At 59.3% G+C, this 43904-nt stretch carries 40 protein-coding genes (1 of these 40 only partly in view); 19 read left to right on the forward strand and 21 right to left on the reverse strand.

Going from position 1 to position 43904, the window contains the following annotated elements; translation table 11 throughout:
* The 3 genes from QEP12_RS12875 to QEP12_RS12885 form a co-directional block, all read right to left on the reverse strand.
* Positions 1–117, reverse strand: partial view of a septation protein A gene (locus QEP12_RS12875; RefSeq protein ID WP_284214507.1) — the 5' portion only. 450 nt of this gene lie to the left of the window's left edge; the window shows 117 of its 567 coding nt (coding positions 1–117); its start codon is at positions 115–117; the stop codon falls past the left edge of the window.
* Positions 118–276: 159 nt separating this feature from the next.
* On the reverse strand, positions 277–765 hold the full coding sequence (gene msrB / locus QEP12_RS12880) for a peptide-methionine (R)-S-oxide reductase MsrB (protein WP_174862728.1): 489 nt from the start codon (positions 763–765) through the stop codon (positions 277–279).
* Positions 762–2276, reverse strand: a complete 1515-nt coding sequence (locus QEP12_RS12885; protein WP_174862727.1) for a protein adenylyltransferase SelO — start codon at positions 2274–2276, stop codon at positions 762–764. Before QEP12_RS12885 ends, msrB begins: the two co-directional genes overlap by 4 nt.
* Before the next feature lie 202 nt (positions 2277–2478).
* Between QEP12_RS12885 and QEP12_RS12890 the strand changes: the two genes are divergently transcribed.
* The 6 genes from QEP12_RS12890 to QEP12_RS12915 all read left to right on the forward strand — a co-directional run bounded on the left by QEP12_RS12890 (position 2479) and on the right by QEP12_RS12915 (position 9868).
* Positions 2479–4128, forward strand: coding sequence for a 3-(methylthio)propionyl-CoA ligase (locus QEP12_RS12890; protein WP_174862726.1), 1650 nt, complete (start codon positions 2479–2481; stop codon positions 4126–4128).
* Positions 4129–4580: 452 nt separating this feature from the next.
* Entirely contained in the window at positions 4581–5816 is a 1236-nt protein-coding gene (locus QEP12_RS12895; protein ID WP_174862725.1) for a branched-chain amino acid ABC transporter substrate-binding protein, read from the forward strand.
* A 239-nt stretch (positions 5817–6055) separates the two neighbouring features.
* Positions 6056–7009: a branched-chain amino acid ABC transporter permease gene (locus QEP12_RS12900; RefSeq protein ID WP_284214508.1), complete on the forward strand. Its 954-nt coding sequence runs from the start codon at positions 6056–6058 to the stop codon at positions 7007–7009.
* Between the two features lie 27 nt (positions 7010–7036).
* Positions 7037–8374: a branched-chain amino acid ABC transporter permease gene (locus QEP12_RS12905; RefSeq protein WP_284214530.1), complete on the forward strand. Its 1338-nt coding sequence runs from the start codon at positions 7037–7039 to the stop codon at positions 8372–8374.
* A complete protein-coding gene (locus QEP12_RS12910; protein ID WP_174862724.1) occupies positions 8374–9162 on the forward strand; it encodes an ABC transporter ATP-binding protein in 789 nt (262 codons plus the stop codon). The genes QEP12_RS12905 and QEP12_RS12910 overlap by 1 nt, the downstream gene beginning before the upstream one ends.
* Before the next feature lie 10 nt (positions 9163–9172).
* Positions 9173–9868 (forward strand): ABC transporter ATP-binding protein, encoded by a 696-nt coding sequence (locus tag QEP12_RS12915; RefSeq protein ID WP_219162199.1) that lies wholly within the window; start codon positions 9173–9175, stop codon positions 9866–9868.
* A gap of 164 nt (positions 9869–10032) precedes the next feature.
* Here the strand turns inward: QEP12_RS12915 and QEP12_RS12920 are convergent, their stop codons facing one another.
* Positions 10033–11160: a high-affinity branched-chain amino acid ABC transporter substrate-binding protein gene (locus QEP12_RS12920; RefSeq protein WP_219162198.1), complete on the reverse strand. Its 1128-nt coding sequence runs from the start codon at positions 11158–11160 to the stop codon at positions 10033–10035.
* Between the two features lie 387 nt (positions 11161–11547).
* Here QEP12_RS12920 and QEP12_RS12925 point away from each other — a divergent pair, with 387 nt between their 5' ends.
* The 5 genes from QEP12_RS12925 (at position 11548) to QEP12_RS12945 (ending at position 19222) form a co-directional block, all read left to right on the forward strand.
* Complete coding sequence (locus QEP12_RS12925; RefSeq protein ID WP_284214509.1) at positions 11548–13662, forward strand: 3-hydroxyacyl-CoA dehydrogenase NAD-binding domain-containing protein; 2115 nt, start codon at positions 11548–11550, stop codon at positions 13660–13662.
* A gap of 39 nt (positions 13663–13701) precedes the next feature.
* Positions 13702–14877, forward strand: coding sequence for an acetyl-CoA C-acyltransferase (locus tag QEP12_RS12930; protein ID WP_284214510.1), 1176 nt, complete (start codon positions 13702–13704; stop codon positions 14875–14877).
* Between the two features lie 140 nt (positions 14878–15017).
* Positions 15018–16853, forward strand: coding sequence for an acyl-CoA dehydrogenase (locus QEP12_RS12935; RefSeq protein ID WP_284214511.1), 1836 nt, complete (start codon positions 15018–15020; stop codon positions 16851–16853).
* Between the two features lie 583 nt (positions 16854–17436).
* Entirely contained in the window at positions 17437–17982 is a 546-nt protein-coding gene (locus tag QEP12_RS12940; protein WP_174862721.1) for a MarR family winged helix-turn-helix transcriptional regulator, read from the forward strand.
* Positions 17983–18016: 34 nt separating this feature from the next.
* Complete coding sequence (locus QEP12_RS12945; protein ID WP_174862720.1) at positions 18017–19222, forward strand: MFS transporter; 1206 nt, start codon at positions 18017–18019, stop codon at positions 19220–19222.
* 119 nt (positions 19223–19341) lie between these two features.
* Here the strand turns inward: QEP12_RS12945 and QEP12_RS12950 are convergent, their stop codons facing one another.
* The 5 genes from QEP12_RS12950 to QEP12_RS12970 form a co-directional block, all read right to left on the reverse strand.
* The gene (locus tag QEP12_RS12950; RefSeq protein ID WP_284214513.1) at positions 19342–20592 is read right to left on the reverse strand and encodes an MFS transporter; all 1251 of its coding nucleotides are present in this window, start codon (positions 20590–20592) and stop codon (positions 19342–19344) included.
* Between the two features lie 224 nt (positions 20593–20816).
* Complete coding sequence (locus QEP12_RS12955; protein WP_284214514.1) at positions 20817–21233, reverse strand: hypothetical protein; 417 nt, start codon at positions 21231–21233, stop codon at positions 20817–20819.
* Between the two features lie 149 nt (positions 21234–21382).
* The gene (locus QEP12_RS12960) at positions 21383–21985 is read right to left on the reverse strand and encodes a biotin transporter BioY (RefSeq protein ID WP_284214515.1); all 603 of its coding nucleotides are present in this window, start codon (positions 21983–21985) and stop codon (positions 21383–21385) included.
* Between the two features lie 309 nt (positions 21986–22294).
* A complete protein-coding gene (locus QEP12_RS12965; protein WP_246254315.1) occupies positions 22295–23251 on the reverse strand; it encodes an alpha/beta hydrolase in 957 nt (318 codons plus the stop codon).
* A gap of 54 nt (positions 23252–23305) precedes the next feature.
* The gene (locus tag QEP12_RS12970; RefSeq protein WP_284214516.1) at positions 23306–24256 is read right to left on the reverse strand and encodes a class I SAM-dependent methyltransferase; all 951 of its coding nucleotides are present in this window, start codon (positions 24254–24256) and stop codon (positions 23306–23308) included.
* A 341-nt stretch (positions 24257–24597) separates the two neighbouring features.
* Between QEP12_RS12970 and olsF the strand changes: the two genes are divergently transcribed.
* On the forward strand, positions 24598–26316 hold the full coding sequence (olsF, locus tag QEP12_RS12975) for a bifunctional ornithine lipid synthase OlsF (protein WP_284214517.1): 1719 nt from the start codon (positions 24598–24600) through the stop codon (positions 26314–26316).
* A 56-nt stretch (positions 26317–26372) separates the two neighbouring features.
* Here olsF and QEP12_RS12980 read toward each other — a convergent pair whose 3' ends face one another.
* From QEP12_RS12980 to QEP12_RS12990, 3 genes are read right to left on the reverse strand one after another with little or no spacing between them, the layout of a single operon-like run.
* Complete coding sequence (locus QEP12_RS12980) at positions 26373–27419, reverse strand: HD-GYP domain-containing protein (protein WP_246254316.1); 1047 nt, start codon at positions 27417–27419, stop codon at positions 26373–26375.
* A gap of 3 nt (positions 27420–27422) precedes the next feature.
* Entirely contained in the window at positions 27423–28070 is a 648-nt protein-coding gene (locus QEP12_RS12985) for a retropepsin-like aspartic protease family protein (RefSeq protein ID WP_174863372.1), read from the reverse strand.
* Positions 28071–28116: 46 nt separating this feature from the next.
* Positions 28117–28602 (reverse strand): YajQ family cyclic di-GMP-binding protein, encoded by a 486-nt coding sequence (locus tag QEP12_RS12990; RefSeq protein WP_174863373.1) that lies wholly within the window; start codon positions 28600–28602, stop codon positions 28117–28119.
* Positions 28603–28689: 87 nt separating this feature from the next.
* On the opposite strand from QEP12_RS12990, the gene murB reads away from it, so the two are divergent.
* The gene (murB, locus tag QEP12_RS12995) at positions 28690–29769 is read left to right on the forward strand and encodes a UDP-N-acetylmuramate dehydrogenase (RefSeq protein WP_284214519.1); all 1080 of its coding nucleotides are present in this window, start codon (positions 28690–28692) and stop codon (positions 29767–29769) included.
* 100 nt (positions 29770–29869) lie between these two features.
* On the opposite strand, the gene QEP12_RS13000 is transcribed toward murB, so the two are convergent.
* The 9 genes from QEP12_RS13000 to QEP12_RS13040 all read right to left on the reverse strand — a co-directional run bounded on the left by QEP12_RS13000 (position 29870) and on the right by QEP12_RS13040 (position 36661).
* Positions 29870–30112 (reverse strand): hypothetical protein, encoded by a 243-nt coding sequence (locus QEP12_RS13000; RefSeq protein WP_174863374.1) that lies wholly within the window; start codon positions 30110–30112, stop codon positions 29870–29872.
* A gap of 134 nt (positions 30113–30246) precedes the next feature.
* Positions 30247–31023, reverse strand: coding sequence for an ABC transporter ATP-binding protein (locus tag QEP12_RS13005; protein WP_284214520.1), 777 nt, complete (start codon positions 31021–31023; stop codon positions 30247–30249).
* A 21-nt stretch (positions 31024–31044) separates the two neighbouring features.
* Entirely contained in the window at positions 31045–31758 is a 714-nt protein-coding gene (locus tag QEP12_RS13010) for an ABC transporter permease (protein WP_174863375.1), read from the reverse strand.
* Complete coding sequence (locus QEP12_RS13015; protein ID WP_284214521.1) at positions 31755–32441, reverse strand: ABC transporter permease; 687 nt, start codon at positions 32439–32441, stop codon at positions 31755–31757. The genes QEP12_RS13010 and QEP12_RS13015 overlap by 4 nt, the downstream gene beginning before the upstream one ends.
* Positions 32442–32517: 76 nt before the next feature.
* Positions 32518–33282: a lysine/arginine/ornithine ABC transporter substrate-binding protein gene (locus QEP12_RS13020; protein WP_174863377.1), complete on the reverse strand. Its 765-nt coding sequence runs from the start codon at positions 33280–33282 to the stop codon at positions 32518–32520.
* A gap of 415 nt (positions 33283–33697) precedes the next feature.
* Entirely contained in the window at positions 33698–35029 is a 1332-nt protein-coding gene (argG, locus tag QEP12_RS13025) for an argininosuccinate synthase (protein ID WP_174863378.1), read from the reverse strand.
* 94 nt (positions 35030–35123) lie between these two features.
* Positions 35124–35441, reverse strand: a complete 318-nt coding sequence (gene ppnP, locus QEP12_RS13030) for a pyrimidine/purine nucleoside phosphorylase (protein ID WP_174863379.1) — start codon at positions 35439–35441, stop codon at positions 35124–35126.
* Between the two features lie 270 nt (positions 35442–35711).
* Positions 35712–36209, reverse strand: a complete 498-nt coding sequence (locus QEP12_RS13035) for a glycine zipper 2TM domain-containing protein (protein WP_174863380.1) — start codon at positions 36207–36209, stop codon at positions 35712–35714.
* Between the two features lie 86 nt (positions 36210–36295).
* On the reverse strand, positions 36296–36661 hold the full coding sequence (locus tag QEP12_RS13040; protein ID WP_174863381.1) for an ArsC family reductase: 366 nt from the start codon (positions 36659–36661) through the stop codon (positions 36296–36298).
* 47 nt (positions 36662–36708) lie between these two features.
* Here QEP12_RS13040 and folC point away from each other — a divergent pair, with 47 nt between their 5' ends.
* The 6 genes from folC to gltX all read left to right on the forward strand — a co-directional run bounded on the left by folC (position 36709) and on the right by gltX (position 43839).
* Positions 36709–38034 carry a bifunctional tetrahydrofolate synthase/dihydrofolate synthase gene (gene folC / locus QEP12_RS13045; protein WP_284214523.1) on the forward strand — a complete coding sequence of 442 codons (1326 nt, stop codon included), beginning with the start codon at positions 36709–36711 and terminating at the stop codon, positions 38032–38034.
* A 23-nt stretch (positions 38035–38057) separates the two neighbouring features.
* Positions 38058–38918, forward strand: coding sequence for an SPOR domain-containing protein (locus QEP12_RS13050; protein ID WP_284214524.1), 861 nt, complete (start codon positions 38058–38060; stop codon positions 38916–38918).
* Between the two features lie 40 nt (positions 38919–38958).
* Positions 38959–39450, forward strand: a complete 492-nt coding sequence (locus tag QEP12_RS13055; RefSeq protein WP_284214525.1) for a CvpA family protein — start codon at positions 38959–38961, stop codon at positions 39448–39450.
* 84 nt (positions 39451–39534) lie between these two features.
* Positions 39535–41043 (forward strand): amidophosphoribosyltransferase, encoded by a 1509-nt coding sequence (purF, locus tag QEP12_RS13060; protein WP_284214526.1) that lies wholly within the window; start codon positions 39535–39537, stop codon positions 41041–41043.
* Between the two features lie 178 nt (positions 41044–41221).
* A complete protein-coding gene (locus QEP12_RS13065) occupies positions 41222–42436 on the forward strand; it encodes an O-succinylhomoserine sulfhydrylase (RefSeq protein ID WP_284214527.1) in 1215 nt (404 codons plus the stop codon).
* The gene (gene gltX / locus QEP12_RS13070; RefSeq protein ID WP_284214528.1) at positions 42433–43839 is read left to right on the forward strand and encodes a glutamate--tRNA ligase; all 1407 of its coding nucleotides are present in this window, start codon (positions 42433–42435) and stop codon (positions 43837–43839) included. The genes QEP12_RS13065 and gltX overlap by 4 nt, the downstream gene beginning before the upstream one ends.
* Positions 43840–43904 lie beyond the last annotated feature (65 nt).

The raw sequence follows: 43904 nt of genomic DNA on the forward strand, positions 1-43904 counted from the left end.
ATAGGCGATTTGCACAATGGTGGCCACGATGGCCACGGCCGTGGCTGCATAAATGCCCCAAGCCTTAAAGGCGGCAAAGAACAAAATGATGGGGAAAAAATCGATCAGCAGTTTCATGAAAAACATGCGGGCCCCTGCGTCCCGCGGTCATGCGAAAGATTGCAAGCATGCCATAGCTGGGGGTGCCAGCACGCGCCCAATGGCCGCGAAGTTCAAGGGTTACGGCGTCAGGCGGCAGCTGCCCGGTTGCTGGCTCCGTCCAGGTAATGGCTGGTTTTAGTTGCCGCTGGCGCCGCCATCGGTGGCATTGCTGGCGCCCGTGCTGTCTTCGAACGTGGCAGGGGCTGCGGTGCTGGAGCCAGGGTCGTGAAAATCCAGAGACGCCGAATTCATGCAATAGCGCAGCCCGGTGGGCAGGGGGCCATCTTCAAACACATGGCCCAAGTGCGCCCCGCATTGGCTGCACACGGTTTCGGTGCGCACCATGTGGTGGCTGCGGTCCACGATTTCGGTGATGGCGCCGGGATCCGCCTGGTAGAAGCTGGGCCAGCCGCAGCCTGCGTCGAACTTGGTGTCGGAATCAAACAGCTTGGCGCCACAGCAGATGCAGTGGTAGCTGCCGTCGGCCCAGTGCTGTTCGTAGCGGCCGGTGAAGGGGCGCTCCGTGGCGGCGTGGCGGGTGACTTGATAGGCCACGGGCTCAGCCCCTTTGGCTTGCAGGGTGTCCAGCCACTGGGCGTCGGTTTTTTGGATGGGAAAAGTCATGAGGAACAACTGATGGCAATGGAAGAGGCCCATGCGGGCGGGAAGTCAGCCCAAGCACCGTGCGCTGGGTGTTCATCAAAGGGGTGTTGCAACACCCGCAGCAGATCTTGCACCACCTGGAAGTTGCCCTGCTCTGCGGCGTGAATGGCCTCCTGCGCCACATGGTTGCGCAGCACAAAGCCAGGATTGGTGTTGAGCATTAAATTGGCATCTGGTGCTTTTCCAGACTGCGCTGATAGCTCTTGATAGGAGAGCAGCCAGCGGTCAAAATCTTCGCTGTCCAAGAACAGTTCACGCGTGCGCTGGAAGTCACCGTCTTGGGCGGAGCGCGACAAGCGGCGCCAGAAGATGGTGTGGTCGATGCGCTGGGTGGCCAGTAGTTCCAGCAAGTGCCCAATTACCGGAGTGGCCGCCGCAGTGTGCTGCTGGGCAGCGCGGGGCAGCCCCAGCTTGGCGCACATGCGTTGGCGGAAGGCCTGGCTGAAGGCCGGGCGGTAGGCTTCCAGCGCGGCCACGGTCACGTCCTGGTCTTCAATCAGCGGCAGCAGGGCCTGGCCCAGACAAAACAGGTTCCAGTAGGCGATTTGCGGCTGCTGGTTGAAAGCGTAGCGGCCCTGGTGATCGCTGTGGTTGCAGATGTGGCTGGGGTCGAACGCATCCAGAAACTGGAAGGGGCCGTAGTCAATGGTCAGGCCCAGCACGCTCATGTTGTCGGTGTTCATCACGCCGTGGCAAAAGCCCACGGCCTGCCAGTGCGCAATCATGTGGGCGGTGCGCTGGCCCACCTCATACAACAGCGCGGCATAGGCATTGCCTGGCACAGGGGCGCCTTCGCTGTCCACACCTTGCCAGCCGCTGCGGCAGGCGGGGTAGTAGCGGTCAATCACGTAATCGGCCAACTGGCGCAACTCGGATTGCATATCGCGGGCGGCAAAGTGCTCAAAGTGGCCAAAACGGATAAAGCTGGGCGCGGCACGGGTCACGACCGCAGCGGTTTCGGCCGTCTCACGGTACACCGGGGCGTGCGAAGCCGTCAGGCACAGCGCGCGCGTGGTCGGAATGCCCAAGGCGTGCATGGCCTCGCTGCACAGAAATTCGCGGATGCTGGAGCGCAGCACGGCCCGCCCATCGCCGCCGCGCGAATAAGGAGTGGGGCCTGCGCCTTTGAGTTGCAACTCCCAGCCTGCAGCGGTTTCACCTACGGTGATGGCGCGCCCGTCGCCCAGCTGGCCTGCCCACACCCCAAACTGGTGGCCGCTGTAGACACCGGCATAGGGCTGGCTGCCGGGCAACACGGCGTTGCCGGTGAAGGCCTGCAAGGCCTGCTCGGTCTGCATGAAACCATCGGGCAGCCCTGCGAGCTGGGCGACTTGCGGGCTTTGCGCCACCCATTGCGCATCGGGCAGGGGGGTGGGCTGAAGGTGCGTGAGGAAGGCTGGGCCAAGGCCTGAGAAACCGGTGCGCCAGGTGCCTTGCCAAGGCAGTGGGTGAGAGCCATCAAATGCATGCATGCAGCGATTGTGGCCAAGTCACGAAACCTTTTTGATCTAAGGAAATGTGTGCGGCAAAAGCCGCCCAAAGGACGCTTTGGCGACACATGCATGCTGGTAAGCCCGTAAACCGTTGGGTGGGCTGGCCCTTTACGATGGCTGCCAATGCGTGACAGCGCAGGCGGTACACGCCCCCCATTACATTCCCAAGGAGACATAGCCCATGCAAGGCCTGATGCAGAACCAGCAGTTGCTGATTTCGAGTTTGATTGAATTTGCCGCCCGCCACCACCGCGATGCGGAAATCGTGTCGCGCCGTGTGGAAGGTGATATTCACCGCTACACCTACGAAGACTTGGCAGGGCGCGCCAAGCAACTGGCCAACGCGCTGGATGAGCTGAAGCTGGCCCATGGCGACCGGGTGGCATCGATTGCCTGGAACGGTTACCGCCACATGGAGATGTACTTTGGCGTCAGCGGCTCGGGCCGCGTGCTGCACACCATCAATCCGCGCCTGCACCCGGAGCAGGTGGCTTGGATCATCAACCACGCTGAAGACCAGGTGCTGTGCTTTGACATGACGTTTTTGCCCCTGGTGCAGGCCGTGCACGCCAAGTGCCCCACGGTGCGCCAGTGGGTGGCGCTGTGCGATGCCGACAAGCTGCCTGCCGACAGCGGCATTCCTGGCCTGGTCAGCTACGAAGCATGGATTGGCGGTCAAAGCAAGCACTACCGCTGGCCCCAGCTGGATGAAAACACCGCTTCCAGCATGTGCTACACCAGCGGCACGACCGGCAATCCCAAGGCCGCGCTGTACAGCCACCGCTCCACTGTGCTGCACGCGTATGCTGCGGCGCTGCCCGATGTGATGTGTATGTCGGCCCGCGACGCCGTGCTGCCCGTTGTGCCCATGTTCCACGTCAATGCGTGGGGCATTCCGTACTCGGCTGCATTGACGGGTGCCAAAGTGGTGTTCCCCGGCCCTGCGCTGGATGGCAAATCACTGTATGAGCTGATTGAGGCCGAAGGCGTGACCTATGCCGCCGGCGTGCCCACGGTGTGGCAGATGCTGCTGGGCCATATGCAGCCCAATGGGCTGAAGTTCAGCACCCTGCGCCGCACGGTGATTGGCGGCGCAGCCTGCCCACCAGCCATGATTACTGCTTTTGAGGACGGCCTGGGTGTGAAGGTGCTGCATGCCTGGGGCATGACCGAGATGAGCCCGCTGGGCACGCTGTGCACCTTGAAGAACAAGCACTTGCAGCTGTCCAAGGAAGAGCAATTCAAGCTCAACCAGAAGCAAGGCCGCGCCATTTACGGCGTGGAGATGAAGATTGTGGACAGCGAGGGCAAGGAGCAGCCGTGGGATGGCAAGACCTACGGTGACTTGATGGTGCGCGGGCCGTGGATTTTGGAGTCGTACTACAAAGGCAGCAGCCCGCTGGTCAAAGATGAGCAGGGGCTGGGCTGGTTCCCCACCGGGGATGTGGCCACCATCGATGAAGACGGTTTCATGCAAATCACCGACCGCACCAAGGACGTGATCAAGTCGGGGGGGGAGTGGATCAGCTCCATCGACATCGAAAACATTGCCATGGGTCACCCCGCTGTAGCCATGGCAGCGTGCATCGGCATGCCCCATCCCAAGTGGGACGAGCGCCCGATTGTGGCGGTGACGCTCAAACCCGGTGCGCAGGTCACACGCGAGGCATTGCTGGCGTTTTACGAGGGCAAGACGGCCAAATGGCAGATTCCAGACGACGTGGTGTTCATGGATGCCATTCCGCTGGGTGCGACAGGCAAGATGCTCAAGACCAAGCTGCGTGAGCAGCTCAAGGACTACCGCCTGCCTTCACTGGCTGTGAATGCCTAGGCACTGAACAGGAGCAGCGAACAGGAGCTGGGAGCACGCTGATCCCAGCCAAGGCGGGCAAGCAACCGCGCTACTGACGGGTGTGCGCTCACAGAAGGTGTCAGTCAATGACTTTCTTTATGGTGTTAATACATGACGTAAGTGCTGGTCTGTGCCCATGGTGCCAAGACGCTTACAAAATAAGAGCTGTTTGCGCTTGTATGGATTAGGTTTTCCATACAAAACTAGCTGAAACATAGAAAGCACCTGCACAAGGTGCTTTCTTTTTTATGAATTGACGGGGTGGCTGAACGCCCTAAAAGTCACCCACGTGACCCCTATCCATGCGTGTTCTTACCGAGGGGGATAGTCCCGAGAGTGAAACCACCATGCGGTTTTTGCGAATGACTGACTACGCTTGTCGGGTGATTTGGTGAGAGTGAACCAACCCTTTATCTACGCAGGAGACAAGCATGCAATTTGTGTTGAAGACCGTGGCCGCATCCGTATTGCTCAGCGCTGCTGGTGCATCGATGGCCCAGCAAGGTGAAACCGTCAAAATTGCATGGCTGGATCCGTTGTCGGGCCTGATGGCTGCGTTGGGCACCAACCAGATGAAGAGCTGGCAATACCTGGCCGAAGAATTCAGCAAGAACAACGCCGCCGGTGTGAAGTTCGAGATCATCCCGATCGACAACAAGCTCAGCCCGCAAGAAACCACCAGCGCGCTGCGCTCGGCCATGGACCAGGGCGTGCGCTACGTGGTGCAGGGCAACGGTTCAGGCCCGGCGCTGGCCATCATGGATGCGCTGGAAAAGCACAACGCCCGCAACAAGGGTAAAGAGGTGCTGTACCTGAACTACGCGGCCGTGGACCCGGATCTGACCAACAGCAAGTGCAGCTATTGGCACTTCCGTCTGGATGCAGACACCTCCATGAAGATGGAAGCGCTGACCACCTACATGAAAGACCTGCCCGATGTGAAGAAGGTCTATCTGATCAACCAGAACTACGCGCACGGCCACCAAGTCAGCAAATACGCCAAAGAAATGCTGCAGCGCAAGCGCCCCGATGTGCAAATCGTGGGTGACGACATGGCGCCATTGGCCCAAGTGCGTGACTTCTCCCCCTACATCGCCAAGATCAAGCAGTCGGGCGCAGACAGCGTGATCACCGGCAACTGGGGCTCTGACTTGTCGCTGCTGATCAAGGCTGCCAACGATGCCGGCCTGAACAACGTCAAGTTCTACACCTACTACGGCTCCACCACCGGTGTGCCAACGGCCATGGGTGCAGGCGCTGCGGGCAAGGTTTACCAAGTCGCTTATGCCTACACCAACTTGCCAGGCGCGTTCACCGAAGTGGGCAAGGGCTTTAAGGCCAAGATGAATGACGACATGTACACCGGCGCGGTCTACCACGGCTTTGCCATGCTGACCGAGGCCTTCAAACGCGCTAAGAGCACCGACCCTGTGAAGGTGGCCGCAGTGATGGAGGGCATGAAGTTCAAGAGCTTCAACGGCGAGGTGGAAATGCGCAAGCAAGACCATCAGTTGCAGCAAGGTCTGTACATCAGCCGTTGGGACAAGACCGATGCCCAAAACCCGATGGACATGGAAAACACCGGCTACACCTTCAAGCAGGTGAAGTACTTCGAGCCCTATGTGGCCAGCACGCCCACGTCGTGCCAAATGAAGCGCCCCAGCTAAGCGGAGCCACCCCGGCGGGTGGAGCAAGGCCCGCTCACGCAACCTTGGGGCTGGGTGGCCTGCCCAGCAGTGCAGCGCTAGCGCTGTAGTCACAAGGGCTTCGCACCTCATCCCCAGTGCAAATCTGCGATTTGCTGGGGTCGCGTGAGCCACTGTGGCACAGACAACCCGCTTTTTACGCCGTGGCGCCGAGTCTGGTGGTGCGCCACACCGTGTTTTCTTTGCGTTGACAGGGTTCCATGAATCTTGAATTTTTTGTGATCTCCATGCTCAACGGCATCAGCTACGGGCTGCTGCTGTTCATGCTGAGTTCGGGCCTGACGCTCATCTTCAGCATGATGGGCGTGCTCAATTTCGCGCACACCAGCTTTTACATGCTGGGTGCTTATTTCGGCTACATGCTCTCGGGCGTCATCGGCTTTTGGCCGGCACTGGTCGTTGCACCACTGATGGTGGGCGCACTGGGTGCCGCGTTTGAGCGCTACAGCCTGCGCAAGGTACACAAATATGGCCATGTGCCCGAGTTGCTGGTCACCTTTGGTCTGTCCTACTTGATTTTGGAAGTGGTGCAGCTGGTCTGGGGGCGCAGTGCCGTGCCCTACGGCCTGCCCACCGCTCTGCAAGGCCCGCTGTTTACGCTGTACGGAACGCAGTTCCCCAAGTCACGCTCTTTCATCATGCTGATGGCGCTGCTCATGCTGCTGGCGGTGTGGCTGCTGCTGACACGCACACGCATTGGGCTGGTGATTCAAGCGGCGCTGAAAAAACCCGAAATGGTGGAGGCGCTGGGCCACAACGTGCCGCGCGTGTTCATGCTGGTGTTTGGCGGCGGCTGCGCGCTGGCCGGGCTGGCCGGTGTGATTGGCGGCAACACCTACATGACCGAGCCTTCGATGGCCATGTCGGTGGGCTCCATCATCTTTGTGGTGGTGGTAGTCGGGGGGCTGGGGTCGCTGGCCGGGGCGTTTTTGGCATCGCTGCTCATCGGCATCGTGCAGACCTTTGCGGTGGCACTGGATTACTCCTGGGCCACGCTGTTTAACAGCCTGGGCATGCACATCACGCCGGAGAGCTTTGGCTGGCCCGTGCTCAGCCTGACGATTTCGCAGATGGCGCCCATCCTGCCGTATTTGTTCTTGGTGCTCATGCTCATCTTCCGCCCAAAGGGGTTGATGGGCACGCGGGAGGACTAAGCCATGTCAGCCATTTTGCTTTCGCCGATGAACCACGAAACCATGCCGCATGTCGCGCCCGCTTCCTCCGCCCCTGTGCGCTATTACCGCTTCAAACCGTGGAATATAGGGCGCGTAGTGGTGTGGAGCGTATTTGCCCTGTTGCTCATCATCGCGCCGCTGGTCTTCACCAGCTCCTTGGCGCTGACCATGCTCAGCCAGATGGGCTATGCCATCATCATTTGCCTGTCCTACAACATCTTGCTGGGGCAGGGTGGCATGCTCAGTTTTGGGCATGCGGTGTACACGGGGCTGGGCTCGTTCATTGCCATCCATGCGATGAATCGCGCCGCCGATGGCGGCGTGCCCATTCCGGTATGGCTCATTCCGCTGGTGGGTGGCCTGGCCGGCATGTTCTTTGCCGCGCTGCTGGGGTGGGTGACCACCAAAAAATCAGGCACCACGTTTGCCATGATTACCCTGGGGGTGGGAGAGCTGGTTGCCGCCATGGCGCTGATGTTTCCCGGTTTTTTTGGCGGAGAAGGCGGTATCACCACTGACCGTGTGTATGGCACCACGTTCTTGGGCTTTGATTTTGGCCCCAGCATTCAGGTGTACTACCTGATTGCGGTGTACTGCTTCATCTGTACCGCGCTGATGTTTGCGTTCACGGCCACGCCGCTGGGCCGCATGCTCAACGCCGTGCGCGACAACCCCGAGCGCGTGGCCTTTGTGGGCTACAACACCCAGCGCGTGCGCTATATGGGCTTCATTATTGCGGGCTTTTTTGCCGGTATTGGGGGCGGGCTGGCGGCTATCAACTTCGAGATCGTCACGGCCATGGACAGCGTGAGCATCATCCGCTCGGGGACCTATTTGCTGTTCACCTTTCTGGGCGGTGCCACCTTTTTCTTTGGCCCCATCATCGGTGGCGTGCTGATGGTGGTTGCCACGGTGTTTCTGTCAGAGATTACCAAGGCATGGATGCTGTATCTGGGCCTGATCTTTTTGTTCATGGTGATGTATGCCCCCGGCGGTATTGCCAGCCTGATCATGATGAATCTGCGCCTGGCCAAGTACGGCAAGTTGGGGCGCATTGTGGGCGCCTACCTGGCGCTGGCGGGCACGGCTGTGGTCATGGTGGTGGGGCTGGCCGCCATGGTGGAGATGCTCTATCACCTGCAGCTGAATATCGGCTTGGGCAGTGAACTGCGCTTTATGGGCAGCACGCTGAATGTGCACAGTGTGGAGAGCTGGCTGGGCGCGGGCCTGATCTTTCTGACGGGCTTGGGGCTGTTTGAGCTGGTGCGCCGTGAATACGTGCGCCAGTGGGGGCAGATTCAGGAAGAAATTGAGCACGACATCCAGCGTGCGGAGGGCATCTGATGGGCCATCACACACCTTATGCCTTGGAGCTGCGTGACCTGCGCAAAAGCTTTGGCAAGACTGAAATCATTCGCGGCGCCAATCTGGCCGTGCATGCGGGCGAGCGCGTGGCCATCATCGGCCCCAATGGCGCGGGCAAAAGCACCTTGTTCAACCTGATCAGTGGGCGGTTTGCACCCACCAGCGGTGAAGTGCTGCTGCACGGCCAGCGCATTGATGGCAAAGAGCCGTTTGAAATCAATCGCATGGGCCTGTCGCGCAGCTTTCAGATCACCAACATCTTCCCCAAGCTCAGCGTGTTTGAAAACCTGCGCTGTGGCGTGCTGTGGAGCATGGGCTACCGCTACACCTTTTTGCGCTTTCTGTCGCGCATGGATGCGGTGAACGAGCGCGCCAAGCAGCTGATGGAGCAGATCGGCTTGCACAAGAAACGCGACGAGCTGGCTGTGAACCTGACCTATGCCGAGCAGCGCGCGCTGGAGATTGGCATCACCATCGCCGGTGGGGCCGATGTGATTTTGCTGGACGAGCCCACGGCCGGCATGAGCAACAGCGAGACCGCGCGCTTCATCAACCTGATCCGCGAGGTGACCGTGGGCAAGACCTTGCTGACCGTGGAGCACGACATGGGCGTGGTCTTCGGTCTGGCCGACAAGATTGCTGTGGTCGTCTACGGCGAGGTGATTGCCTTTGACACGCCCGAAAACGTGCGTGCCAATGCGCGGGTGCAAGAGGCGTACCTGGGCTCGGTCATTGCCGATGAACAGGCGCAAGCTGCGTTGCATTGAGGAGGCCCACATGTTGCACATCAATAATTTGCATGCCTACTACGGCAAAAGCCATGTGTTGCACGGCGTGGATTTCTCGGTGAACGCCGGAGAAATTGTGGCCCTGCTGGGGCGCAACGGCTCGGGGCGCTCCACCACGGCCAAGGCCATCATGGGGCTGGTCGATTGGGAGGGCGATATCCGCTGGAAAGCGCAAGCGCTGCACGGTCAAAAAACCTATGAGGTGGCGCACCTGGGGATTGGCTATGTGCCGGAGAGCCGCGATGTGTTCCCCAATCTCACCGTGCACCAGAACCTGCTGCTGGGTCAAAAAGGCAGTGGCAAGGGCAGCCGCTGGAGCTTTGACGACATGTACGCCATGTTCCCGCGCCTCAAAGAGCGCCAGCACACCGAAGCGGGTGTCATGTCGGGTGGTGAGCAGCAAATGCTGACGCTGTGCCGCACGCTGATGGGTGATCCGGATCTCATCATCATTGACGAACCCACCGAAGGCTTGGCACCAAAAATTGTCGAACTGGTGGGCGAGTACCTGAAAAAAATCAAGGAACGCGGGGTGTCGGTGCTGCTGATTGAGCAAAAGCTCACCATTGCCATGCGCATCTCTGATCGCGCCTTGGTGATGGGGCACGGTGCGATTGTGTTTGACGGCACGCCTCAGAGCCTGAATGCCAATACCAATGTTCGCAAGGAATGGCTGGAGGTTTAAAAAATCAATAAAGTGAGCTGCTGGCGCTTGCTGTACAAGCGCTTAAGGCATATTTGATGCAAATATGCTGTGTGGAAATTTTCCATCTACATGGTCGTAAAAAAGGGCTCCAGCTGGAGCCCTTTGTCTTGGCGGCGTGCGTTGTGTACGCCGCGAGCGTGGTGTCACTTCACTTGCGAGCGGCTGCCGTCCTTGGCCAGCTCAAACACCACAAATTCAAAGTCTTTCAAGTCACCCTTGGCATCGAACGCCACCTTGCCGATCACGGTGTCAAACGTGTGGGCGTGCATATAGTTCGCCACCTTTTTGGGGTCGGCACCCACGGCCTTCATGGACTTGTCCAGCACTTGCAAGGCCGCGTAGGCGGGCATTTGGTAGGCGCCGTTGGCGGAGCGGTTGGCTTTCTTGAAGGCATCGACCACGCCCTTGTTCTCGGGGCGCTGGCTGAAATCAGCCGGGAAGGTGAACATCATGCCCTCTACGGCAGGGCCGGCAATTTCAATCAGGCCTTGGTTGAACGCACCTTCTGCACCCACAAAGCGGGTCTTCAAGCCTTGCTCTTTGGCCTGGCGCAGCAGCAAGCCCATTTCTGGGTGATAGCCACCGAAGAACACCACATCCACCTTGGCGGTTTTGAGTTTGGTGATGACCGCGGAGTAATCGCTGTCGCCTGCGTTGATGCCGTCATACATCACCACCGGTGCTTTGAGGCTGTCCAGCGTGTTTTTGACGTGCTGGGCCACGCCCGCGCCGTAGGTTTGCTTGTCGTGCAGCACGGCCACCGCCTTGGGCTTGAGCTTGTCGACGATGAACTTGGCCGCAAATGGGCCTTGCTGGTCGTCACGGCCAATCGTGCGGAAGAAGTGGTGGCCCTTCAGCCCATCGGTCACCTGCGGGGCCGTGGCACCGGGGGTGATGGCCACAATGCCTTCTTCTTCATAAATCTTGGAGGCAGGCACGGTCACACCCGAGCACACGTGGGCGATCGCAAACTTGGCGCCGGAGTTGAGCACGCGGTTGGCTGCGGGCACGGCTTGCTTGGGCTCACATGCATCGTCAATGAACACCGGCTTGTATTCGCGGCCATTCATGCCGCCAGCGGCATTCATGGTCTCCACCGCCGTGAGCAGGCCCGCCTTGACTTCATCGCCATACTGGGTGTTGGGGCCTGTCATGGGAATGGGAACGCCGATGAGGATGGGTTCTGCTGCATGGGCGCTGATGGCTGCCGAGCCCATCAGTGCGGCGGCGGCCCAGGCGGTGCTCAAGCGAATGAATGTTTTGCGTTGCATATAGGAGTGAGCCTTCCAAAAAAGGGAAAAGTGCGTGCACGTGCTGAACACGCTGCACACATTGTTGGGTGGGCGCTCACATGCTCGGTTATGACTTTCCCCAGCGTTTTATTGCAGCCACACTTGTCACGTGCCATGGTTCAGACGGTGCACACAAGCTTCGCAAGAAATGCGCCATCAGCGAGTTGCCCTGTGACCGTTGATCGGTTTTTCTTCGATGGCTCCGATGCGCGTGCCAGCAAGATTCCGCATCTCGGAACCCGCCTCTTGCTGATGTCCCAATCGAGACAATCCGAGGGCAAAACTCCATAGCGTTTGCCGAAGTCGCTTCCTAGAATGAATTGCAGAACGCCCGTTCTTTTTTCATAGAACCGAAGGAGACAAGCCATGACGGCTGAATACAAGGTCCACGCATCCGTGGCCGTGATCACGCTCAATAACCCGCCGGTCAACGGACTGGGTTTGTCCACCCGCCGCGCCATCCTGGAAGGTCTCAACCAGGCCAATGCCGATGCCGCCGTGCAAGCCATCGTGATTACAGGTGCCGGCAAGGCCTTCTCGGGCGGTGCAGACATCAAAGAGTTTGGCAAGGAAGCCGCACTGCAAGAGCCCAATTTGCACACGGTGATTGCGCAGGTGGAGCAGTCGGCCAAGCCCGTGGTGGCGGCCATCCACTCGGTGTGCATGGGCGGCGGGCTGGAGTTGGCGCTGGGCTGTCACTACCGCATTGCGGCGCCAGGCACGACCGTGGCGCTGCCCGAGGTCAAGCTGGGTCTGCTGCCTGGGGCTGGCGGCACGCAGCGCCTGCCACGCGCCATTGGGGTGGAACCCGCGCTGAACATGATCGTCAGCGGTGAGGCCGTCAAGAGCGAGTTGCTGGCGCAAATTCCTGGCCAAAAACTGTTTGACAAGCTGTCGGCCAGCGCCGAGAGCCTGGCACAAGAAGCCCTGACTTTGGCCCAGACCGTGGGCGAGCGCCATGCCGACGGTAACGAGGCGCTGCCCCTGGTGCGTGACCTGAAGTGCAAGCACCCCAAAGGCGATGCGTACTTTGGTTTTGTGCGCAACATGGTCAAGGGCATGTCCAAGAACTACCCCGCGCCCCTGAAGTGCGTGGACGCGGTGGAAGCGGCCACCAAGCGGAAGTTCCAAGACGGCCTGAACGTGGAGCGCGAGTTGTTCATCAACCTGATGTGGACGCCCGAGTCGCGCGCGCTGCGCCATTTGTTCATGGCCGAGCGCGCCACGACCAAGATTGCCGACATTCCCTCGGATACCCCCACCCGCGCCATCCACAAGGTGGGCGTGATTGGTGCGGGCACCATGGGCGGGGGCATCAGCATGAACTTCCTGAATGCCGGCATCCCCGTGACCATTCTGGAGACCAAGCAAGAGGCGCTGGATCGCGGCGTGGCCACCATCCGCAAGAACTACGAAGCCCAGGTCAAAAAGGGCAAGCTCAAGGAAGACAAGTACGCACAGCGCATGGCCCTGCTGTCCACCACGCTGAGCTACGACGATCTGAAAGACTGCGACCTGATCATCGAGGCCGTGTTTGAAGAGCTGGGCGTGAAGGAAGCCGTGTTCAAGCAGCTCGACGCCGTGGCCAAGCCCGGCGCCATCCTGGCCTCCAACACCTCCACGCTGGACGTGGACAAGATTGCTGCCTTCACCCAGCGTCCGCAGGACGTGGTGGGCATGCACTTCTTCAGCCCTGCCAACGTGATGAAGCTGCTGGAGGTGGTGCGCGGCAAGGCCACGGCCAAGGACGTGATGGCCACGGTGATGCAAATCGCCAAGAAGATCAAGAAGACCGCCGTGGTGTCTGGCGTGTGCGATGGCTTCATCGGCAACCGCATGATTGAGCAGTACAGCCGCCAGGCGGGCTTCCTGCTGGACGAGGGTGCCAGCCCCGAGCAGGTGGACAAGGCTGTGGAGAGGTTTGGCTTTGCCATGGGCCCCTTCCGCATGGGTGACCTGGCGGGCAATGACATTGGCTGGGCCATCCGCAAACGTCGCGCGGTCGAGAAACCGGGCATGAAGTACAGCGCCAGTGCCGACCGTCTGTGCGAGCTGGGCCGCTTTGGTCAAAAGACCGGCAAAGGTTGGTACGACTACGCCCCCGGCAAGCGCGATGCGATTCCGAGCCAGGAAGTGCTGGACATGATTGATGCACACCGCAAGGCGATGGGCATCACGCCGCGCCAGATTTCGGACGAAGAAATCGTGCAGCGCCTGGTGTTCTCGCTGGTCAACGAAGGCGCACAGATTCTGGAAGACGGCATTGCCAGCAAGTCGGGCGACATCGACATGGTGTACCTGACCGGCTATGGCTTCCCCATCTACCGTGGTGGCCCCATGCACTACGCCAGTGAGCTGGGCCTGATCAATGTGGTGCAAGCCATGAACCGCTTTGCGCAAAACCCCCACGACGACGCCCAGTTCTGGAAACCCGCTCCTCTGTTGGCGCGCTTGGCCGCCGAAGGCAAGTCGTTCGCTTAAAGCGCCGTTGGCAAACCCAGAATTTGAAGGATTGAAGTTATGACATCCGCAGTGATTGTTTCTACCGCGCGCACCCCGCTGGCCAAGAGCTGGAAGGGTTCGTTCAATATGACCTACGGCCCCACGCTGGGTGCCCACGCGGTTGCACACGCCGTGCAGCGCGCCGGCATCGAAGGTGCCGAGGTGGAAGACGTGATCATGGGCCTGTCGCTGCCCGAAGGCACCACCGGCGGCAACGTGGCGCGGCTGATTGCCACCCGCGCAGGGCTGCCTGTGACAACGTCTGGCATGACCATCAACCGCTTTTGCTCCTCGGGCCTGCAATCGATTGCACTGGCAGCGCAGCGCATCATTGCGGGCGAAAACGAGGTGCTGGTGGCTGGGGGCCTGGAATCCATCTCTTGCGTGCAGCAAGAGGTGAACCAGCACATGGCCGTTGACCCCGAGCTGATGAAGATGAAGCCCGAGATCTACTGGAGCATGCTGCAAACGGCCGAACAAGTGGCCAAGCGCTACCAGATTGGGCGCGCGGCCATGGACGAATACGGTGCTGCCAGCCAGCAAAAAGCGTTTGCCGCCCAAAGCGCAGGCTTGTTTGATGCAGAGATCGCCCCCATCACGGTCACCATGGGCGTGGCTGACAAGGTCATGGGCCTGACGACCAAGCAAGTCACCGTCTCCAAGGATGAGGGCATCCGGGAAGGCACGACCGTGGAAGGCATCTCCGGCCTGCGCAGCGCGCTGCCAGGTGGCTTGATTTCGGCGGGCAACGCCAGCCAGTTCTCCGACGGTGCTGGCGCTTGCGTGCTGGTGCATGAAGACTACGCCAGCAAAAAGGGGCTGCAGCCGCTGGGCCGCTTTCTGGGTTTTGCCGTGGCCGGTTGTGAGCCGGATGAGATGGGCATTGGCCCGGTGTTTGCCATCCCCAAGGTGCTCAAAAAGCTGGGCCTGAAGGTGGACGATATCGACCTGTGGGAGCTGAACGAAGCCTTTGCCGTGCAGGTGATCTACTGCCGCGACAAGCTGGGCATCCCGAACGAGCGCCTGAATGTCAACGGCGGTGCGATTGCCTTGGGCCACCCCTATGGCGTATCAGGCCAGCGCCTGACGGGCCATGCGCTGATCGAAGGCAAGCGCCGTGGCGCCAAGCGGGTGTGCGTGACCATGTGCATTGGTGGTGGCATGGGCGCAGCTGGCATTTTTGAAGTGCTCTGAGCGTTTGACAGCGCCGTAAATCCCGCAGCCGCCTTCCTTCATACCGAGGGTAGGCGGCTTTTTTACCGCTTTGAATTTTTTAAAACCATAGCTGCTAGCGCTTGCTGCATAAGCGCTAGAGCCATATTTGACTCTTCATCATGTCCCAACTGCGCTCCACCCTGGAATTTCTGTTGTACGACTGGCTGCACGCCGAAAGTCTGACCGCCCGCACCCGCTACGCCGACCATAGCCGCGAAACCTTTGATGCGGTGCTGGACACCTGCGAGCGCATCGCCCGCGAGAAGTACGCACCCTTCAACCGCACGGTGGACACGCAAGAGCCCACCTTCGACGGCGAAAAGGTGATTCAGCCGGCCTGCACCGGCGAGGCACGCAAAGCCTATGCGGACAGCGGCATGCTCAGCGCTGCCCAGCCTTACGAGCAAGGTGGCATGCAGCTGCCCTATATGGTGGAGGCCGCGGCCAACAGCTTTTTTGCCTGCGCCAGCATCAGCATCGGCTCCAACCTGCTGACCGTGGGCAACGCCAACCTGCTGCGCGTGCACGGCACACCCATGCAGCAGCAGGTGTTTGCCGATAACGCATTCAACGGCCGCTGGGCGGGCACCATGGCGCTGTCGGAGCCACAAGCCGGTTCCAGCCTGAGCGACATCGCCACGCGGGCTGAGCCCGATGGCGCTGACTTTGCGGCCGACCCGCTGGGCGCGCGCTACCGCCTCAAGGGCAACAAGATGTGGATCAGCTCGGGCGACCACGAGCTGACCGAAAACATCGTGCACCTGGTGCTGGCCAAGATTCCCGGGCCGGACGGCAAGCTGATTCCGGGCGTGAAGGGCATTTCGCTGTTCATCGTGCCCAAGAAGCTGGTGGATACCGCAGGCAACTTGACCGGCGAGCGCAACGACGTGGCGCTGGCCGGTCTGAACCACAAGCTGGGCTGGCGCGGCACCACCAATACGCTGCTGAACTTTGGCGAGGGCAAATACCCGGTGCGCGGCGGCGCGGGCGCCATCGGCTACTTGGTGGGCAAACCGCACGAAGGCCTCAAGTGCATGTTCCACATGATGAACGAGGCGCGCATCGGCATTGGTATGGCCGCCACCATGCTGGGCCTGGCGGGCTACTACGCCAGCCTGGATTACGCCAAAAACCGCCCGCAGGGCCGCCCCATGACCGAAGGCGGCAAGGACGCCAGCAGCCCGCAAGTTGCCATCATTGAGCACGCCGACGTCAAGCGCATGCTGCTGGCGCAAAAAGCGTACTGCGAAGGCGCGCTGGCGCTGAACATGTACTGCGCCAAGCTGGTGGACGAAGGCCGCACGGGCAATGCCGAAGAAGCCGCGCGGGCCAAGCTGCTGCTGGAAGTGCTGACGCCGATTGCCAAGAGCTGGCCCAGCGAGAACTGCCTGGAGGCGAACTCGCTGGCCATCCAGATCCACGGCGGCTATGGCTATACGCGCGACTTCCCGGTGGAGCAGTACTGGCGCGACAACCGCCTGAACATGATCCACGAGGGCACACACGGCATTCAGGCGGCCGACCTGCTGGGCCGCAAGGTGGTCATGCAAGGCGGTGCAGGCCTGCAGCTGCTGGCGGCCACCATCCAAGCCAGCATCGAGAAAGCCGCAGCTGTGCCCGCATTAGCTGCTTACGCGCAGGATTTGGGCAAGGCGTTGCACGCGGTGCAGGCGGCCACCCAAGCGGCTTGGGCAACGGGCCATCCGCAAGAGGCGCTGGCCAACGCCGTGCCTTACATGCAGGCGTTTGGCCATACCGTGTTGGCATGGGTGTGGCTGGAGCAGGCCTTGACAGTGCAAGCGCAGGATGCTGCGCTATCTGTAGCTGCTAACGCAGGCAGGATGGGCGCTTTAGCCTATTTTTATCACTATGAACTGCCCAAGACTGCCGCATGGCTGCGCGTGGTGAGCGCCCGCGATATGACATGTGCCCACATGCCGCTGGATGCGTTCTAAGCCATAGCCATTTGCATGCAGCAACAAAAAAGCCTGCCACGCAATGGCAGGCTTTTTTTATGAATATTATTGAATCCAAGGGGTGAATGAGTAATTCGTGCACCACAAAGAAAGCCGCCTCTGGCTGGCAGAGGCGGAAAATAGATTACAAGCGTCAGTCCCGTGATTCACTACAGTGCAGACCGTGCGAATTCTATGGGAGAACGCCATGATTTCGCAGCGAATTTGCGGATTTGATTTTGCAATATGGAATTTTTATATTTCAGTGAATACTGAAAATTCTTAATGCGCAAGTTTATTGCAATATATTTTAAATCTAAGAGATTCTTATATTCATAAATGCCCGAATGCGCGCAAGATGCGCAAAAAATCTGCCCCAGGTAAAAACGTTTTTTAAAGATTATTTTTTGTAACTCTTTTATAAGAGTTGATGATTTTGATCTGGTTTTGTAGTGCGCTTAATGGGCGCTTAACGTTGGGCAGGAAGGTGGGGCCAGGCAGTGCCAGGGGCTAACCCAGCTTGGCGGTATGGCTTCCTGGCAGCCGATTGCAGTCGATATGCTTTGCATGCAAACTAATTGACATGCAAACTATCTCTGAGGATTTGCCTGAAAACGCGCCTGACCTGCTTCAGGCGCGTTGCCGTTTTGGGCTCTTGATTGGCAGCGTGTTTCGCCAGTGGCGCAAAAAAGTGGATGAAAGCTTCAAGGAGCAGGGCCTCACGGATGCAAGCCGCATGCCTTTGCTGATGCTGTACACGCACGGTGAAGCCATGTTGCAAAAGGACTTGGCACAGGCGTTGTCGCTGGACACTTCTTCGTTGGTGCGGGTGCTGGATCAATTGCGCGAGGCTAACTGGGTGCAGTGGGCCTGCGCACCTGCAGACCGGCGCACCAAATGTATTGCCCTGACCCCTGAGGGGGAGCAGATGGCAGCAAAAATTTTGCGCACCACCTTGGAGATTGAGCAAAGCATCTTGGCCGGGCTGAGCGAAGAGGAGCTGGCGACGACGCGCGCTTCACTGCGCAAGATTGCCCTCAATTTTGAGCGCATGGATGGGGCTGCTCACTGCCCAGCGCTTGTCGCCCCGCTCGGTGCAGGCACGGCCCCAGTACTGAAAAACAGATAACAACAGATAACAGCAGATAACAACGGTTTTAAAAATGAAGTTCAAAGTTTCACCCTTTATGTGGGTGAGTTTCTCCATGATCGTGGGGGTGATGGGCACGGCGCTTATCAGCCCTTTGTACGCTTTGTACAAAGAGACGTGGCAGCTGCAAGCCAGTGATGTCTCGCTGATCTATGTGATCTACATGGGCGGCGCCCTGTGCAGCCTGCTGTTTTTAGGGCGTTTGCCAGACCGCGCAGGTTTTCGCCATGTCATGCAGGTGGGGCTGGCGCTGGCATTGCTGGGCACGGTCATCAGCATGCTGGCGTGGAACATGGTTAGCTTGGGTGTGGGGCGTGTGATTGTGGGGGTGGCCTCCAGCATGCTCACCACCAGCGCTACTTTGGGGTTGGCGCAGCTGTCTCGCCCAGGGCATATGCAGCGCGTTGCCATGATGACGGGATTTTTGCTGGCTTTTGGCTTTGGTTTGGGCCCGTTGGTGGGCGGCATCATGGGGCAGTGGGCGCCTTACCCCTTGGTGACCACCTATATCCCCACCCTGGTTTTGGGCTGCATTGGCCTGTACGCTTTGGCCCGCCTGGAGCTGCCTGCTGCGGTACAAGCGGCCACCCGGCCCGCATTGCAGTTGCGTGATGTGCTGCCCAAGCTCACCTGGCCCGCCTCATCGGACTCGTTCGCGTTTGTGCTTACCAGTGCGCTGCCATTTCTGGCGTTTGGTGTGTTTGGTCTGTATGCCTCGATGTCGCCGCTGTTTCTGGACAAGCTGGTGCCGTGGCATGGCCCCGTGGTCAGTGGAACGGCGATTGCAGTGATTTTGCTGACCTCGGCCTGCGTGCAAATTTTGGCGGGCAACATGGCCACGCACTGGTGCGGTTTCACGGGCTTGCTGAGTTTGGCCGTGAGCAATGGCCTGCTGATGCTCAATCTGTGGGTGGGCTCGGCATTGTTGTTTGCGCTGGGCGTGGCGCTGACCGCGATCGGGCACGGCATGAGCATGCTCTCGGGCATGGGCATGATCAACCGCATTGCCACTCCAACCAACCGTTCGGGCTTGCTGTCGACCTATCTGGTGATTGGCTACATCGGCAGCATGCTGCCCATGATGGCGATTGGCTGGATTGCTGACCACTGGGGCATGAATGCGGCAGTTTCCAGCTTCTGCAGCTTTGTCGTGATTTTGGCGACCACGGTGGCGGTGCTGTTTTTCAAGCATCCCCGCATGCGCACTGCTGCGCACTAAGCCTCAACCGCGCAGAGGCGGCCGTGCGCACCCTATTGGCCGAGACACCCCCGCACCGCGTCGGCGGGTGTGCAGCCAGCACCGCCCTAGGCGGGGCGCGCCCAGATGGCTGGGTCTTGCTAAGCCGCCGTGGCCGCAGGGCTGGCAGCGGGTCGCAGCGACCACGCCACGCCTGCGGCGAGCACCAGCAGCAGTGCTGCGGCGCCAAAGGCCACCCAGTGGGTGTGGTGGGTTTCATAGCCCCAGCCACCCAGCCAGGCGCTGAGCATGGCACCCACTTGGTGGCCCAGATAGGCCCAGCCGTATAGCACGCCTACTTTTTTGACGCCGTACACATCCGCCAAGATGGCGGAAGACAGCGCAATGCTGCCCGCCCACACCACGCCGCCCACTGCAGCTACGCCATAGAGCTGCCAGACACTGCCCGCCACCAGCAGGCCGATAAAGCCCAAGCCCCGCACACCGTAGATCGCGCTCAGCAGTTTGCGCCGTTCCACCTTGTCGGCGATGCGGCCCAGCACCATGGTGCTGGGAATGGCGACCAGACCAATCAGGCCAATACCCAAGGCACTGGTGGTGGCGTCAAAACCATGGTCTTGCAGCATGGGCATGCAGTGTGTGCCCATCAGGTTCATGCTGAAGCCGCAGGCAAACAGGCCGAAGGTGATTTTCCAGAAGGTGGTACTGCGCATGGATTGCCAGACGCTCAAATCTGCCAGGGGTGCAACCCGTAGCACTGCGGGTGCACCGTTGGCTGCGGGCAGGGGGGCGTCGGCATTGGCCGGGGCGTTGTCGTGTACAACCAGCAAGGCGGTGGGAACAGTGAGCAGCGCAAAAATGGCCGCAAACCCCAGCAAGGTGTGCTGCCAGCTGAAATACTGCAGCGCCCAACCCAAAGCGGGTGTCATCACGGCAATGCCTGCCATTGAACCCGTAGACAAGAAAAACAGCGCCATGCCGCGGCGGCGGTTGAACCAGCGGCTGATGACACCAGTCAGTGCCACCGGGCTGGTGAATGCCGCGCCTACCGACATCCACACGCCAAAGCTCCAGAAGATGCCCGCGGCTGAACGGGTGTTGACGGCCCACAGCGTGGAAGCCACCAAGATGGCGGTGCCCAGCAGCAGCACATGGCGCGTGCCGATACGCCCCACCAGCCAGCCCGCCAGGGGCATGGCCAAACCGTAGCACAGCATGCCAATCGCAATGATGCTGGCCAGCAAACTGCGGCTAAAGCCCAAGTCTTCGGCCATCGGTAAAAACAGCGGCCCTATGCCCAGGCGCATGCCCACGGTCAAAAGCGTCAGCAGTGTGGCTGCTGCCACGATGTTCCAGCCAAAGTACCAGCTGGAGGTGGATGAATGTGTCATGGTTATCAAGCTCCCTGGGTGCCCACGGGTGGTGTGTCTGTGTGCACCTTGGCCGTGTGCGGGCTGCATCCTAGGCGATGCAGCAGGGCGTGCCTGTCACAGGCAGGCGATGTGCTTGATTTTTGATAGCTTGCAGCGCTTGCAGGTATTTACTTTGAGGCTTATTTGGTGCTTGAAATAAATATCAAGCAAGGTGCGCTGTTGCCGCGTGCCAGCAGCAGTGTTTATGCCGTCTCTTGCTGCCAGGGGGCAATCCAGCGCTGCACCATGGTGGCATCAAGCTGCAGGTGTAGGTGTTGTGCGCCAGCTGCCACCGCCGCTTGGCGCAAACCGGCAGGTACCACGGGGTGTGCCAGCACATGGGCGCTGCTAGTGGTGGCGTAGTGCTGGGCAAGTGTGTGGCCGATGGCCTGGAAGACCGGGTGAAACGGCAGGGGGCGCTTGGCCGCAACTGCCGTAGCAGGGGCCGTGGTCTGTAATTGCTGCAGCCACTGGCTGGCGCTGGCCCGGTCTTTGTCGGGCAGGGCCAAGGCTGCATTGCGGGCGCGTTGCAGCAGCTCGCGGTCTATGGTTTCAGACCAGGCGGGCTGGCTCAATGCCAGCACACAAGCGGCGGTAAGAACGGACAGGGTGTAGCGCATATCCAGCCAAGCGTTGTAGCAATCACTGGCCCAGAGGTTTGCAATGCAAGCGCAGAGGGCAGAACCAGCGCAGCACCTTACGCCTGCGCAGGGCCTGTTACAAGATTTATTACAAGTGCTTTCAGGCGATAGCGCTGATGCAGCCTGCGCTAGTTGCTATAGAACTTTTTTTGCGCAACGCCACCCAGCCGCCAGTCGGGCATGGCGCGGGCAATGCTGTGCACCACCAAGGCCGTCAGCGCGCATTTGAGCAGGTCACCGGGGATGAAGGCCACGTTGGCCCACATTGCCTGGGTCAGTGGCAGCTTGGCAATCCACACCAGTCCCGCAATGCCGCAGACATACAGCACTGCAATGCCGCCCACGGCAGATGCCATAAACGCGCTGCACGCTGCGCGCAGCGGGGTGGATTTGGGCAGCCAGGCCATCAACCAGCCTGTGACCAGGGCCGCCAGCGGCCAGCCCACCAGATAGCCCGCCGTGGGGGCGACAAACACGCCCAAACCACCCCGCCCGCCCGACAGCAGCGGCAACCCGACGGCCACTGCCACCAGGAACACCAGCATGGCCTGCAAACCCCGCCACGGGCCGAGCAAGCAGCCCGCCAGCATGACGCCCAGGGTTTGGATGGAAATGTGCACCCCCAGCGGCAGATCAATTTTGGGGATCAAGCCCATGACGCCCAAGAGGGCGGCAAACAAAGCCACCATGGCAATGGATTCAGAACTGCGGCGTGTCAAAGGGGTGTGCATGGTGTGTGAAACCTCGGTTGTTCACCACGGTGGTGTGGCGCGAGCTGGCATTGTATGCACGCTATTTGTATCTAAAGCAGCTGCAATTTGAATTCATCTGCATTCAATAGATTAGTTTGAGTAGCTGGTAAAAGTGGCGATTGCGTCGTCATTGGGTGGCCGGAAACGCACAGTTTGCGTGCAAATGGCAGCAAATGAGCGGCGCTGTGGCCAACCTTCGGTTATCGCGCGGTGAAAAGCAAGCAACAGCGGTCATCGTCTGTGGTAGATGTCGCCAGCCAGCGCCCGCTGCACCTCTGCAGGGTCGCATCAGCTGGTGCGCAATTGCTCCAGCATGCGGCACGCGCCCTCTACGTGCTGGCGGGCAGCGGGGCTGGCTACTAGCATGCGCGCAAAGCCGTGCACCATGCCATCGGCACGCTGCAGCACACACTGGGGGCCTTGGGGCAGTGCTTGCAGTTGGTGGGCAAAGTTTTCGGCTTCGTCGCGCAAGATGTCATGGCTGGCCGTCATGATCGCAGTGGGCGGCAGACAAGGCAGTGCGGCCGTGCACAAGCTGGGCGCGCGCAGGGCATCATCTGCGCCGCCCAAGGCTTGCCAGTACCGGTGCATGGCGGCATCAGTCAGCCCATAGCCTTGGGCAAATGCTTGCACACTGGGTGTGGCCAGATCTGGCAGCAGGCAAGGGTAGAGCAGCAACAGCGCTTGAATTTGTGCATGTGCAGTGTGCTGCTGCAGCACGGCGCGCACGGCGGTGGCCAAAGCCAGGTGGCCGCCCGCACTGTCACCGCCCAGCAGCACCTTGCTGGAGGCAAACGGCAGCACGCCTTGCATCTGGTGCAGCCAGTGCAGCACAGCCTGGGCATCGTCCACTGCCGCAGGGAAAGGATTCTCCGGCGTGCGGCGGTAGTGCACGCTCAGCACCGTATGGCCACTGTAGTGGGCCAGGTGTTCACACAGGTCATCGTGTGTATCCAGGCTGCCCACCATCCAGCCGCCGCCATGCAGCCACACCAAGGTCTGCCCGCTGGCATGGTGGCTGGGCATGTAGCTGCGCACGGTGATTTCGCGCCCTGGGGCAGACACAAAGTGGTTCTGCACAGCAATCCCAGCCAGCCCTTGCCTGCGCAGCAAGCGCGCCTGCAACTCACTGAGCAGGCGGCGGCGTTGCACGCAGTCCAGCTGTGGGGTGGGCGTTTGTGCATCCAGCTGCGCAAAACGCTGCAGGCAGATGGCCAAGGCCGGGTCGATGTCAGAGGGTTTCATGGTTTTGATAGCTGCCAGCGCTTGCTGCATAAGTGCTAGAGGGATATTTAATGCTTACTCTGCGGCTGCAGTGCTTGGGGGCGCGCGGTATACCAGCACCTTCAGGCTGCGCTCTTCGTCCACATCGGCAAACACGGCGGGGTTGGCCACGCGCTCGACAAATTGCAGCTCGGGCGCAATCTCGGCCATCTGGTCCTGCAGAAAGGCGGTATTGAGCTCGGGTGCATTCAGGCACAGCAGCACATGGCCGCCGGGGCGAAGCAGATCGGGCAGGCGGCGCATGAGCTTGGCGTAGTCTTTGGTGGCCACAAAGCTGCCCTTTTGGTAGCTGGGCGGGTCAATGATGATGAGGTGGTAGGGCCCACCGCGTGTGATCTTGCCCCAGCTGCTGAAGATGTCATGCGCCAAAAAGCTGGCGCCCGTCAGGCCGTTGAGCTGGTGGTTTTGCTGCCCGGTGGCCAAGGCTCCTTGGGCCATGTCCATATTCAGCACCTGGCGTGCACCCGCATCCAGCGCCACCACGGAAAACGCGCAGGTGTAGGCAAACAGGTTGAGCACCTTGAGGCCGTGGCGATGTTCCGGGTGGTTTTCTATGTGCGCGCGCACCCACTGGCGGCCCTGGGCCATGTCCAGAAAAATGCCGTGGTTTTGCCCGCGCAGCACGTGGGCTCGGTACTGCAGACCGGCTTCGGTCACGGTGTGCGGCTCGGGCACGCTGCCACTCATCAAGCGCGTTTCAGCCTTGGCGCCGGGCTGGCGCATTTGGAAGACCCAGTTCAAAGTCTGGGTGTTGCCTAGCTGTGCCCAGCGGTTTTCCAGCGCTTGGCCAATGGTTCCCAGCTGCGCTTCGTCCAGCGGCTGAAAGCTGGTGAGTACCAGCACTGGCGGAAACGCATCCAGCACCAGATGCTCACAACCCGGATAGCGCCCGCCCCGGCCATGGAAGATGCGGCAGGCATCGGTGGGCATCTGAAATTGGGCAATCGTATCGAGCAGGGCTTGCATGGCAGTCACAGAAAAAATCACAAGGGCAAGAGTATGCGGGAGGCAGCGCGCGGCGGTGAGGGAGGGCGGGTAAAAACCAATCGGCGATGAAACTGCAATGGCTGACAGCTGGGTGGCAAGGCTGTTGGATGGGGGCTGAAGCGGGGCTGGCCCGTGTTTTGAGGAGCGAATTCCCAATGCCTGGGGGTGCACAGATCTGCTGTCACAGGCTTGGCACCAACTGCGAAGCGCGGATTTGCACGGATGCAGAGGTGGTCATCAAACCGTCATTGTGGTGTAGTGACGCTGTCACGCTGGGTGCGCAGCATGGCGGCTGTGTTCAGCTTTTGCCATTCAGCACCATGATTTCAGTCGATCACATCGTTGACATGCATTTGCCGCAATTGCAGCGGCACCCACGGCTGAGCGTTGGAGTGCGCGGCGTGCTGCGCCGCTTGCTCAGGGAGCAGAACTTTCGCAGCTTTGCCCAGCAATACCCGCATCTGGAAGGCTTTCAGTTTGTGGAGCAGGTGCTGGCGCACTTCGCCTTCAGCTATGCCGTGCGCGACAACGAGCGCGAACGTATTCCCACACACGGGCGCGTGGTCATCATTGCCAACCACCCGATTGGCTCGCTCGATGGGCTGGCCTTGCTGAACATGGTGGGCGGTATCCGCCGCGATGTGAAGATTGTGGCCAATGGCTTGCTGGCGGAGTTGGAGCCGCTCAAGCGCTTGCTGCTGCCGGTGACCATGCTCGGGGCGCGCAGCGGTGCGCGCCAGCTCAAAGCCATTTTGGAGCACCTGCAAGGCGAAGGCGCGGTCATCATCTTCCCTGCAGGCGAGGTGTCTCGCCTGCACCCGGAAGGGGTGCGCGACGGGCGCTGGAACACGGGTTTCTTGCGCCTGGCGGGGCAGACGCAAGCGCCTATCGTGCCGATTCACATTGATGGCCGTAACTCGGCGCTGTTTTATGGCGCGTCGATGCTCTACAAGCCTTTGGCCACGCTGCTGCTGGTCAAGGAGATGTTTGGGCAGCACCAAAAAAGTATTGATTTGCGCATTGGTCACCCCATTCCCTACAACAGCTACAGCAGCTTGCCCCTGGAGTTGGGCGCTGCAGCCAAGTTGTTGCGCAAGCACCTGTACCGGGTGGCGCAGGACAAGCCCACTTTGCTGCGGGTGGAAACGGCGATTGCGCACCCGGTCAATCGCAGCGCTTTGGCGCAGGCGGTCAACGCGTGTGAACTGCTGGGGGAGACGCCGGACGGCAAGCGCATTCACTTGTTTCGCGGAGGGCTGGATTCCCCCATCCTGCGCGAAGTAGGGCGGCTGCGCGAGCTGTCGTTTCGCGCTGTGGGTGAGGGCAGCGGCACGCGCTGCGATCTGGATCGCTTTGATGCGCACTATGACCACTTGATTTTGTGGGACCCTGAAGACTTGGAAATAGCGGGTGCCTACCGCATGGCGCGCACTGTCAAGGTGCTGGCCGAGCAAGGTGTGCAGGGCTTGTATACCCACAGCTTGTTTGAATTTACCCCCGGTATGCAGCCGTTTTTGCAGCAGGGGCTGGAGTTGGGGCGCTCTTTTGTGCAACCGCGTTACTGGGGCAAACGGTCGCTGGACTATTTGTGGTTTGGCATTGGTGCCTATGTGCGGCGCTACCCCGAATGCCGTTACCTGTTTGGCCCGGTCTCTATCAGCCGTGACATGCCCTCTGCGGCACGCGATTTATTGATCTACCACTACCGCAGCCACTACGGTGCAGCCTGCCTGGCGCATGCCCGCCGCCCTTATGTGCCCGTAGAAGGCTGGGACGTGCGCGCGCAGTTTACGGGGGAAGATGCGGCAGCCGACTTTGTGCGCCTCAAGCATCTGCTGGCGCACATGGGCTCGGCAGTGCCCACGCTGTTCAAACAGTATGCGGAGGTGGCAGAGCCCGAGGGCGTACGCTTTTTGGACTTTGGCGTGGACCCCTACTTTGCGCACTGTGTGGATGGTTTGGTGCTGGTAGATGTGAGCAAGCTCAAAGCACACAAGCGGGCGCGCTACATGGGCGAAGTCGCGCAGTGTGAAGCTTGAATCTGGTGTTTTTGGCTACCAGCGCTTATCCAGTAATCGCTGGTAGCTATGGTTTTTTAACGCGTGCCTGGCACAGACACCAGCTGGTGCAAGCCATCGCTAAAGCGCGCGGCATACATGCCAAGCTGAACCAAAGTCCGGTGATTGACCTGCAAGTTCACTTCGTGCGGTGGCAAGGCATGGGTGATGCGCACGGCACGGCTGGCGGTGCTGATCAGCTCTGGCTGGCGCAGCGGGGCTTTGCGCGCATCGAGCAAAGTGGCCACTAAGGGGTGGCCAATATCGGTGGTGCGGCGCACCACCACCGCGGTCTCTGCGGTTGACAAGGCCACGTAGACGCCAGGCGGAAACAGGCCGACGCAACGGATCAACGCATCTCCAGCCTGTTCATACAGCTTGGACTGCGGGCCTGTCACGGCTTGTACCGAGTCCGCTACGCTTCGCCCGGGACGGTTGCGGCGCGGGCTGATCATGGCGGCATAGCGGTCACAAGTGGCCAAAATGCGCGCCAAACGTTCAGCAGGGGGCTGTTGCATCAACGGGGCTTGGGCCGCAGTGTTGATATGGTGCAAGCCCACCGTGTCCAGCCATAGCGTGTCCTGGATGCCCAATTCTTCCAGCTTGCGGCGGCCTTCCTGGGGGTGCAGGCGGATAGCCTCTTGCTGGGCAATGCTGGGCCGGTCGCGCTGCAGCGCCAGCTGGTCTTGCAGTGTGGTCATCCCAATGTTCATGGTGAAGGCGGCGCGCACCAATGCATCACGTTCATGGGGAGGGAGCTCAAAGTCGACGGCCAGAATGTGGCACAGCGTGGCACATACCAAGGCATGCGAAGCGCTGTAACCCACGGTGGAGGTGCCCGCCAGCTGGAACATGGCGTACAGCGCGCTGTCACTGTCATGCGCCACCAGTTCTTGGAGCCAGGTGTGCAGCTGCATCACTTTGGTGGGCAACTGCTGTACCAGTGCTGGGCGCGCCAGCAGCAAGCCCAGCGCAGCTTCCAGGTCAGACCACATGCCCAGCAAATCTTGGTACGGGGCATCATCTTCGGCACTGGCGCTCAAGGACAAAGGCGTGCAGGAGGGGGAAGGGGTGAAGCTTTGCATGGCCTAGCGCATCTCCAGCACCATTTCGTTGCCTTGCCGTGTCATGTGCAACTGGGACAAAAAGCTGTTGCCCAGCAGCACGTAGGGCATGGGCTGCGGGCTCACTATGGCATCCACCCCGTAGACGGTGATGTCACCCACACGCACGGTGTCTAACCGGATGCGCCAGCCCTGCGTATTACCGTTGGCGGTGCGTACGGTGACGGTGCTGCCTTTTTGGTAGTCCAGCCCCATGCGCTGCGCATCGGTTTGACCGATGCCGATCACACTGGCCCCGGTATCCACCATGTATTGCATGGGTTTGTTATTGATGAAGCCGCTGTCCCGAAAATGCCCCCGGCTGTCAGAGCGCAGCACCACCTTGCGTCCACTGGCTAGGCCCTGGCCCACACTGACGGGAGAGTCTCCCATGCGCAGGGATTGGCGCTGGCCCTGCAGCTCAATGAGGGCGCTGTCGCCTTGTACCTGGATGAGGCGCACACCTTGGTGGCTTTCGTTGGCGCTCAGCGCTTTGGGGCTGCCGTTGATCACCAACAGCGCTTTGCTGCCCATCACCCCGGTCATGGCAACAGACTGCGCATAACCCACTGTGGCGGTCAGTGCGGAGCAGGCAAGCGTTGCAAGCGTATTGCGCAGTGCGGGGTAAAGCATGGTGTGCGGTCAGACTGTGGGGTTACCACAGTCTACCGGAGCACTCTTAGTCGCGGAAGTTGTTAAAAGACAGCGGATGGTCGGCCAAATCCTTGCGAATCAGCGCCATCGCCGCTTGCAAATCATCACGCTTGGCACCCGTGATACGTACCGCATCGCCTTGGATGGCAGCTTGCACCTTCAGCTTGCTGTCTTTGATGAGCTTTTGCAGCTTTTTGGCCAGCTCAGACTCAATACCGTTTTTGATCTTGACGGTTTGCTTGACTTTGTCGCCCCCAATTTTTTGGCTGGCCTGCACGTCCATAAACCGCACGTCAACGCTGCGCTTGGTCAGCTTGTTGCGCAGAATATCTTCCACTTGCTGCAACTGGAAGTCGGCATCGCCAAACAACGTAATTTCTTTGTCTTTGAGCTCGATACCGGCAGAAGTGCCTTTGAAATCAAAGCGGGTGCCAATTTCTTTGGCAGTGTTTTCAACAGCGTTCTTAACTTCAACGAAATCGGCTTCAAGCACGGTGTCAAAAGATGGCATGGCGTTTCTTTCTTAAATAGGGTGGTAGACAAGGCACTTGGAGCGCTGGGCAGACGCAGGCCAAGGCACAGTGCGACAATCTCAAGGATGTTAGTCGAGAAAAATACCCCCCTGCAGGACTGCAACACCTTCGGCATTGTGGCAAGCGCGGACACCCTGGTGCGTATCCGCAGCGCGGCAGACGTGCAGAAATTCGCCGCCAGCCCGCACTACCAAGGCCGCCAAGTGCTGGTGCTGGGCGGCGGCAGCAATATTGTGCTGACCGGAGATGTGATCCATGCGGTGGTGCTCAAGATGGAGATTCCTGGTATTGCTGCGGTGGACGAAACCGATAGCCATTGGATCATCGAAGCAGGGGCCGGCGTGCGTTGGCACGACCTGGTGGCATGGACCGTAGAGCACGGCTACCCTGGTTTGGAGAACCTGGCACTGGTGCCGGGAACTGTAGGTGCGGCGCCGGTGCAAAACATTGGGGCCTATGGCGTGGAACTGCAAGACCGCTTTCACGCGCTGGATGCGGTGGACTTGGTGACGCACGAGGTGTTCAGCTTGAATGCGGCGCAGTGTGCATTTGGGTACAGAGATTCCATCTTCAAACATGCACCAGCAGCGCCAGCGGGCACGCCAGTGGCCAAAGCGCAGGGCATGGGTTTGGCAGGGCGTGCGGTGATTACCAAGGTGCGTTTTGCACTGTCCAAACACTGGAAGCCCGAGCTGGGATATTTGGACTTGCAGCGCAAGCAAGAGCAAGAAGGTGTGGCTCACCCCACCGCACAGCAAATCTTTGATTGGGTGGTTGCCATTCGCCAAGCGAAGTTGCCGGATCCTGCCGTGGTGGGGAACGCAGGGAGCTTTTTTAAGAACCCGACGGTGACCGAGGATCAGTGCCGCGACATCATTGCGCGCGAGCCCAAGATCGTGCACTACCCGATGCCGGATGGCTCCATCAAGCTGGCCGCTGGGTGGATGATTGATGCCTGTGGCTGGAAGGGGAAAACCTTGGGGAATGCAGGCGTTTATGACAAGCAAGCGCTGGTGCTGGTCAATCGCGGTACAGCCGCCAACAGTGTGACGGGTGGAGAGGTGATGACATTGGCCAAAGCGATTCAAACCAGTGTCTATGAGCGATTTGGTATTCGCTTGGAGCCAGAACCTGTTGTGGTGTAAGAGGGCTTGCTTCACCTCCTGTAGCGAACAAAAAAAACGCTGTTATCGACAGCGCTTTTTTAATGGCAGCCACACCTGCTGCCTGGTTGGTGCCTGACAGTCAGGCCAAGGATTTTTGCTTCATCCACTCCCGGGCCTGCTGCTGTGCGTAAGCAATTGCACGATCCGCAGACTGGAACAGTGGCGTGAAGGTGAAAAAGCGCTGGGTGCGCTCTGTACCTTTTCCGCTGTCTACCGTCAGCTGTGCTTGGAAGCGGCCATCAGCTTCAGCCAGAGCTTGGGGCTCAAACTTAAAGCGGTCGATGGTGATGGTGCGTGAGGGTTGTTGTTGAATTTTGGACATATGTCTCTCCCTTCTTCATGTCTCATACATACGCGGCGCGTAATGCATGATAAGAATAGAGGCGCTCATGTACAAAAAGTTCCTTGCCCTTTTCGTGCCTCATATCAACATCGGGCTAAACCAGTGTTGCAGCCTTATTTCAGACTGCCAGAGAGGAATTTAGCCAAACGTTCACTCTTGGGACTGGCCAGCACCTGGCGTGGATCGCCTTGTTCTTCAATCAAACCCTGGTGCAAGAAGACTACATGGTTGGAGACTTCGCGGGCAAAGCCAATTTCGTGGGTGACTACCACCATGGTGCGACCTTCTTGCGCCAGCACTTGCATCACCCGCAGCACTTCCCCCACCAATTCGGGGTCGAGTGCACTGGTGGGTTCATCAAAGAGCATGACTTCTGGCTCAACCGCCAGTGCGCGGGCGATGGCCACGCGCTGCTGCTGGCCCCCACTCATGTGGTTGGGCCAAGTGTCTTCGCGGTTTTCCAAGCCTACCAACTTCAGGTACTTGCGGGCTCGCTCGACGGCCTCATCTTTGGAAATTCCCAGCACGTGCACGGGTGCTTCAATGATGTTTTGCAGCACGGTTTTGTGTGCCCACAGGTTGAAATGCTGGAACACCATGGCAAGTTTGGTGCGCATCATCTGCAGCTGTTTGGGGTTGACGGGCTCTAAATCCCCAGTGCGGCCCGGTTTGAGTTGCAACTCTTCGCCTGCCACCACGATGCGGCCTTGCTGAGGCTTTTCCAGCAAATTAATACAGCGCAGCAACGTTGATTTGCCGGAGCCAGAACTGCCAATCAGGCTGATCACATCGCCCGCTTGGGCGGTGAGTGTGACACCCTTGAGCACATGGTTGCTGCCATAGCTCTTGTGGATGCCTTCGGCTTGGAGTTTGTAAACAGTGGATGTCATGGATGCAAAACGTGTGCGGTGTTAGTGCGTACGCGGAGCCAAGTAAGCCAGAAAGCGTTTTTCCAGCAATTTGAAAAAGCCAATCAGCGCAAAGGTGACGCACAAATAAATGGCTGCAGCGGCCAGATATGCCTCAAAGGGAAGGTAGTAGTCAGAGTAGATGCGGCTTGCAACCGCCGTGACATCGGTGAGCGCTGGCACCACGCTTGCCAGACTCGTGGAGTGCAGCATCATCACCGCTTCGTTGCAGTATGGGGGCAGGGTGCGACGCAAAGCACTGGGCATCACAATGCGCGCCATGATTTGCCAGCGACTCATGCCCATGGCACGAGCTGCTTCTACTTCGCCTGGGTTGGTTTCACGGATGGCGCCCGCCAGCATTTCTGCCGTGTAGCCGGCCGTATTCAGTGCAAAGGCCAGCAAGGCGCAAAAGAAAGGCTCTTTAAAGTGTGTCCAGGGCCAGACGTCGTCCCAGCGTGACTGGATCCAGTCCAGTTGGGCCAATCCGTAGTAAATCAGGTAAACCTGAATAAGCAGCGGCGTACCACGGACAAAGTAGGTAAAGGCACCCACAGTTTTCTCGAGTATCCAGTTTCCGCTGGTGAGTGCAATCGCCCCGAGCAAGGCCAGCACGCAGCCGATCGCCAAGCTGGACAACAGCAGCCATAAGGTGGTGAGCAGCCCGTTGCCATACATGGCCAGGTGCTCGGGTTGGAAAATGATGTCCCAGCTCATAACTGCACCTTCTCTGTACCCAAGCTATAGCGTGCGTTCAGGCGTTTGAGTGCCCACAGCGAAAGGCTGGTGAACACCAGATACAGTGCAGCGGCAAACAGCAAAAAGATAAAAGGCTCACGTGTTGCTGCGCTGGCTTGTTTGGCAAGGTAGGTCATGTCATGCAAGCCAATCAAGCTCACCAAAGCCGTGGCTTTGATCAATACCAGCCAGTTGTTGGTAAAGCCCGGCAGGGCGTAGCGCACCATTTGCGGCAAGGTGATGCGCACGAAGGTTTGGGTAGAGCCCATGCCAAATGCCCAGGCGGCTTCCATCTGGCCGCGGGGGATCGACAAAATTGCTCCGCGGAAGGTTTCCGTCATATACGCGCCATAGATAAAGCCTAAAGTGCCGACACCGGCAACAAAAGGATTCAGATCCAGGGTGAAGTCAGAGCCAATCGACTCAAAAAAAGTATTGATGCCAATCGCTGCACCATAAAAAATCAGCAGCATGAGCACCAGTTCAGGGATGCCACGCACCACCGTGGTGTAGAGCGTTGACACCCACACCAAAGGCTTTTTGCCCGATAGCTTGGCCGTCGCGCCCAAGAGGCCCAAGACGGTGGAGACAAAAAGAGAAGCCAGAGACACCGCAACAGTGAGCAGTGCCCCTTGCAAGATAGATAAGTAGTAATCGCTCATGCGTACACACGCTTTTCCTAAACAAGACTGCCCGCTGCCGGGTCAACCGGGCAGCGGGCAGTGGCGATCTTAGAGCTTAGTTGCCGTAGGGATCGAAGTCAAAGTACTTCTTCGCAATGGTGTTGTAGGTGCCATTGCTGCGGATGGTCTTGATGGCCTGATTGATCTGGTCTTTCAGTTCCTTCTGGCCCTTGCGCATACCGATGCCAATGCCGTCACCATAGTATTTGGTGTCGTACTGGTCGGGGCCTACATAACCGTAGTCCTTCCCTTCAGGCTTGCGCAGGAAGCCGCCGTGCACTTCCACCTTGTCGGCCACAGTACCGTCCAGGCGGCCAGCGTTGATGTCCAGGTACACCTGGTCTTGCGCTTCGTAGGGGATGATGTTCACGCCAGCAGGCTTGAGTTCACCCAGGGCCCACTTTTCCTGGGTGCTGCCCTTGAGCACGCCAATGCGCTTGCCCTTGAGCGATGCGGGGCCGGTGTAAGCAGTGCCCTTCTTCACCACAATCGCGCTGGGGGTCTTGTAGTAGCGGTCTGAGAAGTCGATCACGCGCTTGCGCTCTTCGGTCATGGACAGCGAGCTGACGATTACATCGTACTTGCGGGCCTGCAGGCCGGGGATCATGCTGTCCCAGACCTGTTCCACGAACACGCACTTGCGCTTGATTTCGGCGCACACTGCATTCGCAATATCTACGTCAAAACCTGTGGGCTTGCCATCAGGTGTTTTGTAGGTGAAGGGTTCGTAGGTGGGGTCGATGGCCACCTTCAGGTCGGCAGCTTGTGCCGCAGTAGCGCAGGCAGCCAACAGAGCCAAACTCAGAATCTTCTTTGCCATTCAAGTCTTCCTTCAATGTAGTTGTGTACGCCTTGGTCTTTGCATGATGCGTGCCAAGATGTAAACCCATTGTAGAAGCGCGCGGCTACGAAGCGCAGAGTTTTTCTACCAATATGAAGGCTTTGTCGCGGGCCTGCACGCGCAAGTTTTGGGCATTCGAGCGCCAATCAGGAAAACCGCAGGCCCAGTGCTGTGCTCGTGGGTGAGGGAGGTTTGCAAAGGCCGGAGGGTATTTCTCCCCTTAAGCTGGGGCAGTTGTCTTCATACGAGTTGGTATGGTTGGGGCTGCTTAAACGCCAGGCAGGTTGTGTTCCATGGTCTGGCTGGCGCCAAGATGAAAAGGGCATAAAAAAAACCGCTGCAAAGGCAGCGGTTGGAGGCAAGCCAGAGGCGTGGCCTCTGTGGCTTGACTTTTTTACTTGTTGTCCAGCTGGGGCAGGGCGTTGGCGCTGCTCACGCTCAACAGGCCAGCCTTGGAGTAGATGGCCAGCTTTTCGCGGGTGTCGATCAGATCCAGGTTGCGCATGGTCAGCTGGCCAATGCGGTCTGTGGGGCTGAACGGCGCATCTTCCACCTTTTCCATCGACAGACGCTCGGGCGCGTAGGTCAGGTTGGGCGACTCGGTGTTCAGGATGGAGTAGTCGTTGCCGCGGCGCAGCTCCAGCGTCACGGTGCCGGTCACGGCGCGCGCCACCCAGCGCTGCGAGGCTTCGCGCAGCATGATGGCCTGGGGGTCGAACCAGCGGCCCTGGTACAACAGGCGGCCGAGCTTCAGGCCGTTGATGCGATACTGCTCGATGGTGTCTTCGTTGTGGATGCCGGTCACCAGGCGTTCGTAGGCAATGTGCAGCAGGGCCATGCCGGGGGCTTCGTAGATGCCACGGCTCTTGGCTTCAATGATGCGGTTCTCGATCTGGTCGCTCATGCCCAGGCCGTGGCGGCCGCCGATGCGGTTCAGTTCCAAGAACATCTCCACGGGGTCGGCGATTTCTTTGCCGTTGATGGCCACGGGGCGGCCTTCGTCGAAGGTGATGGACACTTCTTCAGCCTTGACTTCCACCTCAGGCTTCCAGAAAGCCACGCCCATGATGGGGTTCACGATACGGATGCCGGAATTCAGAAATTCCAGATCCTTGGCTTCGTGGGTGGCGCCCAGCATGTTGGAGTCGGTGGAGTAGGCTTTTTCGGCCGACATCTTGTAGCCAAAACCTTCCTTGGTCATGAAGGCCGACATTTCGGCGCGGCCGCCCAGCTCGTCGATGAAGGTGTTGTCCAGCCAGGGCTTGTAGATCTTCAGCGCGGGGTTGGTCAGCAGGCCGTAGCGGTAAAAGCGCTCGATGTCGTTGCCCTTGAAGGTCGAGCCATCGCCCCAGATGTTGACATCGTCTTCCTTCATGGCGGCCACCAGCATGGTACCGGTCACAGCGCGGCCCAAGGGGGTGGTGTTGAAGTAGGTGATGCCACCGGTGGAGATATGGAAGGCGCCCGACTGGATGGCGGCAATGCCTTCGTTGGCCAGCTGGGGGCGGCAGTCAATCAGGCGTGCCTTTTCTGCGCCGTATTCCATCGCCTTGCGGGGAATTTCGTCGTAGTCGGCTTCGTCGGGCTGGCCCAGGTTGGCCGTGTAGGCGTAGGGCAGCGCGCCCTTGTTCTTCATCCAGCGCAGGGCGGCAGAGGTGTCCAGGCCGCCGGAGAAGGCGATGCCGACCTTTTGGCCGACGGGTACGGATTGCAGAATGGTTTCCATGAGATTCTCTCTAAATGAATAGCTGCCAGCGTTTGGTGAATAAGGGCTAGGGGCTAAAAAGGCTTGAAATTCAGGCAGGCCGCACGCCCGGGGCTCAGGCGTAGTGGCAGATGTAGTGGTAAGCCTCGGTCACGCGGATGTCGAACTTGGAGTTCGCGGGAATGTGGAAGCTCTCGCCTGCTGCGGAGGTCTTCCATTCATCGCTGCCGTCGAGCTTGTACTCGCAAGCGCCACCCACGCATTCCATGATCTCTGCCGCTGCGGTGCCAAACGTCAGCGTAGCGGGCAATACCACGCCCACGGACTTCTTGGTGCCATCGGCCAGGGTGAAGCTGTGGCTGATGCACTTGCCGTCAAAGTAAACATTGGCCTTGGTGGTCAGGGTAACGCCGGTGAAATGCTCGGTAGTCATGGATTGCGCGTAATCGCTGAGTTTGGATCGAAGCTGGGCATTTTAGGCTACCTGCGTGGCCCTTGGGGGTTCGCAAAACGCATAAGGCCAAGCCCTTGCGGCAGGGGCTTGGTGGTAGACGAGTGGAGAGGAGTTCAGCGACCGCAGGAAGCGGGGTGCGGGTTGGTAGATGCCGCGAGGGCCAGTGAAATATGCGCGGCGTACCTTGGTGGAGGGGATGGCTCCAGTAACGCCACATAAATTGGAGGCGAACAACAAATATTAGTGCAGCTAGCGAGGGCGGTGCGGCGGGTGTGTGCCGATGCGCATGTCAATAATGGGCAAATCGTTGTCATTGGCGCGGTACTCGATGCTCTCGATAGGAGCTGCTCCCGGGGGGGTAGAGCCATAGGATTTCGTTCCCGGTGTGGCGCTGTTGGCGCTGGCTCTGTCGGTGTTGCGGTAGGTGCCGCTGGGTTGGGTGGAGTGGATGGGAATGCGCTTGCCGGGGTTGTGCGCCATGCGTTGCGAGTACTGCTGGCCTTGGTATTCGTACAGCACGTCGTAACCCACCAGTTCATCTTCATAGACCGTACGCGTTTTGCAGCGCGTGTGGCTGGAGTATTCAACACACTCCTCATGCGGAACGGCCGCCTGCTCATAAATCGGAGTGGCCTCCAAAACCTTGCCGTACGTTGGCTGTGCGAATGCGGCAAACGGCGCGAGTCCCAGGCCGAGGCATGCCATGGCCAAAGACAAACCAAGACGGGCGGGTGGTGTGGTGGTCACGGGGGCTGCTCCTAGGGTGTGATGTCGATGCTTGATTGGCCGAGCGAGAGGGTACAACGTGGTTCAAGCATGTCGATATGTGGTATTCAAACGCGTGATGCCAGCCAATTTTCGGCATTGAAGCCCACGGTGATGTCACCATCAGCCCATTCCACGACGGGGCGCTTAATGGCGCTGGGGTGTTCTTGCAATACCCGGGTCGCACTGGCGGCATCCACCACGCTGGACTGAAGGGTAGGGTCCAGTTTGCGCCAAGTGGTTCCCTGGCGGTTGGTGAGCTTTTCCCAGCCGACTGCTTGCATCCAGCTCGGTAGTTTGTCTGCAGGCACGCCTTGCTTCTTGAAGTCATGGAACTCGTAATCGAGCCCTTGCGCTGTGAGCCAGGCACGTGCTTTTTTCACAGTGTCACAGTTGGGGATGCCGTAAACACGAATAATCTTGTTGGTACTCATGGTGTTGATGGTGATGCATGCGTGGGTGCGCGACAATCATGCACTGTATGCACAGCAATTTCTCCTCTCTTTCTGAATGGCTTGCGCACTGCGAGCAAATTCATCCACAAAACATTGCCATGGGGCTTGAGCGCGTGCGCGAAGTTGCGCAGCGTATGCAGTTGAAATTTGACTGCCCTGTGATTACGGTGGCAGGCACCAATGGCAAGGGCTCTACCTGCGCCATGCTGGAAGCCGTAGCCCTGCAGTCGGGCTACAAGCCCGGGGTCTACACCTCGCCACACTTGGTGCACTTTGAAGAGCGTTGCCGACTTCATGGTGAGATTGCGAAAGCCGAAGAATTTTTGCCGCACTTCGCCGCAGTCGAAGCCGCGCGCTTCCAGGGTGAAGAGGTATTGCTGACGTATTTTGAGTTCACCACGTTGGCCATCATGCGCATGCTGAGTGTGGCCAAGCTGGATGTAGTGATCTTGGAAGTGGGGCTGGGTGGCCGCCTGGATGCGACGAATGTGGTGGACGCCGATTGCGCCATCATCACCAGTATCGATATCGACCATGCGGCGATTTTGGGCAACGACCGTGAAACCATTGGCCGTGAAAAGGCGGGCATCATGCGCGCGGGGCGGCCAGTCATTGTGAGCGACCCGGTGCCCCCGCAAAGCGTCATTGACCATGCTGAGGCGATTGGCGCTGATTTGCGGATGTTTGGCAAAGACTTCAATTACAACGGTGACAAGCAGCAATGGGGTTGGGCTGGGCGTGACCGCCGCTATGCAGGCCTGTCGTACCCTGCGCTGCGTGGTGCAAACCAGTTGATGAACGCCTCGGGCGTGCTGGCTGCGTATGAAGCGCTGCGCCCCGTGTTGCCTGTGACAGCGCAAGCAGTGCGCACGGGCTTGGCCATGGTCGAGTTGCCTGGGCGCTTTCAGATCATTCCCGGGCAACCCACTTTGGTGCTGGATGTGGCGCACAACCCGCACTCTGTGGCTGCGCTGACCGCCAACTTGGATGCAATGGGTTACTACCCGACGACGCATGCGGTGTTTGGTGCGATGGCGGATAAAGATCTGGCGCCTATGCTGCTCAAGGTGGGGCCGCTGATCGATCGTTGGTATTTCACGGATTTGCCCACGGAGCGTGCGGAATCGGCCTCGAAGTTGCAGCAAAAGTGGAATGCTGTGCAGATGGTTGCGGGGGGCACGCGCCGTGAAGTGCCCACTAGCTTGTACGAGAATCCGCAAGCCGCATTGGATGCCGCCGTACAGGCTGCAGACCCGGCTGATAGAATCGTAGTCTTTGGCTCGTTTTATACGGTCGGTGAGGTTTTGAAAGATGGGCCACCTCGCCTGCATGCCAAACATTTGGGCGAATAAGGTCCGCTACGCGACGCATCTTCATGGCACTTTTCAAATTCCGTTGGCCTGGTCACAAAGAGGAAAGCGAGCAAACGCCCGTGCGGCGTTCTCGTTTGGCCCAGTCTGAAAGCGTAGATGACATGCGCCGCCGTGCGCGCCATCGCCTCATTGGTGCCGCCGTTTTGGTGGCGCTGGGGGTGATTGGGTTTCCTATCTTGTTTGACACCCAGCCGCGCCCCATCCCGGTCGATGTGCCGATTGAAATTCCGGATCGCAATCAGGTCGCTCCCATGATGGTGCCGGCAGACCAGGCACGGACAGAGCCCAAGCTTGCGCAATCTGCGCCTTCAGCTGCGGCGCGCGCTACAGATGGTGCGCTGGGTGATGGCGAAGAATTGGTGGTGAATGAGCCAACACCTTTGGCGGTGCCCAAGCCGCCAGAGCCACCTCGTCTGGTGCCAGAGCCTGCGGCCAAGCCTGAGGCAAAGCCAGAACCTAAACCTGAATCGAAGCCCAAGCCAGAGCCTAAACCTGAGCCCAAGCCAGAGGTAAAGCCAGCACCCAAACCTGCGGTGAGTGATGCCGAGCGTGCCCGCGCCTTGCTGGAAGGACGTGCCCCGGTGCCTGCGCCTGCTGCTGCCAGTGCACCCGCGAAGGCTGAGGCAAACAAGCAAGGCCGCTTTATTGTGCAAGTGGGGGCTTTTGCCGATGCTTCCAAAGCGTCCGAAGTGCGCGCCAAGCTGGAAATGTCGGGGCTGAAAACCTATACCCAAGTGGTGGACACCAAAGATGGCAAACGCACCCGGGTGCGCGTGGGCCCCTTTGATCAACGTGATGCCGCAGACAAGGCCGTAGCACGGATCAAGGGGTTGGGACTGCCAGCCTCGGTGCTGACTTTGTAATGCAACCGCTCACGCACAGCTGAAAGATTACGGAAAGCGCATGGTTGTTTTGGATGGCTTGTTGCTGGGCATCTTGGTGGTGTCCATGCTCTTGGGTGCGTGGCGCGGTTTGATTTTTGAGCTGTTTTCCCTCGTCGGCTGGGTCGCAGGCTTTTTTGTGGCGCGCTTGTTCGCCCAGGATGTGGCCGGCCTGCTGCCGCTCAGTGGGTTTGATGCCGCCGTGCAATACGGCATTGGCTTTGTGTTGACCTTTGTGGTGGCTGTGTTTGCATGGGGGCTGCTGAGTGCATTGGCCAAGAAACTGATTGAAGTGGCCGGTTTGCGCCCCGTAGACCGCACCTTAGGTGCAGTGTTTGGCGTGCTGCGCGCAGCTGTATTGATTTTGGTGTTGTCGGTGGTCGTGGTTTCCACACCGCTGCACACCCAAACGTGGTGGACGCAATCGCTGGTGGCACCTTGGCTCACCGATGCGGTGGCGAGCGTTTTGCCCGCGCTGTCGGTGGAGTGGGGGAGGCTGTTGCCTTCGGCGTAAAAGAGTAAGGGCTGGGCCTCCAAGTGGGCGTGGCCTGCAAGCAAAGACCGCGAGAGCAATCTCGCAGATAGATGGAACGCAACTATGTGTGGAATCGTCGGCGTGGTGTCAACCACCCCCGTGAATCAACTGATCTATGACGCCTTGCTGCTGCTGCAGCACCGTGGCCAAGATGCAGCCGGTATCGTGACCCAGCAAGAGCGCAAGTTCTTCATGCACAAGGCCAAGGGCATGGTCAAGGACGTGTTCCGCACGCGCAATATGCGTGCTTTGCCGGGCAATGTGGGTCTGGGTCAGGTGCGTTATCCCACGGCGGGCAACGCTGCCAGTGAAGAAGAGGCGCAGCCTTTCTACGTGAATGCGCCTTTTGGCGTGGTGATGGTGCACAACGGCAATCTGACCAACGCCAAGCAACTGCGCGAAGAGCTGGCTAGCACCGACCACCGCCACACCAACACCGAGAGCGACTCTGAAGTGCTGCTCAATGTGCTGGCGCACGAAATTGGCCGCGTCACCAGCGGCGCTCCGCTGACGCCCGATGAGGTGTTCAAAGCCGTGCGTGCGGTGCACAAGCGCATCAAGGGCTCGTACGCCGTCATCGCGCTGATTGCGGGCTATGGTTTGCTGGCTTTTCGCGACCCGTTCGGTATTCGCCCGCTGTGCATGGGCAAGGGGGCGGATGGCACATATATGCTGGCCAGCGAATCGGTAGCGCTGGAGGGTACGTTGCACCAGTTTGAGCGCGATATCGCTCCTGGCGAAGCCGTATTTATTGCCAATGACGGCACCGTACACACCGAGCAGTGCGCTGAAAACAGCCAGTTGTACCCCTGTGTGTTTGAGTACGTGTATTTGGCGCGCCCAGACTCCACCATCGACGGCATCTCGGTCTACCAGGCCCGTCTGAACATGGGTGAGACACTGGCCAAGCGCGTGATCTCCACCGTGCCGCCTGCGGAAATCGACGCCATCATTCCCATTCCGGAGTCCAGCCGCCCCAGCGCCATGCAGCTGGCCCAGTTGCTGGGCATTCCCTACCGCGAAGGCTTCGTCAAGAACCGCTACGTGGGTCGCACTTTCATCATGCCTGGGCAGGGCGCGCGCAAAAAATCGGTGCGCCAAAAGCTCAACGCCATTGGCAGCGAGTTCAAGGGCCGCAACGTGCTGCTGGTGGATGACTCCATCGTGCGTGGCACCACCTCCAAAGAAATTGTGCAAATGGCGCGCGATGCAGGCGCCAACAAGGTGTACCTGGCTTCGGCCGCGCCACCGGTGCGCTACCCGAACGTGTACGGCATCGACATGCCGACCAAGTCGGAGCTGGTGGCCCATGGCCGCACGGTAGAGGAAATCCGCCAGGTCATCGGCTGCGATGCGTTGATCTACCAAGATGTGGATGCCATGAAGCAGGCCGTTGGCAAGATCAATCCTGCGGTGCGGGGTTTTGAAGCTTCGTGCTTTGACGGTGTGTACGTGACGGGCGATATCTCCGAAGCCGAAGTGAACGCATTGAACGAAGGTCGCAACGCTGGTGCGCAAGAAGAGTCTGAAGATACTTCGCGTCTATCTTTGCCCAATGCACAAGAGCAATAAGCTCTAAACTGGGCGTCATAAGCCCAGAGGCACAATAAAAGGAGCTGCTCGCGCAGGTCAAATAAGCACTTCAAAGTGATTTGTCTTTGAAAGCCTTGTTTGATATGCGCAAGCTGCTCCTTTTTTCATGGCGCAGACCTGCTGTCTGCGCCCTTTAGATAGATTGAGGAATAGCGTCGTGACCGAGAAACAACTCCCAGAAGATCTGCATCCCGAAACTTTGGCGGTGCGTGAAGCCCTGCCCCGCAGCCAGTGGGGTGAGCACTGCGAAGCGCTGTACATGACCAGCAGCTTTGTCCAGCCCGACTGCGAAACCGCTGCCCGTCGTTTTGCCGGGCAAGAAGAAGGTTTTACCTACAGCCGCACCACCAACCCCACGGTCAGCAGTTTTGAAAAGCGCTTGGCGGCCATGGAAGGCACCGAGTGCGCGGTGGCGACATCGACAGGGATGTCGGCCATCTTGCTGGTGGCGTTGACCACGCTGAAGGCGGGTGACCATGTGATCTGCTCACGCTCCATGTTTGGCTCCACCATCAAACTGCTGGGCACGGAAATGGCGCGCTTCGGTGTGGAAACCACCTTTGTGTCGCAAACCGATATTGCCGCGTGGAAGGCTGCGGTGCAGCCCAACACCCGCTTGTTTTTTGCCGAAACCCCAACCAATCCGCTGACCGATCTGTGTGACATCGCTGCGCTGGCAGAGTTGGCGCATGCCAGCGGCGCTTTGCTTGCGGTGGACAACAGCTTTGCCACGCCCATCTTGCAGCAGCCCGCCAAGCTGGGGGCGGACATCGTGGTGCACGCGGGCACCAAATTCTTGGATGGCCAGGGGCGCACCATGATTGGGGCGGTGTGTGGCTCTATCGCGCTGGTTGACAAGGTGATGGGGACCTTCTTGCGCAGTGGCGGCCTGAATGCCGCGGCCTACAACGCTTGGACGGTGATGAAAGGGTTGGAGACGCTGTCGCTGCGCGTCAAGGCCCAAAGCGCTGCAGCGCTGGAGTTGGCGCAGTGGCTGGAAGCGCACCCCCAAGTGGCGCGCGTGTACTACCCGGGTTTACGCAGCCATCCGCAGTACGAGCTGGCCATGCGCCAGCAAAATGGCTTGGGTGGCGCCGTGCTGTCGTTTGATGTGCATGGCGGCAGCCCTGAAGCCTTGCGCAAGAACGCCTTCCATGTGGTCGACCATACGCAGGTGTGTAGCATTACGGCTAACTTGGGCGATGTGAAGACCACCATCACCCATCCCGCCAGCACATCGCATGGCCGCCTGACCGAGGAGCAGCGTCAAGCTGCAGGCTTGGGTCAGGGATTAATTCGCATCTCTGTGGGGCTGGAGCACTTGGATGACCTCAAGGCAGACCTCTCCCGCGGACTGGATACTTACCAATGACACAAAAAATTCGCACCCGTTTTGCACCTTCGCCCACTGGCTTTATCCACTTGGGCAATATTCGCTCGGCCCTGTACCCCTGGGCATTTGCCCGCGCCAATGGGGGTGACTTCATCTTGCGTATTGAAGACACGGACCTGGAGCGCTCCACACAAGCCTCGGTCGATGTGATTTTGGAGGGTATGCAGTGGTTGGAGCTTTCGCACGACGAAGGCCCCTTCTACCAAATGCAGCGCATGGATCGCTACAAAGAAGTGCTGGCACAGTTGCAGGCCAAGGGCTATGTGTACCCCTGCTACATGAGCATGGAAGAGCTGGACGCGCTGCGCGAAAAGCAAATGGCCAACAAGGAAAAGCCCCGCTACGACGGCACATGGCGCCCAGAAGAGGGCAAAGTGCTGCCCGCGATTCCTGAAGGCGTAAAGCCTGTGCTGCGTTTCAAAACTCCCAAGGACGGCATCGTCGCTTGGGAAGACAAGTGCAAGGGCCGTATCGAATTCCAGAACTCGGAGCTCGACGACCTCGTGATCGCCCGTCCTGACGGCACGCCTACCTACAACTTCTGCGTGTGCGTGGACGATATGGACATGAATATCACCCATGTGATTCGCGGTGATGACCATGTGAACAACACGCCCCGCCAAATTCACATCTTTGAAGCACTGGGTGCTGCGGTACCTGTGTTTGCGCACTTGCCTACGGTTCTGAATGAGCATGGTGAGAAGATGTCCAAGCGCAACGGTGCCAAGGCCGTGACCCAGTACCGTGACGAAGGCTATCTGCCTGATGCCATGGTGAACTATCTGGCCCGTCTGGGCTGGAGTCACGGAGACGATGAAATTTTCTCGCGCCAACAATTCTTGGAGTGGTTCAATCTGGATCACTTGGGTCGCAGTGCAGGCCAATTCGACGAAGCCAAACTGCGTTGGGTGAATGCCCAGCATTTGAAGGCCATGGACGACGTAGCCTTGGCTGCCAAGGTCAGGCCTTTTGTGGTGAAGGCCGGCGTAGCAGAAAATTTGCTGGATGCGGATGATCGTTTGGTGCGTATCTGTGCGTTGTTCAAAGACCGCTGCGAAACCTTGGTGGATCTGGCGAATTGGGCGAAGTTATTTTATGTGGATAGCGTGGAACGCAATACGCAAGACTATGCCCAGCATGTGACCGAAGCAGCCATTCCCGTGCTAGACGCATTTGCCGCAGCCATGGAAACTGTGGAATGGAGCAAAGAGGCGATTGCAGCCAGCATTAAGGAAGTGCTGAAAGCGCAAGGCATCAAAATGCCTGTTTTGGCGATGCCTGTGCGGGTATTGACACTGGGTACTGCACACACGCCATCGGTGGATGCGGTACTGGAGTTGCTGGGGCGTGAAAAAATCCTCACCCGTTTGAAAAACCGCTAAAAACCTGTCTATAATTCGAAGCTCTGCACGATGCAATCAATAAATAAATTGCTTGCATTGTCAAG

Source organism: Comamonas jiangduensis (assembly GCF_030162955.1).
In the GTDB taxonomy this organism is placed as follows: domain Bacteria; phylum Pseudomonadota; class Gammaproteobacteria; order Burkholderiales; family Burkholderiaceae_C; genus Comamonas; species Comamonas jiangduensis.

Excerpts from the sequence above, each read along its gene's own strand:
- QEP12_RS12945 (WP_174862720.1), top strand. The coding sequence starts at position 18,017 with ATGAAGTTCAAAGTTTCACCCTTTATGTGGGTGAGTTTCTCCATGATC.
- olsF (WP_284214517.1), top strand. The coding sequence starts at position 24,598 with ATGATTTCAGTCGATCACATCGTTGACATGCATTTGCCGCAATTGCAG.
- QEP12_RS12990 (WP_174863373.1), bottom strand. The coding sequence starts at position 28,602 with ATGCCATCTTTTGACACCGTGCTTGAAGCCGATTTCGTTGAAGTTAAG.
- folC (WP_284214523.1), top strand. The coding sequence starts at position 36,709 with ATGCACAGCAATTTCTCCTCTCTTTCTGAATGGCTTGCGCACTGCGAG.
- ppnP (WP_174863379.1), bottom strand. The coding sequence starts at position 35,441 with ATGACTACCGAGCATTTCACCGGCGTTACCCTGACCACCAAGGCCAAT.
- QEP12_RS13000 (WP_174863374.1), bottom strand. The coding sequence starts at position 30,112 with ATGTCCAAAATTCAACAACAACCCTCACGCACCATCACCATCGACCGC.
- QEP12_RS13050 (WP_284214524.1), top strand. The coding sequence starts at position 38,058 with ATGGCACTTTTCAAATTCCGTTGGCCTGGTCACAAAGAGGAAAGCGAG.
- QEP12_RS12920 (WP_219162198.1), bottom strand. The coding sequence starts at position 11,160 with ATGCAACGCAAAACATTCATTCGCTTGAGCACCGCCTGGGCCGCCGCC.
- QEP12_RS12960 (WP_284214515.1), bottom strand. The coding sequence starts at position 21,985 with ATGCACACCCCTTTGACACGCCGCAGTTCTGAATCCATTGCCATGGTG.
- QEP12_RS13020 (WP_174863377.1), bottom strand. The coding sequence starts at position 33,282 with ATGGCAAAGAAGATTCTGAGTTTGGCTCTGTTGGCTGCCTGCGCTACT.
- QEP12_RS12915 (WP_219162199.1), top strand. The coding sequence starts at position 9,173 with ATGTTGCACATCAATAATTTGCATGCCTACTACGGCAAAAGCCATGTG.
- QEP12_RS12985 (WP_174863372.1), bottom strand. The coding sequence starts at position 28,070 with ATGCTTTACCCCGCACTGCGCAATACGCTTGCAACGCTTGCCTGCTCC.
- QEP12_RS12940 (WP_174862721.1), top strand. The coding sequence starts at position 17,437 with ATGCAAACTATCTCTGAGGATTTGCCTGAAAACGCGCCTGACCTGCTT.
- QEP12_RS12970 (WP_284214516.1), bottom strand. The coding sequence starts at position 24,256 with ATGCAAGCCCTGCTCGATACGATTGCCCAATTTCAGATGCCCACCGAT.
- QEP12_RS12895 (WP_174862725.1), top strand. The coding sequence starts at position 4,581 with ATGCAATTTGTGTTGAAGACCGTGGCCGCATCCGTATTGCTCAGCGCT.
- QEP12_RS12955 (WP_284214514.1), bottom strand. The coding sequence starts at position 21,233 with ATGCGCTACACCCTGTCCGTTCTTACCGCCGCTTGTGTGCTGGCATTG.
- QEP12_RS12980 (WP_246254316.1), bottom strand. The coding sequence starts at position 27,419 with ATGCAAAGCTTCACCCCTTCCCCCTCCTGCACGCCTTTGTCCTTGAGC.
- QEP12_RS12935 (WP_284214511.1), top strand. The coding sequence starts at position 15,018 with ATGTCCCAACTGCGCTCCACCCTGGAATTTCTGTTGTACGACTGGCTG.
- QEP12_RS13005 (WP_284214520.1), bottom strand. The coding sequence starts at position 31,023 with ATGACATCCACTGTTTACAAACTCCAAGCCGAAGGCATCCACAAGAGC.
- gltX (WP_284214528.1), top strand. The coding sequence starts at position 42,433 with ATGACACAAAAAATTCGCACCCGTTTTGCACCTTCGCCCACTGGCTTT.
- QEP12_RS13055 (WP_284214525.1), top strand. The coding sequence starts at position 38,959 with ATGGTTGTTTTGGATGGCTTGTTGCTGGGCATCTTGGTGGTGTCCATG.
- QEP12_RS13015 (WP_284214521.1), bottom strand. The coding sequence starts at position 32,441 with ATGAGCGATTACTACTTATCTATCTTGCAAGGGGCACTGCTCACTGTT.
- QEP12_RS12930 (WP_284214510.1), top strand. The coding sequence starts at position 13,702 with ATGACATCCGCAGTGATTGTTTCTACCGCGCGCACCCCGCTGGCCAAG.
- murB (WP_284214519.1), top strand. The coding sequence starts at position 28,690 with ATGTTAGTCGAGAAAAATACCCCCCTGCAGGACTGCAACACCTTCGGC.
- QEP12_RS12890 (WP_174862726.1), top strand. The coding sequence starts at position 2,479 with ATGCAAGGCCTGATGCAGAACCAGCAGTTGCTGATTTCGAGTTTGATT.
- argG (WP_174863378.1), bottom strand. The coding sequence starts at position 35,029 with ATGGAAACCATTCTGCAATCCGTACCCGTCGGCCAAAAGGTCGGCATC.
- QEP12_RS12910 (WP_174862724.1), top strand. The coding sequence starts at position 8,374 with ATGGGCCATCACACACCTTATGCCTTGGAGCTGCGTGACCTGCGCAAA.
- QEP12_RS12905 (WP_284214530.1), top strand. The coding sequence starts at position 7,037 with ATGAACCACGAAACCATGCCGCATGTCGCGCCCGCTTCCTCCGCCCCT.
- QEP12_RS12965 (WP_246254315.1), bottom strand. The coding sequence starts at position 23,251 with ATGAAACCCTCTGACATCGACCCGGCCTTGGCCATCTGCCTGCAGCGT.
- QEP12_RS13010 (WP_174863375.1), bottom strand. The coding sequence starts at position 31,758 with ATGAGCTGGGACATCATTTTCCAACCCGAGCACCTGGCCATGTATGGC.
- QEP12_RS12885 (WP_174862727.1), bottom strand. The coding sequence starts at position 2,276 with ATGCATGCATTTGATGGCTCTCACCCACTGCCTTGGCAAGGCACCTGG.
- QEP12_RS12950 (WP_284214513.1), bottom strand. The coding sequence starts at position 20,592 with ATGACACATTCATCCACCTCCAGCTGGTACTTTGGCTGGAACATCGTG.
- msrB (WP_174862728.1), bottom strand. The coding sequence starts at position 765 with ATGACTTTTCCCATCCAAAAAACCGACGCCCAGTGGCTGGACACCCTG.
- QEP12_RS13040 (WP_174863381.1), bottom strand. The coding sequence starts at position 36,661 with ATGAGTACCAACAAGATTATTCGTGTTTACGGCATCCCCAACTGTGAC.
- purF (WP_284214526.1), top strand. The coding sequence starts at position 39,535 with ATGTGTGGAATCGTCGGCGTGGTGTCAACCACCCCCGTGAATCAACTG.
- QEP12_RS12900 (WP_284214508.1), top strand. The coding sequence starts at position 6,056 with ATGAATCTTGAATTTTTTGTGATCTCCATGCTCAACGGCATCAGCTAC.
- QEP12_RS12925 (WP_284214509.1), top strand. The coding sequence starts at position 11,548 with ATGACGGCTGAATACAAGGTCCACGCATCCGTGGCCGTGATCACGCTC.